This is a genomic window from Constrictibacter sp. MBR-5 (assembly GCF_040549485.1).
Lineage (GTDB): Bacteria > Pseudomonadota > Alphaproteobacteria > JAJUGE01 > JAJUGE01 > Constrictibacter.
On sequence record NZ_JBEPTK010000019.1, the window covers coordinates 1 to 54,525 of the forward strand.

Sequence of the window (54,525 nt, forward strand, 5' to 3'; positions counted from 1 at the left end):
GGGCAGGAGATGTTCCGGCTGGCCGCGATCAACCCGCTGAAGAACGCGCTGTTCGGCACCAACGCGCCGACGCTCGACAGCATCGGCGGCATTCTGGGCAGCGCCTTCGGCGGCATGTTCGGCGGCGGAGCCGGCGGCGGTACGTTCGGTTTCGGCGGCAGCATGATTGGCGACGCGGCATCGGCCGGCATCCCCGGCGGCGGCTTCGCCATGGGCGGCGCCTTCGACCGCGGCATGGAGATCACGCCCTTCGCGACCGGCGGCATCGTCGATCGGCCGACGCTGTTCCCGATGGCCAAGGGGATGGGCCTGATGGGTGAGGCGGGCCCGGAGGCGGTGATGCCGCTCACCCGCAGCCCGTCCGGCCATCTCGGCGTGCGCGCGCTCTCGGCGCCGCGAGTGGCCGCTCCGGAGGCGAGTCGGGGCGGCGACACGATCAGCTACTACACCGTGGACGCCCGCGGCGCGAACGACCCCGGCGCAGTCGAGGCGGCGGTTGCACGCGGCATCGCCCTGGCGACGCCCGGCATCGTGAAGCGGGCCATGGCGAACACGCTCGACAAATTCGAGCGGTCCCGCCGCGTGCCGGTGCGATAGGAGAAGTCATGCCGCCAGCAATCGGACTTGTCGCCGCCGCAGCCGGAACGATCGTCGGCGCTTCGATCCCCGGAATCCTCGGGGCTATCGGAGCCGCTCTCACCACGGCTGCTATCCCGTACGTAGCCGGCGCTGGCCGGCTGGTGCCGCGGCAGGAGGGGCCCCCATGTCGATCCTGAACGTCGTCGCCGACGAGCGCGAGATCCTGATCCAGCACGATTCGGCTTCCGTCATGATCGGTACGCCGGGCATCGGGCCTCACATGGGGAAGTCGGCGATGCTGCCGCACCTGGGGGCTGCGATGGCCGGCGTCGGCGCCTACGGGCCCTTCCTGGCGCTGCTGCACCGCTACCTGGGCTCCGAGGGCGGCGTGGCCGACGTGGACGACCTCATCGCGGATGCACCGCGCTTCTTGCGCAAGCACTGCCGGCCGAAGGGCGACCCGACGACCCTGGGCTCGGTCGTGCTCGCCGGATGGTCCCCCAGCCTGCGCAGGATGCGCGCCGCGCTGGTCGACCACGAACGGGACCATGAGGCCGTCGAAATCGAGGGCGCCTATCTGCACCCCTGGCTGCCGGCCTGGGGCGAGGCCGATGTTCTCGGCGGCCGGGACGCCGCCATGATCGACATTGCCGCCACGCAGCACGCACGGGGCGCGGAGGCGTTCGGCTCCGCCTTCACCAGCGGCGGCCGGCTCGTCCACCTACGCCTCCGACGCGGCGGCCTGGCGATGACCACCTACGACGAACCGTTCTGGACCGAGCGGGAGCAAGCGGCGTGACCGAGAAGCCGAACGGCATTCCGGCAACCATCGCCATCCTGGACACGTACCGGGGCTGGGTCACGTCCGGCGCCTGGGACCGCATGCCGAAGAAGCGGCGGCACGCCCTGCTCATCCGGCTGCTCGACCATATGACCGAGTTCGCCCAAGGCGCCGAGGAGATGCGCGCCAGCGTCGCCGTGCTGCTGGAGACCCGGCAGGCCGTACGCGAGGCCGCCGCCGGTGCCGGGCTCGTGGAAGCATTCGTTCCGGCCGACACCATCGGCCCGACGGACGGCAGCGCGTGACCGACGCGCCCCGCATCCGCCGCGCCACCTTCGCCGGCTTCATCACCGATCCCGATCACGGGCTGATGCTACGCGTCGGCGATGGCGACGTCGTCCTGCATCGCCCCATCTCGCCCGTCCGGGCCGCCGAGATGGCGCGCGACCTGCTCGACTATGCGGCGGCGGAGCTGCGGAAGCGGGCGGCCTGAGCTTTCCAGGCAAATCTACCTCAAAAGATGTACTTGCAGCGCGCAACGGCGACGTTTGAATGTACCTATTCGCGGCACTTTGACTAGCACGTTGGAGGGGGGTAATGGGGCCAACGGAGTTGTGCAGTCTACTGCACCGGCAGATATCCTCTGATGAGAGGAACGTCGCCAAGGCTGATAAGATAGTACGGCAGCTGAGGCGTGCCGGCGAAGATACGGGAAGTGCGATAGCCGTCCGCGACCTATTCGCCAGTGTCCTCAGAAGGCACCGCCGGCTTCTCGATGAGGCCGTTGCAAAGGTGCCCGTCCATGTCGTGCACAGCCTAGTCCTACTCGTATAGTCACGATAAGCATCTGCCAGGCGACCTTGGCAGTGTCCGTCAGCAGCACGGCCCGGCCTTGGAGGCGGGAATCCCCACCGCCATGCGCCGGGACCGAAATGCCCCTGGGGCGGGTAATACGCCCGTGGACCACATTTCGAGCCCGGCGGGCTTCCGAAGTGGGAAATTCCCACCCCGGCCTTATCGTGGGGAAATCCCACAATAGCCTGAGCGGTGCACAGGTTCTGCGGCGACCGCGATAACCTGACCGGCAGTCAGGTTCTGCGGCACCGCCATATCCCGCCACGTTCGGACGGGGGTTCCGGGCTGGGGCGCGCCTCTACGGGGCGCCGCGTCTACTTCCGCGCCTTCTCCGCCGCCTGTTTGCGGAGCTCTTCCACAAGCCCCGGCCGGATCCGCTCCGCCTCCTCGAGCGAGTATTCACGCAGGATCGGCGGCTCCCACGGAAGCTTGTCCGCGCCACCGTCCGCGGGTGGTAGGCGTCGTTCGGAATCGTTCATTTCGTCCCCCTCCAACTCCCAATGGTGGAGAAAGATAGCTTTCAGCTAAAACGATTCGCAACCGCGGAGTGCAGGCTTACTCCGCCTACTTCCTCAACCGCACCCCCGGCCCGCCGCCGTTCTCCGCGATGAACTCGACGCCGGCCGATTCCAGCGCGGCGCGGATGGCGGCAAGGGTGGAGGCGTTCGCAGGCTTATCAGCTTCGATCCGGGTGACCGTCGCAGGGGACACCTTGGCGGCTTCCGCTACGTCGCGAACGCCGAGACGAAGCGCCGCGCGCGCCATCCTCGCTTGTGCCCCTGTTATCATCTGATCGCCTTGACACGTCTTAAGCCCGGTGCTTAAGCTGTAACCACGTTATCGCATAGGCGCGAAAACGACAAGCGGCCGAGCGGGTGTTACGAGCACCGCGCCCGGCCTGACCACCACCCGAAGCTGTCAGGAGCCCGGATCATGGCTGATTCCGATAATACCCGAACCTTGCCCACGCGCCGCGCAGTATTGCTCGGCGCCGGTGCGGCGCTTGTGACCGGCATCACCGCGGCAAAGGCCGCAGTCCCGCTCGACGCCGACGTGACCGGCCCGATGGTCGCCGACGACGATGCTGAGCTGCTGGCGCTGGTCGCGACGTTCCGCCGGCTGCATGCCGTCAAGCTGGAGTTGGGGCCCTCCGGCATTGAAGCCGGCCGGTTTTCCGAGATGACCACCGCTGAGCATGCGGCGTGGAACCGAGCGTGCGAGGCCGCGGGGCACGCGCTGCGCGACGTGTTCCGAAAGGAGGCCCGCACCCCGGCCGGCATCCTCGCGAAGCTGACCCTGTGGCGCGCCGCGTACGGCGCCCGCCCCGAAGTGGACGATCCCGAGGACGAGGATCTTAGCGCCCACGATTGCCGCTTCTGGACCGACTACGACGTCGCGGCCGAGGATGGCGAGCTGGTCGAGGATGCCGAATGGCGGCCTTGGCTCGATACCATCGTCGCCGACCTCCGCACCCTGGCAGGCGAGGTGCGGGCATGAGCGACCTTCGCATTCCCATGACCGACCATCTGGTCGACGCGATGGGCGACCTGTCAGCGGTGGAGCTCTACGACCTGCACACGGCCGCCTCCGAAGCCGCGGGGGCGATCGACGCGGTGCTCGGCTATCCGAGATGCACTGACGCCTTGCAGGAGATCCTGGAGCAGGTGGGGGACTTCCTGCGGCGCATCGCCGACAATGCCGCGAGCATGGCACCCGAGGCCGAAGCGACGACCGATCACGACCGGGACCGGAAGGCCGAACTGATGCTCCGGCATCTGTTCGACCATGCCGAGCCGGGGCTTCTCGCCGCGTCCGCTGCGGCCGTTGCCGCCTCCCTCGCCGCCGGTGGGAAGGTCGACGCCGAGTTCTACTGCGCAGGCGGTTGGAAGCGCGCGAACGATCCGGAGACGGGCGAGGTGCGGACATGACCGCGCCCGTTCCCGATCCCATGACCTGCGACCTCGCTGCCCTGTCCGAGGGCGAGCTACTGGACCTCGCGGATTGGCTGAGCGACCAGTCGCTCGACCTCCTCATCACCGATCCCGACTGGCAACCGATGCTCGACCGGTTCGGCGCGGCGGAAGCCGAGATCAAGCGGCGCCCGTCCCGGACCTATCGCGGCATCCGGCGGAAGATCGAGATGCTGGTGACGGGCTGGCCGCCGATTCCGGACGATCCGGAGTTCGCCGCCTTCAACGCCGCGATGGCCGACCTGCAGGCGGTGTGCGAGGGGGCGCCCGCCGGCTGATCTCTCATCGGTCCCGGAACCTGTCGGCGCCTGAGTTGTTCCCGTACTGACGTGCCAGCCCCTTCGGCGCGTCGATACTCCCTGGCCGTCCGGCTCCCCGCCGCCGGGCGGCCGCCTTATTTCGAGGTCCCGCTGGCGGGGCATCTTCTTCCGCGCACTGTGGCGAGGAGGAGCGGCAGTTCGAGGCCGATCTGGTCGCGATGGCGAAAGCCGACGGGCTGCTACTGCAGGCGACCGGAACCAGGGGCCCACCCGCGCAGTTCCCCGAATGACGCCCCATGCGGAGCGTCGGCCCCACAACTGGCCGCCCGGCGATCGCTACGCCGGGCGGCGCCTTTCCGAGATGGCGCCCCGCTGGCGACGCTGGCGGGGCTTTCTTTGTAGTTGTCAGGGAGTATCTAGCCCGATGCCGCACCCTTGATTGCTTCCACCGGCAGCAGGAGCGTACGTGGATCCAGCGGCGATTCCATAAAGGCGTGCTTTCTATAGAAGCCGACGGCCTCGTCGTCTATCGCATGGACCAGAACTGCCCTAACGCCCACCGTATCTGCAACCTGGATGCATCTCAGCAAAGCATCTTTCAAAAGCCCTGAGCCAAGACCGTATCCGTGGGCGTCTACGGCGACCGCTAGACGTGCGATAATGATTACCGGGACCTGTTCCGGCGTGTTCTTTCTGAATTTGGCGCTAGGAAGCGTTTTGCGTTCCACGGACCCGGCGGCGAGACAGTAATAGGCGCAGACGTGCCCCTCGGAACAGACGACGAAGGTACGCGCCGTCAGGCCGTCAACTGACCGGCTCTTGCTTTTCAGCCACTCATTGAGGGCCGGCTTGCCACAGTCAAAAGCCGATATGTCATGATCCGCCCGAAGAGGTTCGGGGGCGCTCACTTGAAGCGCCCCCTTTGATCTAGACGCGACCACTATCTCTCCCATGGAGCCTTTCGAGCCATCAGCTTCCGAAGCTTTTCGGGCGCTTCTGGCGGCCGGTCGAGTGCGGCCATGAACTCCTCATAGCGCTTGTCATCTAGCTGAAAAAAGCGCTGTTCAAGGAGAACATCCTCCGCACGCTGACTGGCGCTATCGACTAGAAATTCGGTACGGGTCTTACCCAGCGCCTTCGCCGCGCGGTCGATCCGCTCCTTGATCGGCTCCGGCAGACGTATGTTAATCGTTTGCGTCCGACGCTGGCGAGCGTCGTCGCGCTCGAGCACTGCGGCGGTCATTGAACCTCTCCTTCTGGTTTGCGCGTGTCGCGTTGTGTCGCGTTTTGTCGTGTTGCAAGAGAATATGGGCTGACCGTATACACATCGTCAACGCGGGAAAGAAACCTACGCTGCGGCTTCGGTTCCATCGACATCCAATTTCTAACCCCGAGGAGCATACGTACAGGCGCTCATACCTCTTAGCGGCGCGCTTCCGGATATGCGTGCTCAAGAAGCTGCTTTGCCACCCAAAATGCCACCCAACGCGGTGGCACGGCGCTAAATCGAGCGGGACGGGACGGGATAGGCGCCGCGCGGAACCGTGACAAATCAGGCGGTTACGGTACGCAACGGGACGGCTAGGGATAGGCGTTCCGGGTTTTGAAGACCAGGCGCCCCACCGGGGTGCGTTTCCCTTCCGTCGTTCCGCGGCAACGACGTTACGTCGGCGCTGCCTGCCGTTGCGGCTTCTGCTCTCTTCGGAGGCAGGGCCGGCCCACCGCCGATCGTCCCGTGTTCCGAGCGAGCCCGGGGACCGAAGCATAGTCTTCGGCACTCCAGTTGCAACGACCCGTGCCGGTGCCGCTTCGTCGATCGCGAGGCGACGCATTCGCTGAGGAGAGCCCGGATGCCGTGCAAGATCCCGCCGGACGGAACCGAGGAAAATTGCCGGACCGGCCGGTGCTGCAACTGTCCGGATGTCCTTGATCTGACCGGCAGAAATCGCTCGCGACCGTATGTGAATACATATGCATGTCAGACTTCTTCGGCATGATAGTGATGGCCGACAGCGACGCTGACACGATCCCCGTGAAAGGATTCGTCTCGCGTTCGTTCAGGGGGTGGGGCATGAGAAGGTCTGTAGCCGTCGTCGCCGGGGCGGTTTTGCTCGCCGGCTGTCAATCCACGCAGCCGGGGCCGTCGCGCGACCAGGTCGCCAAGCAGGATGTGGAACTGCTGGGCGGGTTCTATCGCCGCGTCGGATCGCACTGGATCTCGGTCGGCAAGGGCGCCCTGCTGACCGCCGATCAGCACGGCGGGTATTGCGCATCGCCGGCGGCTGAGAAGGTGGCCATAAGCGGCAGCCTCGTGTGCCTGTATCCCCGCGACGGAACGTCGACATTCGACCGGGCCGTGCTGTTCTCGAATTTCGGCGCATTGCAGCAGTTCAGCTTCAAGGACGGTCTGCCGTACCGCTCGATCGCGCCTGCGACCTGGCCGAACGCGGCGCCTCAGGTCTGACGCCGGCCGCGATAGGTTTCCGGGGCGTAGATCAGGAACAGCGTGCCCATCCCGACCAGCATGGCGGCCGCGACGAAGAGAGCCGCGTCCGCGCCCTGCAGGTCGACGATGAGGCCGAGGGCGATCGGGCCGATGACGTAGCCCGCGTCGCCGACCATCCTGTAGGTGCTCATGGTGAGGGCATTCATCCCGGGCGGGGCGGAATCCGCGGCATAGGCGGCGGGTGCCGCGCTGCCGATCGAACTGGCGATGCCCCAGATGACGCAGGCCGCGACGAACCACGTGTAGTCGGGGGCGGCCGCGAACAGCAGCATCGATGCGCCGGAGATGACGGTCGACGGGACGATCACCGCCTTCCGGCCGAACCGGTCGACCAGCATCCCCGCCGGATAGGCGGCGAGCAGGCCGACGATGCTGCCGACGGCGAGGCCGCCGCCGATCTGACCGGCGGAGAGGCCGAGCCGCACGGCGCCGATCACCGGCACGATGTTGAAGAGGCCGCCGGTGCGGGCGACCGCGTTCATGAACATGATCAGGCAGACGAGCATGTATCCCGTCTGCTGCGTCAGGAGCCTCACCTGGGCGGTGAAGCCCGGACGCGCGCCGCCGGATGCACTGCCGATCCGGGAGAGGTCGCGCGTCTCCTTGACCGCGAACCACGCGACCGCGGCGGAGATGCCGCCGGCGATGCCGTAGGCGAGGAAGGGTGCCGCGAGGCCGAGATGCTCGGCCAGCAGGCCGCCGGGGAAGGGGCCGATGCCCACCGAGAAGATGAACACGCCCTGGTAGATCGCGATGACCCGGCCGCGCCGCTCCGGCGTCGTTATGTCGGCGAGCACGATCTGGCCCGTGGTCAGGATGAGGCCCGCACCCGCGCCTGCGGCGAAGCGGGCGATCACGAACTCCGGATAGCCCGTCGCCAGGCCGCACCAGACGTTGGCGGCGGCGGAGAGCAGGCAGCCGATGGCGAGCGTCGGCCGGCGCCCCAGCCGGTCGGAGAGGTATCCCGCGGGGACGGCCAGGGCGAAGCGCGCCAAGCCGTAGATCGCGATGGTCAGGCCGACGGCGGACGCCGAGACGCCGAACGACTGCGCGTAGAGCGGCAGAGTCGGCACGATGCCGCCGAAGCCGAGTTGGTTCACCCCGACCAGGACGCACATCCCGATCAGGATTCGTCGTTCGTTCGTCATGCCGGACTTGTGCGGCCTGACGTCCCGGCCGGCAAGGACCGATGATGCGCCCGCACGGCTTGACCGCCATGCGTCCACGACGCATCAACGCCCCTCGTTTCGCAGATCCGGGATGTCCAGCGTGATCCGTCACATCGTCTTCTTCAGCGTCCGCCCCGGCGTGGACATCGAGACCGTCCGCAACGGCCTCATGCGCCTCGGCGACATTCCGCATTCCGACGCGTTCGAAGTCATGGTGAACGGCAAGACCGATCCGCTCTCCGACGAGATCGACCTGGTCGTCTATGCGGAGTTTCCGGATGCGGCGGCACTGGAGGCGTACAAGGCGCATCCGATCTGGGCGGATACGACGGCGAAGGTCCGGCCGATGCGCGAGATGCGCTACTCCGCCGACGCGGTCTCGACCCTCGGCTGATCGGCCTGTCCCGGGGACGCCGTATCTGCGGCGCCAGTGACGAGCGCAGAGGCGGGCGCATCGGGATCGGGAAAAAGGTCGGGAATCGCGCCGACGATCCGCCGCCGGTCGCCTTCGCGGCGCGTGAGACCGCGCGCGTCGAAGAATTCCAGCAGCTGGATCGTGACGTTGCGGCCGATGCCGGTGCGGTCCTTGAACTGCGCCGCGGTGAAGCTCCCCCCGTCGGCGTCCGCGGCCTCACGCGCCATGTGCGCCAGGGCGACGAGGGCGCGGGGCGGAAAGAACCGGTTGTCGGCGACCGGCATGACGATTCCCATGCGGGCGAGACGCCGCAGTGCAGCGGTCACAGGCTCGTGGTTCAGCCCCAGCGCTTCGGCGATCTCGCGCACGCGCGGCGGCCGCAGGCCCGCGGCATCGAGCAGCGGCTCGATTCGCGCCCACAGCTTCGCGTCGGCGGAAGACAGCTGGGCTTCATGCCCGGGCAGCCTGACCCAGCCGGCTTCGCGGCGAACGTCGCCGGCCTTTACCAGCGCCGCCAGCGCGGCGTCGAACGTCGCCACCGGAGGCCTGCCGGCCATCGCGATGCGCAGCCGGCGCGGATCGGGGCCGGGCGAGTCGGGATGCCGTTCGTGCCAGGCGCCGAGCGCCCGCAGGATTTCGGATCGCAGCACGTCCCAGTGCGCCGGCGCGAAGGCGATCGCCGCATCGCCCTCGCCGATCCGGACGAGCGGCACGCGGGCGAGCAGCGCGCCCCTGTCGGATTCGGACAGGTTCCGCGCCGTCAGGAAGGGCGCCAACGCCAACCCGTGGACCAGGATGTCGAGCGCCCCTGCCAGGGCCGCCGTCGCGTCGTTCGTCTCGAAGGCGCCGAGCAGCGCGAGCCGTTCCGGGCGCCGGGCGCCGCGCAACGGCGGGGCCGGGTCCAGGACGTAGCCGCCGCCGACCGTATGCTGCGCCGACTGGTCGCGCAGAACGAAGCGGTCGCCGGCGAGCGCGCCGATCGGCCGGTCCAGCTGCAGGCGGACGAGGCCACGCTCTCCCGCTTCGAGGCGCCGTCCGGCGAGCGGCGATACGCGCGCCGTGACGTCAGCCGCCCCGAGATGCAGATGCATCGGCGTCCGGTCGCGCAGCGGTGCCGGCGCGTCCGGAAGCAGGCGGACGACCGCATCCAGGCGATCCGTCGGGGCGTGGAGGTCGGCCGCCACCAGCCAGTCACCGCGGTGCACGGCGTCCTTCGACAGTCCGGTGCCGGCGATGTTGAGGGCGCAGCGCTCGCCCGCGCGTGCCGCATGCGTCTCGCGGTTCTGGGCATGGATGCCGCGCACGCGCACCTCGTGCCCGGCAGGCGAAAGGAGGAGGCGGTCGCCCACCCTGACCGACCCGGCGAAGGCGGTACCCGTCACGACGATACCGGTGCCGTGCAGCGTGAAGCAGCGGTCGACGGCGAGCCGGAAGCCGCCGCCGGCGGCGGCACGGCGCATCGCCCTGGCCGTGCGGGTCAGATGGGCGGCGAGTTCGGGCACGCCCGCGCCCGTCGTGGAGGAGAGCGGGAACAGCGGCGCCTCCGCCAGCACCGTCGGCTTCAGGAGTGCCGCGACCTCGTTCTCGACCGCGCGGCGCCGTTCCTCCGGAACCCGGTCCACCTTCGTGATGGCGACGGCCCCCCGCGGCACCTGGAGAAGGTCGAGGATCGCCAGATGCTCGCGTGTCTGCGGCATGACGCCGTCGTCGGCGGCGACGACCAGCAGGCCGAAGTCGATCCCGCCGACGCCGGCCAGCATGTTGCGCACGAACTTCTCGTGGCCGGGAACGTCGACGAAGCCCAGGATCGTCCCGTCGGGCAGGGGCAGGTAGGCGAAGCCCAGGTCGATGGTGAGGCCCCGCCGCTTCTCCTCGGGCAGGCGGTCGGCATCGACGCCGGTGAGGGCGCGGACGAGGCTCGTCTTGCCGTGGTCGATATGGCCGGCGGTGGCGACGATCATGGCGGCGCCAAGGCTCCCAATTGGGCACGGAAGGCCGCCTCGTCCTCGAGGCAGCGCAGGTCGAGCAGAAGCGCGTCGTCGGCGATCCGGCCGATCACCGGGCGTTCGAGAGACCGGAAGGCGGCGGCTAGCCCCTTGAGGAACCGGCCGGTGCCGCGCTTGCCGCGCGGGGCGATCCGCAGGGCGGCACTCTCCAGCAGGTCGACGGGGAGGGCGCCGCTGCCGATCTGGCTGCGGCAGGCGACGACCGTGACGTCCGCCGTCTCGCCCAGGGCCGCGGCCACGACCGGCCGCAGCCGCTCGGCCGCCGCCGCGATGTCCGTTGCCGGCCGGGTCAGGAGCCGCAGCGCCGGCAGCCGCTCGACCAGCCGGTTCGGGTCCTCGTAGAGCCGCAGCACGGCTTCCAGGGCCGCGATCGTCACCTTGTCCAGCCGCATCGCGCGCTTCAGCGGGTTGCGCTTGATCTTGGCGATCAGGTCGGCCCGGCCGACGATCAGCCCCGCCTGCGGCCCGCCGAGCAGCTTATCGCCGCTGAAGGTGACGATGTCCGCGCGTGCGGCGATCGCCTCGGCGGGGGTCGCCTCGCGCGGCAGCCCCCATCGGCGCAGGTCGGCGAGCTGCCCGGCACCGAGGTCGATCACAAAGGGCAGGCCGTGCGCATGGGCCAAGTCGGCCATCGTGCGCTCGTCTACGGTGGCCGTGAAGCCCTCGACCGCGTAGTTGCTGGTGTGGACCTTCATCAGCAGCGCCGTGGCCGGGCCGATCGCGTCGGCGAAATCGCGCGGGTGCGTGCGGTTGGTGGTTCCCACCTCGCGCAGGCGGCATCCGGCGCGGTTCATGATGTCGGGCACCCGGAAGGCGCCGCCGATCTCCACCAGTTCGCCTCGCGAGACGGGGACCTCCCGGCGCGCCGCGAGGGCGTTGAGGACGAGCAGCACCGCCGCCGCGTTGTTGTTGACGACGGTCGCCGCCTCGGCACCGGTCAGCCGGCAAAGCAGCGGCTCGACATGGTCGTCGCGGTCGCCGCGGCGGCCGGTGTCCAGGTCGAACTCGATGCTGCAGGCGCCCGCCGCGGCGGTCATCGCGGCGATCGCCTCCGGCGGCAGCGGCGCGCGGCCGAGATTGGTGTGGAGGACGGTTCCGGTGAGATTGAAGACCGGGCGCAGCGACGAGCGGGCACCGCGCGCCAGCCGCTCCGCGACCGAATCGAAGATCAGTGCTTCGTCGTTCGGCGGGGTGGGATTGGGGGCACGGCGGCGATCGTCCAGCACCGCACGGATCGCCGCGGTCGTGGCCGCACGGCCATAGCGGTCGATCATCGCTGCCGCGGGATCGGCACGCAGCAGCCGGTCGACCGACGGCAGCCTCGACCGGTCGTCTCGCTCGGATTGTTCAGTCGGTACCGTGGCCATTGCCGCAGGCTATGAGCCGCGGCGGCAGACCGTCAATGCAGGTGCAGGCGGGCCAGCGTCTGCAGGTCGCGCACCAGCCGGTCGCCTTCGGCGCCGCCGTCGCCTTCGATACGGTCCATCATGATGCGCCGCGCGGCGTCCAGATGCGCGCGCAGCACCCCGACTTCCGTCTCGCCGGCATCGCGGCGGTCCGCTGTCATGCGGCAGAGCACCTCGCCGATATGCGTCAGCAGCGGGTATCCGAACGTGCCGCCCTGGCCTTTCATGTCGTGGGCGAGCCTGTAGAAAGCCTGAAAGCTGCTCTCGCTCGCGGCTCCGGGGCGGCCGATTCGCGCCAGGGCCTCGTACATGTCGGCGAGCGCCGCCGGCCCCCAGTCGGCGATGTAGACCTCCTTCAGGCGGTCGACGGCAGCCTGGGCGCGTTCGAGGGCACCGAGGTCGAATTCGCTGTCGAACCCGGCGTCGGCGTCTCCGGCATCCGGGTCCGTGCGGTGGTCGTCGTCGGATTCCCGCGCATTCCCGACCATGGGGGCGTACCTCATGAGCCCACAGCCGCCGCCGGCAGGTCGCGACGCTGCACCGGCCCGAAATACTCGCCACGTCGCACGAACGGCCGCGGGTTGCGCAGGATCGTCATGATCCGGTCCGCCAGGGCCTTGGCCGAGATCGGCTTGGCGAGCACCTCATGCACGCCGGCATTGCGGGCTTCGACGATCCTGTTCAGCTCGGTGTGCGCCGTCAGCATGATGATCGGGACGTAGGGATTCGGACTTTCGTTTCCGGTGCGCACGCGGCGCACGAACTCGAGCCCGTCCATCGGCTCCATCACCCTGTCGCAGATGATGATGTCGGCGGGAAAGAGCTGAAACTTTTGGATGCCGTCGGTGCCATCGACGGCTTCACGCAGCTTGGTGACGCCCAGCGCCTCCAGGATGGTCCGGACGACCGCACGGGTATGGCGGTTGTCGTCCACCAGGAGGACGCAAAGCGATGCGAAGTCGGCAGGCGTCATTCCCTCGCTCCCGAAGTTCCATCGGAACCGTTCCAACGGACGGGCTCTGCTGAGAAGAGAACGGCGGTTCGACTTAAATTGAGGTTAAGCCCTCGGAACGGCGACTCAGTCGGTCGAGCAGACGGTGATGCGGCGCTCGGTGATCATGTCCTTGTACCGCTCGCGGGTCTCGGCCAGGCGCGGCAGCGCCGAGTGATCCTGGAAAGCCTTCTCGTCGGCGTAGAGCTCGAACAGAAGGATACGCCCGTCATCCTTCTTCGGGACCAGAACGTCGAAGCGGACGCAGCCGGGCTCCGTCTCTCGGCTCAGGCGGGCATGTTCGCGGATGATGGCTTCGAAAGCGGTACGGTGCTCGGGCTTCACGTGGAATTCCACGGCGATCGCGACCTTGGACATGCCGGTCTCCCTGATTCGGATGGGTCGGCATCGTCCGTCGATTCGGCCGTCGCGGCAAGGCGGCCCCGGAGGCGAGGGCGTGTCCCGCGCCTGCGTTCCGATCGGCCTCAGTCCGTGCCCGGTCCGTTGCCGGTGTTGCGCGCGATCAGGCTGAACCCGAACAGGGTCATGAAGCCGAACAGAAGGAAGCCGGCCAGTTCCACGCCGCCGTCGACCGCGCGACTGGCCAGGAACAGGCCGACGAGCGCCAGCAGGACGACGATGGCCGACAGGAGGAATAGGCCGAGGCCGTGATCGTTCATGGCTGTGCTCCGAATCCGGGTTCCGCCGTTCGTCGCGCGCGACCAGGTCGCGTGACGCTCCGGCAACGTGGGCGACCATGCATCCGCCCCGGCTCCTCTGCCTTGATCTGGGTCAATGCCGTCGGCCTCGTTCGCGGCGAGGTTCCCCCTGCACTGAAGCGGCAGGGTTGCCGCAGGGGAGATCGGCATCATGGCAGCAGAAGCCGTCGCGCGCGGTGCGCGACCTCTGGATTCGCCCGACTACGACGAAGACGTCATCCGGCTGTTCACACTGGCCACGATGTTCTGGGGCGTCGTCGCCTTCGCGGCTGGCGTGTTCATCGCACTGCAACTCGCGTTCCCGGTGCTCGACCTGGGGCTGGAATACACGACCTTCGGGCGTCTCCGGCCGCTGCACACGTCGGCTGCCATCTTCGCGTTCGGCGGAAACGCGCTGTTCGCCACTTCCCTCTACACGGTGCAGCGCACCTGCCGGGCCGAGCTGTTCGGCGGTCGGACGGTGGCGAACTTCCTCTTCTGGGGCTACCAGTTCTTCATCGTGCTGGCCGCATCTGGCTACGTGCTGGGCATCACCCAGAGCAAGGAGTACGCCGAGCCGGAATGGTATGTGGACCTCTGGCTGACGGTCGTCTGGGTCCTCTACCTCGTCGTCTATCTCGGCACGCTGATGAAGCGGCGCGAGCCGCACATCTACGTGGCGAACTGGTTCTTCCTCGCCTTCATCGTCACCGTCGCGATGCTGCACATCGTGAACAACCTGTCGGTGCCGGTGTCCTTCTTCGGCGCGAAGAGCTATTCGGCCTTCGCCGGCGTGCAGGACGCGCTGACCCAGTGGTGGTACGGCCATAACGCGGTCGGCTTCTTCCTCACCGCCGGCTTCCTCGGGATCATGTACTACTTCATCCCGAAGCGCGCGAACCGGCCCGTCTACTCGTACCGCCTGTCGATCATCCACTTCTGGGCGCTGATCTTCCTCTACATCTGGGCGGGCCCGCATCACCTGCACTACACGGCGCTGCCCGACTGGTCGCAGACCCTCGGCATGACCTTCTCCGTGATGCTCTGGATGCCGTCCTGGGGTGGGATGATCAACGGCCTGATGACCCTCTCGGGCGCCTGGGACAAGCTGCGCACCGACCCTGTCCTGCGCTTCCTTGTGGTCTCGGTCGGCTTCTACGGCATGAGCACGTTCGAGGGACCGGTCATGTCGATCAAGGCCGTGAACGGCCTGTCGCACTACACCGACTGGACCATCGGCCACGTCCATTCCGGCGCGCTCGGCTGGGTCGCCTTCATTTCCTTCGGTGCCGTCTACCACTTGGTTCCGGTGCTGTGGGGCAAGCGCGAGCTGTGGTCGATGCGGCTGGTGAGCTGGCACTTCTGGACCGCGACGATCGGCATCGTCCTCTACATCACCTCGATGTGGGTCTCTGGGATCATGCAGGGCCTGATGTGGCGCGCCTACGACAGCCTCGGCTTCCTCCAGTACTCGTTCGTCGAGACCGTGGAGGCGATGCACCCCTTCTATCTGATCCGCGCCCTGGGTGGGATCTTGTTCCTGATCGGGTCCCTGATGATGGCCTACAACCTGTACCGGACGATCGTCGGCGAGGCGGAAGAGATGTCCCCCGACGTCGTGCACGCACCGGGCGGCGCCGCCGCCGTCGCGGGGGAGTGAGGCGAGATGTCCCTTTCCGCGAAGATCTTCCGCAAGCATCAGCTGATCGAGAAGAACAGCATCCTGCTGCTGGTGCTCTCTCTCATCACCGTGTCCATCGGCGGCCTCGTCGAGATCGTGCCGCTGTTCACGATCGAATCGACGATCGAGAAGGTCGATGGTGTGCGGCCCTATTCGCCGCTCGAACTCATGGGCCGCAACATCTACATCCGCGAGGGCTGCTACAACTGCCACAGCCAGCAGGTCCGGCCCTTCCGTGACGAGGTCGAGCGCTACGGGCACTACAGCATCGCGGCCGAGAGCATGTTCGACCACCCGTTCCAGTGGGGGTCGAAGCGGACCGGGCCCGATCTGGCCCGGGTCGGCGGCAAGTATTCGAACGACTGGCATGTCGCGCACCTGATCGACCCCCGTGCGGTCGTGCCGGAATCGATCATGCCGGCCTATGCCTTCCTGGCCGAGCGGTCGCTCCGCTATTCCGACATCGCCGACCATCTGCGGGCGAACCGCACCGTCGGTGTTCCCTACAGCGACGAGCAGGTCGAGAACGCACGCAACGACCTCGTCGCCCAGGCGACGGCGGATGCGGATACGACCGACATCCTGGCCCGCTATCCGAAGGCGGCGATCGGCGATTTCGATGGCCGGCCGGGCCAGATCACCGAGATGGACGCCCTCGTCGCCTATCTGCAGATCCTCGGGCGGATGGTCGACTTCTCGAAGTACCGGGCGGAGGACCTCCAGCAATGAGCCTCGCCGAACTGTCGGAACTGGCGCGGTCGTTCTGGGTCGTCTGGATGATGCTGATCTTCCTCGGCATCGCCGCCTGGGCCTTCTGGCCGCGCAACGCCAAGCGCTTCGAACGAGATGCCGAAATTCCTCTGCGCGACGACCGGCCGGAAGGCACCGGCCGCGATCGGACGAGCGGAAAGGGCTGAGACATGCCGACGAGAAATCAAAAGGACTCCGGCCGGACCGTCGAGACCACCGGCCACGAGTGGGACGGGATCGAGGAGTACAACAACCCGCTGCCGAAATGGTGGCTCTACGTCTTCTACGCGACGATCGTCTGGTCGATCGGCTACTATTTCATCTATCCCGCATGGCCGAGCCTGAGCGGCTACACCAAGGGGCTGGCCGGCTTCTCGCAGCGGGTCGAGTTGGAGAACCATCTGGCGGAGGTGCGCGCTGGCCGGGCCGAGACGTTCGACCGGCTGGCCTCGATGGATCTCGCGGCGATCCAGGCCGATCCCGATCTGCGCTCTTTCGCGATGACCGGTGGTCGGGCGGCCTTCGCCGACAACTGCGTGCCGTGCCACGGGCAGGGGGGCGCCGGGCGCGTCGGCTATCCGTCGCTCGCGGACGACTCGTGGATCTGGGGCGGGACGCTGCAGGACATCCACGTCACCCTGCTGCACGGTGTTCGCTTCGACGATCCGAACACCCGCACGTCGCAGATGCCGGTCTTCGGCGACGGGATCCTGGCGCGCGCCGAGGTCCTGGATCTCGCCCAGCATGTCCTCTCGCTGACGGACAGGGCGACCGACCCGGCGGCGGCGACGCGCGGCGCCAAGCTGTTCGCCGACAACTGCGCGGCCTGCCACGGTGCCGCAGGTGCCGGCGACCGCTCCCTGGGCGCGCCCGCTCTCAACGACGGCATCTGGCTCTATGGCTCCAGCCTGGAGGCGGTCGCGGCCCAGATCTCCCGGCCACGGCACGGCGTCATGCCGGCCTGGACCGGTAGGCTCGACCCCGCGACGGTGAAGATGCTGGCCATCTACGTCCACGGTCTCGGCGGCGGCGAGTAGAAGCCGAGCCCGGCGCGCGATGCCGATTGCGCGCCGGGCCGGCCGGTGGCTTGCTCGCTTCGGACTGCTGCGAGGTGAGGAATGACCGTCGAACTCTGGCTGGCCTATGTGGCCGCCTGCACACTTCTCCTGGTGACGCCCGGCCCCACCATCCTCCTCGTCCTCAGCTATGCGATCAGCGAGGGGCGCCGGTCGGCTTGGCGAACGGTTCCAGCCGTCGCCCTGGGCGACTTCACCGCCATGTGCTGTTCCCTGGCGGGGCTCGGCGCGGTGATGGCGGCCTCCGGGCTGCTGTTCGCGATCCTGAAATGGGCGGGAGCCGCGTACCTCGTCTACCTGGGCATCCGGATGTGGCGCGCGCCTGTCGCGACGGCAGGCGCCCGGCCTTCATCGGCACCGCCGCGCGGGACGCGGGCGATGGCGTGGCGGGTCTACGCGGTGACCGCCTCGAACCCGAAGGGCATCATGTTCTTCGTCGCCTTCCTGCCGCAGTTCGTCGACCAGACCGCGCCGATGCTGCCGCAGTTCGCCCTCCTCGGCGGCACGTTCCTGGTGCTCGCCACGCTCAACGCGACGCTCTATGCCGTCCTGGCGGGAGCGGCGCGCGACTGGATGCGGCGTCCGTCGGTCCAGGCCGTCTTCAACAGGCTCGGCGGCAGCATCCTGATCGGTGCGGGCTTGATGACGGCGACGCTGCGCCGCGCCGCGTGACCGCTCAGTCCGACGTTGCGATCAGGCCTTCGCCAGCGCCTGGTCCAGGTCGGCGATGATGTCGTCCACCGTCTCGATCCCCACCGACAGGCGGATGACGTCCGGCCCGGCGCCCGCCGCCACCTGCTGCTCCGGCGCCAACTGGCGGTGGGTGGTCGATGCCGGATGCAGGATCAGGCTGCGCGTGTCGCCGACGTTGGCGAGGTGGGAGAAGATGTTGCAGGCCTCGACGACGCGGACGCCCGCCTCGTAGCCGCCCTTCAGCCCGAAGGTGAAGACGGACCCGGCGCCGAGCGGGAGGTATTTCCGCGCCAGCGCGTGGTGCCGGCTGGAGGGCAAGCCGGCATAGGACACCCACGCGACCTCGGGATGCGCTTCCAGATAGGCGGCGACCGCGCCCGCATTGCGGACGTGGCGTTCCATGCGCAGCGGCAGCGTCTCGATGCCGGTGATCGTCAGGAAGGCGTTGATCGGCGCCATCGCCGCACCGAGGTCGCGCAGGCCGACGGCGTGGCCGTGCACGGTCATCGCCAGATCGCCGAAGGTCTCGTGGAAGCGCAGGCCGTGATAGGCCGGCTCCGGCTGGCTGAGGCTCGGAAACTTGTCGTTGCGCGACCAGTCGAACCGCCCGCTGTCGACGACCATTCCGCCCATGGCGTTGCCGTGGCCCGACAGGAACTTCGTCGTCGAGTGGACAACGATGTCCGCCCCCCACTCGATCGGCCGGCACAGGAACGGCGAGGCGAGGGTGTTGTCGACCACCAGCGGAATGCCCGCCTCGTGCGCGATGGCGGCGACCTTCTCCAGGTCGACGACCACGCCGCCGGGATTGGCCAGGCTCTCGACGAAGATCATCTTCGTCTCCGGCGTCAGGGCGCGGCGGAAATTCTCCGGATCGTCGGGATCGACCAGCGTGGCCTGCCAGCCGAACTTGGCGAAGGTCCGGGTGAACTGGGTGATCGTCCCGCCATAGACCTTGTTCGACGCCAGGATGTGGTCGCCCGGCTGCAGCAGCGTGAAGCAGGCGAGCATCTGCGCCGCATGCCCCGAGGCCGTCGCGATGGCGCCACGGCCGCCCTCCAGCGTCGCGACCCGCTCCTCCAGCACCGAGACAGTGGGATTGCCGAGCCGCGAGTAGATGTAGCCGTAGGTCTGCAGGTTGAAGAGCGATGCCGCTTGGTCGGCGTCCTCGAAGACGAACGAGGTCGTCTGGTAGATCGGCGTCGAACGTGCGCCGGTCATCGGGTCGGGGGAGGCGCCGGCGTGAATCGCCAGCGTCTCGATACCGTAGCGCGGTCTATCGCCGGTCATCGCTCATGCCTCGGGTCGCTTGGCGGGGCCTGTCCTGGAATCAAGCGCGGCGGCGCTTGCTCGAAATGATGCCGGTGTTGACGCCGCTCCAGCCGAGTTCGCCGCACAGGCGGGAATACTCGATCTTCGGGCAGCGGTTCATGACGACCGTCAGGCCGGCGGCCTCGGCGCGTGCGGCGGCGGCATCGTTGCGCACGCCGATCTGCATCCAGACCGTCTTCGCGCCGCATGCGACGGCCTCGTCCGTGATCGGTCCGGCTGCTTCCGAATTGCGGAAGATGTCGACCATCTCGTAGGGGACGGGCACGTCCCGGAGCGCGGCGTAGGTCGTCTCGCCCAGGATCTCCTGCCCGGTGGCACCCGGGTTGACCGGAATGACCCGGTAGCCCTTCGCCTGCAGGTACTTCATCACGAAATAGCTCGGCCGGTTCCAGTGGGGGCTGGCACCCACCATCGCCACGGTCCGCACCGACTTCAGGATGCCGCGCAGATAGTCGTCGCCATAGGCATCGTGGTTCATGGCTCACTCCCTACGCGATGTCGCCGCGGAACAGGGTCGGCCGTCGCCCGGTGGGGGCGACGGCCGTTGTCCCTTATGCGACGTCCGTCAGTCGGTCGGACGCTGCCACCAGCCGCGGCGACGCCGCTGCGGCGCCTCGGAGGCCTCGGCGACCGCCGGCTCCCTTTCCCGTTCGGCGGCAGCCGGTGCGGGAGAGGCCGGCACAGGGGCGGCCTCGGGCGCGGCGGGTGCCGCCGCCGGCTTGGCGTCCACGGTCTCCGTGGCGACGGTGTCCGCGGCGGCGCGCTTCGGCCGACGCGAGCGCGGTGCCTTCGCCGGCGCGGCTTCCGTCTTTGCCGGCGCAGTCTCCTCGGCTGCCGCCTTGGCCTTCGCCGGGCGGCGGGTCCGCGGCTTCCGCGGCGTCTCCTCGGCTGTCGGTGCGGCCTCGACAGGTGCCGGCGCGGCTTCTGCCGCTGCGGCCTTGGGCTTGCGTGTGCGCCGCGCCTTCGGCTTGGGCGCCGGCTCCTCGGCGACGGGCGCCGCTTCGGCCGGCGGCGTCGCCTCGACCACGGCGATCGGTGCCGCGGGTGCCTCGGCAACCGGTGCCGATGCGACCGGCTCCACGACGGGCTCTTCCGGAGCGGGCTCGGCGGCCACCGGTTCCGGTGCTACCGGTTCGGGTGCCGCATGCTCGGGCGCAGCCGGCTCCGGCTCGCCAGCGGGGGCCTCGGCCTCCTCGGCTGCAGCCTCGCCGACGCCGTCGCCCATGGTCGCCTCGGTCGTGCCGATTTCGCCCTCGGGGCGGCGTCCACCGCGCCGGCGTCCGCCGCGGCGTCCGCGGCGGCGCCGCTTCGCCGCGCCCGCGCTGTCAGCGTCTTCCTCGGCTTCCGCCCGGGCCGGCCGCTCGGCCGGTTCTTCCGGGGCGGAGGCCGCGACGGGCGTCGGCGCCGCGATCGCGGCGATCTCTTCCGCCTCCGCCAGATCCTCGTCGTCGCCGACCGTCTCGTAGGTGGCCTCGATGACCGGCTCGATCACGCGCGTCTGCTCGATGCGGAAGGCCGGGCCGACCAGCCCGTCGTCGCACTCGATCATGATCCGCAGTGCGTTGGCACGCTCGAGATCGTGCAGCGCATGGCGCTTATGGTTGAGGATGTAGAGGGCGACCGGCGTCGGCACGTAGACCGCGACCTCGGCATTGCGCCGCTTCAGCGCATCCTCCTCGATCGAGCGAAACACGTAGAGCGCGGTCGACTCGACCGACCGCACCGAGCCGTGGCCGGCGCAGGTCGGGCAGACGACCATGCTGGTCTCGAACAGGCTTGGCCGCAGGCGCTGGCGGGAGAGCTCCACCAGGCCGAGCTGGCTGATGCGGCCCATCTGGATGCGCGCGCGGTCGTTCTTGAGCGCCTCCTTCAGGCGACGCTCGACCGCCGAATTGTTGCGGCGGTCCTCCATGTCGATGAAGTCGATGACGACGATGCCGGCGAGATCGCGCAGGCGGAGCTGGCGGGCGATCTCGTCCGCTGCCTCCAGGTTCGTCTTGACCGCCGTCTCCTCGATGTGACGCTCGCGCGTCGCGCGGCCGGAGTTCACGTCGATCGCGACCAGGGCCTCGGTCGCGTTGAGCACGATGTACCCGCCGGAGCGCAGCCGCACCGTATGCGAGTGCAGCGCGTCGAGCTGACTCTCGACCCCGAAGCGCGGGAAGATGTGCGCCGACGGGTCCTTGTAGGCCGTCACGCGGTCCACGTGCGTCGGCATCAGCGCGTTCATGAACTCGCGCGCGGCCCGGTACGCCGTGTCGCCCTCGACCAGGATCTCGTCGATGTCCTGGCTGTAGGTGTCGCGGATGGCGCGCTTGATGAGGCTCGCTTCCTCGTAGATCAGCGCCGGTGCGCGCGAACTCAGCGTCTTCTCGCGGATCTCGTCCCAGACGCGCAGCAGGAAGTCGTAGTCGCGCCGGATCTCGGGCTTCGTCCGCTCCATGCCGGCGGTGCGCAGGATCACGCCCATGCCCTCCGGCACGTCGAGCGAGTCGATGACTTCCTTCAGGCGGCGGCGGTCGGCGACGTTGGTGATCTTGCGGGAAATGCCCCCGCCGCGCACGGCGTTCGGCATCAGCACGCAATAGCGGCCGGCCAGCGAGATGTAGCTGGTCAGCGCTGCGCCCTTGTTGCCGCGTTCCTCCTTGGTGACCTGCACCAGGATGATCTGGCGGCGCTTGATCACTTCCTGGATCTTGTAGTGCCGGCGCATCCGGGGCCGGGCGCGCGGGGCGTCCTCGACTTCATCCTCGGCGCCGCCGACGGTCTCGATCGGCTCGGCGTCCTCGCCGTCCTCGTCCGCTTCGGCATGCACGGCGTCGTCGCCGGCTTCGGCCGCGATCTCTTCGACGTCCGCGTCTTCGTCCTGATCGGCGTCGTCGATCAGCGCCTCGCGGTCGGCGATCGGAATCCGATAATAGTCGGGGTGGATGTCGTTGAACGGCAGGAAGCCGTGGCGGTTGCCGCCATACTCGACGAAGGCCGCCTGGAGCGACGGCTCGACGCGGGTGATCTTGCCGAGATAGATGTTGCCCTTGAGGGTCTTTCGCGCCGACGACTCGTAGTCGAAATCGTCTACGCGTTCACCATCGAGCACGACGACGCGGGTTTCTTCCGGCTGCGTCGCGTCGATCAGCATACGCTTTGTCATACGTTTCTTTCTCCGGGGCCGGTCCGGGAGGGCGACAGAGCGCCAAGGACATGGCCGGCGTGAGATCGCGGCTGCGAGTCGTGCCGCGTCCGGCGCCTGCGGCACAAGGCCGTGGCGGCGTCGGACGACTGCTCTGACTCGAATTCATGCGCGCGCTACACCCGGGACCGGCAGATGGGGGTGACCTCGACGGGAGCGGCCCGCCTGGATTTCGGCGCCAGGGGCGCGCAGCAGCTCTCCATCCGAATCGAGGGGCTGCCGTGCTGCCGCTTCCGCGCTGCCGCTCCGGCTTTGGCTGCGATTCGAACACCTGTGCGACTCGCGACGCGTAACATAGCCACATGCGGCACGTGTCACAACCGCGAACACGGATCTGGCCCAAAAACTGCCAGAATGCACATTCGTCATTGAATCCCGAGCCTTACGCGAGCACTATTCGCGCGCTACGTTAAAAGCGGTCGTGCCATGAGGCGTTTTTCACGGCTCCTGGGTTGTCTGGTTCTGCTCGCCGGCTTGCTGGGAGCGGGGGCGGCGCAGGCTGTCCCCGAGGTTACGGCGGTGCGCGTCGGCGATCAGGCGTCGAGCACGCGCGTCGTCCTCGACCTGTCCGAGCCCGTCACCTATCGCCTGTTCACGCTGGCGAACCCGCACCGCGTCGTCCTCGACCTGCCGGAACTGGCCTGGAGTGTGGCGGAGGCGGAGGTCGGCCTCGGCGTCGTCACGGGCCTCCGGCACGGCCTTTTTCGGCCAGGCACGTCCCGGGTGGTGTTCGATCTGGGCCAGCCGGTCAGGGTGCAGGATGCCTTCATGCTGCCGCCCAACGCCGAGCACGGCCACCGGCTCGTCGTCGACATCGAGCCGCTCGCCGGCGGATCCGAAAGCCGGGTCGCCACGGCCGCACCGGTGCAGACCGCCTCGATCGCACCGGTCATGCCGGTCGTCCGCCGGCCGGCGATGCGCGTCGTGGCGATCGATGCGGGCCACGGCGGCGTGGATCCGGGCGCCATCGGCGTGCGCGGGACCTTCGAGAAGAACGTCACGCTCGCCGCGGCGCGCGAACTGCGGCGCCAGTTGGAGGCGACCGGCCGCTACAAGGTCGTCATGACGCGTTCGGACGACACCTTTCTGAGGTTGCGTGAGCGGGTCGCGACCGCTCGCCACGGCGGCGCGGAGCTCTTCATTTCGCTCCACGCGGATTCGCATCCCAGCGCGGCGACCCGCGGCCTCTCCGTCTACACGCTCTCGGCGACCGCCTCGGACAAGGAGGCGGCGGCTTTGGCGCAGCGCGAGAACAAGGCCGATCTCATTGCGGGCGTCGACCTCTCGGCGGAAAGCCGCGAGGTCGTCGACATCCTGATCGACCTCGCCCAGCGCGAGACGATGAACCTCTCCGCCCAGTACGCGGGCATGCTGGTTTCAAACCTTCGTGAGGCGGTCACGCTGCTTCCGAAGACGCACCGCTTCGCCGGCTTCGCGGTGCTGAAGGCGCCGGACATCCCCTCTGTCCTCGTGGAACTCGGCTACATGTCGAACCGCGACGAGGAGCGCCTCCTGCGCGATGCGGCCTACCGGCGTAAGCTGATGGGCGCCATCGTCCGCGCAACGGATGCCTATTTCTCACACAAGGGCAGCTTCGGACGCTCCTGATCGCCCCCGGTCGCCCGCTTTGCCTCGTCATCGACGCAAATAGCATTATGTTGGCGACGTCGCCGACGTGCGGCTGTCACCATCCCCGGCTGGAAGCGCGAGATGGCAAGGTTCCTGCGCATACTGTTTACGGTCTTCCTGTTCCTGGGGATCGCTACCGTCGTTGCCGCCTACATGGTGGTGCAGCGCTACGGCGACGATCTCCCGGACTATGCCCAGCTGGCCGACTATGAGCCGCCGGTCACAACGCGCGTGCATGCGGGCGACGGCCGGATGCTTGCCGAGTATGCAACGCAGCACCGCCTCTTCGTGCCGATCGACGTCATCCCGCAGTCGATCGTCGACGCCTTTCTCGCCGCCGAGGACAAGAACTTCTTCGAGCATCCGGGCATCGACGTCTCCAGCGTGGCGCGCGCGATGGTCACCAACCTCGTCCACATCGCGTCCGGCCGGCGGCCGGTGGGCGGTTCGACGATCACCCAGCAGGTCGCGAAGAACTTTCTGCTGACGAACGAGGTTTCCGTCGACCGCAAGATCAAGGAAGCCTTGCTGGCCTTCCGGATCGAGCAGGCGCTCTCCAAGCAACGCATCCTCGAGCTCTATCTGAACGAGATCTATCTCGGCTACGGCTCCTACGGTGTCGCGGCGGCGGCGATGAACTACTTTAACAAGTCGCTCGACGACGTCACCCTGGCCGAGGCGGCGTTCCTCGCCGCCCTGCCGAAGGCACCGAACAACTACAACCCCGTCAGCCGTAACAAGGCGGCGAGGGATCGACGCGACTGGGTCATCGATCGGATGCTGGAGGACGGCCGCATCGATCGCAGCCAGGCGGAGGCGGCATGGGCTCAGCCGCTCGAGGTTCACAAGCGCGACGATACCGAGTACGTCACCGCCCCCTGGTTCTCCGAAGAGGTACGGCGCGAGATCGTTGCCCGCTTCGGCGACAAGGCGCTCTACGAGGGCGGCCTGTCGGTCCGCTCGACCCTGGACATGCGGATGCAGCGCCTCGGCGAGAAGGCGCTGCGGGACGGCCTGATCGATTACGACCGCCGCCACGGCTGGCGGGGGCCGATCGCACAGATCTCCGCCGGGCCCGGCTGGCAGGAGCGGCTCGCCGGGATTCCGCGCCTGCCGTCGCTGGGCGACTGGGAACTGGCCGTGGTTCTGTCCGTGGACGGCGGCGGGGCGACGGTCGGCCTCGATGACGGTCGCAGCGGAACGATCCCGTTCGACGAGATGAAGTGGGCGCGGCCCTGGCTCGAGGGCGAGCGCGTCGGCGCGCCGCCGCGCCGTCCCTCCGACGTTCTTTCGGCCGGCGACGTCGTCGCGGTCGAGGCGAAGGGGCAGGGCGCCTTCGCGCTGCGCCAGATCCCGGCCGTCGACGGCGGCCTCGTGGCGCTCGATCCGCAGACCGGTCGGGTGCTGGCGCTGGTCGGCGGCTTCAGCCCGGATCGCAGCCAGTTCAACCGCGCGACCCAGGCGAAGCGCCAGCCGGGTTCGGCGTTCAAGCCGTTCGTCTATCTGGCGGCCCTGGAATCGGACTTCACGCCCGCCACGATCATTCTCGACGCGCCGATCGAGTTCAACCAGGGGCCCGGACTCGGAGTTTGGCGGCCCAAGAACTATGCCGGCGACACGCTCGGTCCCGTCACCATGCGGACCGGCCTGGAGAAGTCGCGCAACCTGATGACGATCCGCCTCGCCCAGCACATCGGCATCGACAAGGTGGCCGCGTATGCCGAGCGCTTCGGCATCTTCGACAAGATGCCGCGCGTCCTGTCCATGTCGCTGGGCGCGGGCGAGACGACGCTCCTGCGCCTGACCAATGCCTACGGCGAGATCGCCAACGGCGGCAAGCAGATCGAGGCGAGCCTCATCGACCGGGTGCAGGATCGGACCGGCCGGACGATCTATCGCCACGACGACCGTTCCTGCGACGGCTGCAGCGGCGCCTTCGCCCGGTCCGCCCAGGTGCCGCCGATCATCGCCATGCGCGAGCAGCTGGCCGATCCTGTGAGCATCTACCAGGTGACGTCCATGATGCAGGGCGTCATCGAGCGCGGCACTGCCACGCGCGTGCGCATCCCCGGTCATCCGCTGGCGGGCAAGACGGGGACGACGAACGATTCGTTCGACTCCTGGTTCGTCGGCTTCTCGACCAGTCTGGTCGTCGGGGTCTATGTCGGCTTCGACACGCCGCGCACCCTCGGCCCGCGCGAGACCGGGTCGAGCGTGGCCGCTCCGGTCTTCAAGGAGTTCATGCAGGAGGCGCTGGAGTTCATGCCCTCCTCGCCGTTCCCGGTGCCTCCCGGCGCGAAGCTGGTCCGCATCAGCCGTTCCACAGGTCTGCCGCCCGAGCCCGGCGCCGGCGACGTGATCCTCGAAGCGTTCAAGCCCGGCACCGAGCCGCGCTGGCGCGGGCCGGTCATCGGCGACACGATGGAGATGACGGCGCCGCAATACGGCATCGGTCCGGATCCCGGCTTCTACCCGCAGGGGCAGTATGCGGGCAGCTACGATCGTCAGCCCGCCGCGTATGGCGGCTGGGATGCGCCCGGCTACGGCCAGCCCGCCCCCGCGACGCCGACGCCCGGTGCGGCGGCGCCCTACGATCCGCAGCGCCTCTATCCGCCGTCGCGTAGCGGCGGCGGTGGCGGCGGTGGTGGTGGAGCGCCGCCGCCGGCACGCTCCGCCCCGGCGCCGAGCCCGAGCCTTCAGGGTCTCTATTGATTTCGCGGGCGCGATCCGTCATCGGTTCGCGCCCGTTCCCCTCATCCCAGTTGGAGCCTTGCGTCCGATGCGTCCCGAAATTCAGGCCCTGGTCGACGAGATCCGCGATGCCATCGCCCTGATCCGGAGGCATCTTTGACTGGGATAATGCAGTCGTCCGCCTCGACGAGCTGAATGCCGAGGCCGAGCGTCCCGATCTGTGGAACGACCCCACAGCGGCCCAGAAGGTCATGCGCGAGCGGACCCGGCTGGAGGCGGCGGTGCGCGACACCAAGGCTCTCGAGCAGGGGCTGGCCGATAACATCGACCTGATCGAACTGGGCGAAGCCGAGGGCGAGCAGAGCATCGTAGACGAAGCCGAGCAGGCCCTGCGCGACCTGCATGCGCGGTCGCAGCGGTCGCGCCTCGCCAGCCTGCTGTCCGGCGAGGCCGACGCCAACGACGCGTTCGTCGAGATCCACGCCGGCGCCGGCGGCACCGAGGCGCAGGACTGGGCCGAGATGCTGCTGCGCATGTATGCCCGCTGGGCGGAGGCGCGCGGCTACAAGACCCAACTGATAGAGGAGAGCCCCGGCGAAGAGGCGGGTCTCAAGTCGGTGACCATTCGCGTGTCCGGCGACAACGCCTACGGCTGGCTCAAGACCGAGAGCGGCGTCCACCGGCTGGTGCGCATATCGCCGTTCGACTCCCAGGCGAGGCGCCAGACCAGCTTCGCGTCCGTCTGGATCTATCCCGTGGTCGACGAGGACATCGAGATCGAGATCCTCGACAAGGACCTGCGGATCGACACCTATCGGGCGTCCGGCGCCGGCGGCCAGCACGTCAACAAGACGGACAGCGCCGTGCGCATGACCCATCTGCCGTCCGGCATCGTCGTGGCCTGCCAGACGGAGCGGTCGCAGCACCAGAACCGCGACCGCGCCATGGAGATGCTCCGCGCGCGGCTCTACGAGGCGGAGTTGCAGAAGCGCGAGGCGGAGTCCCAGGCGATCGAGGCCGGCAAGTCCGACATCGGCTGGGGCCACCAGATCCGGTCCTACGTCCTGCAGCCCTACCAGATGGTCAAGGACCTGCGGACCGGCGTGGAGAAGGGCAACCCGACCGCCGTTCTGGACGGCGACATCGACGACTTTCTCGCCGCCTCCCTGGCCGCCAAGGCCGGCAGCCAGCGGGAGACCGCCGACTGACGCGCCGTTGCGCCCGGCGGGGCGGCACCCCGTCTCACCTGCAGGGCCTCACTTGCTGAGCGAGACGTGGACGCCGTTCCAGTCGGGCGGGGGCGGATTGGTCTGGAAGGCGGCGATCCGCGCCTCGAACTCGGCGTAGAGGTCGCCCAGCCGGAAACGCTCGGCCTCGGGACGGCTCTCTGCGATGCGTGCGAGTGCGTCCTCCCAGCGCCGTTCGCGGTAGGCTGCGAGCATCGCCGCATGATGCGCCGCGAACGTGGCGAAGGCGGGCGCTTCGCCGGGGGGCGGTGAGGGCAGCAGAGCGTGGATGCGCTCCGGCTCCTTCTTGCCCTTGACCTGGATCAGATCGAGTTCCAGCGTCGTGAAACGGTCCGCCACGGCTTCCTGGGTGCTCGCTCCCAGAATTGTCGCGGCGCCGTAGGTCTTGCACTGGCCTTCGAGCCGCGACGCGAGGTTCACGTCGTCGCCCAGCGCCGAATAGTCGAAGCGTTGGGCGGATCCCATGTTCCCGACGCAGCAGATGCCGGTGTTGAGGCCGATCCCGACGTGCAGGGCGATCGGCGGCCGTCCGGCGGCGACGGCTTCCTCGTTCAGTTCCCGGTTCAAGGCCTCGAGGCGCGTGTGCATGGCGAGTGCCGCCTCGCAGGCGTGCCGCTGATGCTCCGGATCGTCCAGCGGGGCGTTCCAGAAGGCCATGATGCAGTCGCCCATATACTTGTCGATCGTCCCGCCGGTCTCCAGGATCGTATCGGTCATCGGCGTCAGGAAGCGATTGATCAGGTGCGTCAGCTCTTCCGCGGAGAACTGCTCCGAGATGCTGGTGAAGCCGCGGATGTCGCAGAACAGGATGGTGATCTCGCGCATCTCGCCGCCGAGCTTCAGCAGCTTGGGGTCCTCCGCGATCCGCTCGACGAGTGCCGGCGCCATGTAGTGCGAGAAGGCCCGTCGGATCTGATGCTTCTCCTGCTCCGTCCTGAGGTAGCGCAGCAGCGACGAGGAGATGTGCACGCCGAGCACGGCGATCGCGGGGTAGATCGGGTCGAGCAGCATGCCGACGGACGTGAACGCGAACCAGGACGCTCCGAGGGCCGCCCCGATGCCGATCGCCGCGATCGAAGCCGCCCAGGCGGCGCTGGCGCGGCGCAGCGCCGTGATCCAGAGGACGATGCCGCCGAGCAGGAGGAGGAACAGGAACTCGGCACCGTCGGCCCAGTCCGGCCGCTGCAGATAGCGTCCCGTCAGGATCTGCTCGATCAGCTGCGCCTGGAGCACCACCCCGGGTGCGGCGGGGTCGAGCGGGCTCGGCCGGATGTCCTTGAGGCCGGCGGCGCTGGTGCCGATCAGCACGATGTGACCTTCGATCCTGTCGGCAGGCGCGCTGCCGTCGAGAATCCGCCATGCCGGGACCGAGCGCTGCGGCACCGGGCCCGTATCGTAGAGCCAGATCCTGCCGGACGGGTCCGTCGGCACGATCGCGTCGCCGATGCGGATCTCGCTGATCCCGGTCGCCTCGCCGAACGACACCACGCCGCTGGCGCCGGCGGATTTCACGACATAGGTGCTGGCGCCCATGGCGACGCGCAGCGCCTCGGCGCCGAGGGCGGGGAAGACCTTGCCGTCATAGCTGATCAGCAGCGGGATGCGTCGGATGATGCCGTCGGGTTCCGGTGCCACACCCACGGCGCCGCTGCCCGCCGCCGCCCGGCCGATCGCCTCCAGCGTCGGCACCGCGCCCCGATAGTGCAGCAGGTGGGGCGAGGGATCGGACCCCAGAGCCGCCATGCCGGCCTTGCGCAGCGGCGCGGCGGCGGTCGTGCCGTCCGCCTGGGCGAAGCCGACCACGACGGGTGCGCCTTCGATCGCCCGGGCGAGGGCGCTGTCGTGGTCGAGCAGGCGACCGTTCCGGACGAGGTCGCGCAGGGCGCGTGTCTCGGGCAGGTCCGGCCAGAGCGCCAGCACCGCCGAAGGCGATGTCCGGTCGGGCTCGGACAGCACGATGTCGAGGGCGATCGTCGCCGCCCCCTGCTCCTGCAGGCGTGCGATCAGGTCGGCGAGGAGCGTGCGCGGCCACGGCCACTGGCCGTTCTTCGCCAGCGTATCGTCGTCCAGGTCGACGACGGTGACCGGCACCGCCTCATAGGGCCGCGGTTCGGCGCGCTGGTAGTTGTCGAAGACCTTGAGGCGCAGATCCGCTACCGCCCCCGGATCGAGCGCCCGCAGGGCGGCGGCGCCGAGCAGGAACAACAGGGGCAGGACGATCTGCAGCCAACGGGTCACGGGTACAGCCTGGGTGACGGACCGGACCCATCATAGCCGCAAGCGGCCGGAGGCGGGCAGTAATGCCCGCCACAGGCCGGCCGGGGGGCGGCTCCGCAAGGTCAGAGCAGTTCGATGCGGTCCGCCATCGGGCCCTTCTGCCCCATGCGGGCGGAGAGGCGCACGCGCTGCTGGGGTTCCAGGCCGGTCACGCCCAGGCGTTCCAGGGTGCGCGCCGAGATGTAGACGTCCTTGCCGCCACCGTCCGGGGTGACGAAGCCGAACCCCTTGTCGATGTTGAAGAACTTCACCGTTCCTTCGATCGTCTCGCCCGACGCTGCGCCCGGTGCCGCGGTCCGCCGCGGGCCGCCGGCATCCGTGCCCCGGCTCTGGGGACGCCCCAGTTCCTCGACGCGGACGATCGAGGCGACCTGCGGCCCCTTGCGGCCGTCGCTGATGTCGCAGACCAGCCGCGTTCCCTCCGGCAGGTCGTCGTGGCCGCTCTGCTGGACCACGGAAATGTGAAGGAAGGCGTCCGGGCTGCCGTCGTCGAACTGGACGAAGCCGAAGCCCTTTGTCGTGTTGTACCATTTGACCACCACCGGCACGTCGTGCTGGGTGATTGCCCCGGTCTCCTGCTGATATTTCATCATCTCTCGGTGCGCTCCGCTGGATCGGCTCCGTGCTGCGTGCACGGTTACCGTGTCGGGCTGATGCCATGCACACGGCTTCGTCGATCCGGCAGGATCCCGACAGTCCTGCCGCGGCGCAGCCGCGTCGGTCCGGGACCTTCGCGAACAGTCGCGATCGGTGCCCGGCCCATTGGGAGCGGTCATCCTGTCAAACAATCTCGGCAGGTCGGTCGGGCATTCTTCGCTGCCCGTTCCATCCTGAACGTTCCCCTTTACTATCAGAAAGCAAGCACGCATCTGCCGCAAGAAGGAATATGAGCGGCGGGTCCTGCCGCAGGAGTGGGGATTTGAGCCAAAAGACCGATGCGTACAGCGCGGCGGTCACGGCATTGTGTGCCGCGACGGGCCATCCTTCGGAAATCGTGGACTGGGTCCTGCGCGAGGGCCGGCTGCTGGATACGGGTCGCGCCTTTCTCGATGCACTCGCGGTCCGATTGAACGGGATCGGGGTGCCTGTCGACCGCATCACGATCAACATGGCGACGATCCATCCCCAGCTACTCGCCTATACTTATTCGTGGCGCCTGAACGAGGGCGCGGCGATCGAGACCGGCATCGAGCGGTCGGAAACCATCGACCGCCAGTACCGCGAGAGCCCCTTCTTCCGCATCTACGAGCATGGCGAGACCATCCGCCGCCGGCTGGTCGGCCCCGATCCAGAACTGGACTTCCCGATCCTCCGGGAACTGGTCGAGGAGGGTTACACCGACTACTACGCGCTTCCCATGGCGTTCGGCCGAGGCCAGTCCCAGGCCGCGGTCTGGGCGACCAAGAACCCCGGCGGCTTCTCGGACGGGTGCATCAACATCATCGACACGTTGATGCCGCTGCTCGGGATGGTGTTCGAGATCCATGCCGCGCGACGGCTCACCGCGACGCTGCTCGACACCTATCTCGGCCATCGCACCGGCGAGCACGTCCTCCAGGGCCGGATCCTGCGCGGCGACGGGGAGACGATCTCCGCTGTGCTCTGGTACTGCGACATCCGCGGCTTCACGGCGGCGTCGGAGCGGCTGTCGCGCGACGCCGTGATCGACATGCTGAACGACTTCTTCGGCTGCGTCGGCGCCGCGGTGGAGCGCTTCGGCGGCGAGATCGTGAAGTTCGTCGGCGACGGGATGCTCGCGATCTTCCCGATCGACGGCGAGGGCTGCGCCGAGCAGGTGGAGGAGGCGTTGTCGGCTGCGATCGCCGCCATCGAGGCGGTCCGCGAGGTGCAGGAGCGACGCGATATGGCGGGCGAGCCGCCACTCGCCTTCGGCATCGCGCTGCACGTCGGCGAGGTCATGTACGGCAACATCGGTTCGCCGTCGCGCCTGGACTTCACCGTCATCGGGCCGGCCGTGAACCTGGTCGCCCGGCTGGAGGACGTGAACAAGGCGCTCGGGCTGCCGCTGATCGTCTCGGGAGCGTTCGCCGAGAAGGCGGCGAGGCCGCTCTTCTCGCTCGGCCATTTCCGCCTGCGCGGCATGTCGCGCGAGCAGGAGGCCTTCACCCTGCCCGCGCTCGCCCCCGAACTGGTGTCAGCGGCCGATGCCCGACATCATGCCGCCGTCGACGGGGATGGTCTGGCCCGTGATCCAGTTGCCGGCCCGTGAGGCCAGCATGAGCACGATGCCGGAGACGTCCTCCGGCTCGCCGATCCGGCCCATCGGGTAGGTCCGGATGGCCGTCGCGTAGCGCTCCTTGTCCTCCCAGAGGGCGCGGGCGAAGTCCGTCTTCACGATCGCCGGCGCCACGCAGTTCGAGCGGATGTTGTAGGGCGCCAGTTCGGCCGTCAGGCTGCGCACCAGCTGGATGTCCGCCGCCTTGGAGATGCCGTAGGAGCCGAGCTTGGCGTCGCCGCGCAGGCCGCCGACCGACGAGACGATGATGATCGTGCCGTCCCGCCGCTCCTTCATCTGCGGCGCCACCATGCCGACCAGCCGGATGTTGGCCTTCACGTTGACGTCGATGACCTTGTCGAAGGCCTCGTCGGGGATCTCGAGCAGCGAGCCGAAATAGGGGTTCACCGCGGCGTTGCAGACCAGGCTGTCGATCCGGCCCCATTTCGCCATGGTGCCCTCGATCAGCGCCTTGCGGTCGCCGTCGCGGCCGACGTTGCAGGGGATGGCGACGGCCTCTCCCGGGCCGCGTGCCCACGTCTCGTTGATCTCGGCGGCGACCGCGTCGCAGGCGTCGGCCTTGCGGCTGGAGACCACCACCTTGGCGCCGTGTGCCGCCATCTGCTCGGCGATCGACTTGCCGATGCCCTTGGTCGAGCCGGTGATCACGGCGACCTTGCCGGAGAGGTCGAACATCTCGGGGATCATTGCGCCTGTCCTCCGGTCTCAGATTTCGCTGGTGGCGGCGGACAGCATGCCGCCGTCCACGACGATGGTCTGGCCGGTGACCCAGCCGCCGGCACGCGAGGCGAGCGCGGCGCAGATGCCCGCGATGTCCTCCGGTTCGCCGATGCGCTTCAGCGGGTAGGTGCTCTCGATCGCGGCGGCGCGCTTCGGGTCGCTCCACAGTGCCTTCGCCATGTCGGTCTTCACCAGCGACGGCGCGATGCAGTTGGCGCGGATGTTGTGACGGCCCCATTCCACCGTGATGTTGCGCACCAGCGCCATGTCGGCCGCCTTCGACATGCCGTAGACGCCGAGCGTCGCCGTGCCGCGCAGGCCGCCGGTGGAGGCGATGATCAGGATGACGCCGTCGTTCCGCTCGATCATGCCCGGCACCACGGCGTTCACCAGCCAGACGTTGCTCTTCACGTTGGCGTTCATCGTCTTGTCGAACGCTTCGTCGGGGATGTCGCGCATCGAGCCGAGGAACGGGTTCACCGCGGCGTTACAGACGAGGATGTCGACCTTGCCCCATTCCTGGACGGTGCGCGCGATCAGTGCCTCGCACTGGTCCTTGTGCGAGATGTTGCAGGGCACCGCGATGGCCGCGCCGCCGTGCTTCGCCCAGTTCGCGTTGATGTCGGCGGCGACGGCGTCGCAGACGTCGGCCTTGCGGCTGGAAACCACCACCCTGGCGCCCAGGGCGGCCATCTGCTCGGCGATCGACTTGCCGATGCCCTTGGTCGAGCCGGTGATGACGGCGACCTTGCCGGACAGGTCGAACATCGGGGGTATCTCGCTCATCCGCTCCCTCGCGTGCCTCGTGATTCGCGCGGCATGTTAGGAGGTCGCGGCGCATGGCGCGAGAGCCGGCCAAACGGGCGCCATGGCCAGATGGACGCCGTGGGCCGAGGGTCAGCGGCGCAGGCGCCGGTCCAGCCGGTCGTCTTCCAGGCCCTCGGGCTCCTGGTGGATCAGCACCTCGGAATTGGGGAACGCCGCCATGACCTCGGCCTCGACGGCGTCGGTGATGTCGTGCGCCTCCTCCAGGGTGAGGTGACGGTCGAGCTCCAGGTGGAACTCGATGAAGTAGCGGTCGCCGGCGTTGCGGGTCCGCATGTCGTGGACGCCGCGGGTCTCGGGATGCGTCATGACGATTTCGCGGATCCGGCTGCGCTTGTCCGCCGGCAGTTCGCGGTCCATCAGCATGTCGAGCGAGTGCTGGGCGATTCGGCCGGCCGAGACGAGCAGGAACAGCGCGATCCCGATGGCGAACAGCGGGTCGAAGACGGTCTGCCCCGTCCATTCCGCGAGCAGGATGGCGGCGATGACCGCCAGATTCATCGCCAGGTCGCCGCTGTAGTGCAGGCTGTCGGCGGTGATCGCGACTGACCCGGTCTTGGCGATCACCCGGCGCTGGTAGGCGACCAGGACCAGCGTCAGGACGATGGAGACCCCCATCACCGCGATGCCGATCCAGCTCTGGCGCAGCGGCTCGGGATTCACGATCCGGCTGATCGCCTGGTAGGTCAGCAGCACCGCCGAGCCCGCGATGAACAGCGCCTGCGCCGTCGCCGCCAGGGGTTCGCCCTTGCCGTGGCCGTAGCGGTGCGTCGCATCCGGCGGCTGGAGGGCGTAGCGCACGCCGACCAGGGTGACGATCGAGGCGAAGGCGTCGACGCTGGAGTCGATCAGCGACGACAGCAGGGCCACCGACCCCGTCGTCGCATAGGCGCCCAGCTTCGCGACGATCAGGACCAGAGCCACCGCGACGCTCGCGAGGGTCGCGCGCCGGCGGAGCGCGTCGTTGGGATCGGCGGCTTCTGCGGTCCCGGGGGCCATGGCCATGTCCGTGTCTGGAACGGCGCCCGTTCATAGACGCATGCGTGCCGCGTGCAAACCCGCCACGTCCGCCCGTCGGTCAGTCGAACCGCACGGCCGTCGTGTTCGCGCCGCACAGCAGCACCCCGACGCGCTCCGTCGGGCCGGGGCGGTAGCGTGCCGAGAGCAGGGCGGCGAAGGCGGCGGCACCGCCCGGTTCGGCCACCAGCCGGGTCGCATCCCACAGGGCGCGCTGCGCCGCACGGATCTCGTCGTCGGTGACGAGGAGCGCGTCGGCGACATGCGCCTGCGCGATCGGGAACATCAGGTCGCCGATCCGCTTCGGCGCCAGCGAATCGGCGGCGAGCCCGCCGGCGGGCGCGTCGACCGGCCGGCCGGCATCGAGTGCGCGGCGGAGCGTCGGCGCCGCCTCCGGCTCGACGGCGACGATCTTGATCCGGCCGCCGAACCAGGCGGCGATGCCGCCGATCAGCCCGCCGCCGCCGACCGCGACCAGCAGCGTGTCGAGATCGGGGGCGTCCGCCTCGATCTCCAGCCCGACCGTGCCCTGGCCGAGCAGCGTTTCCGTCTGGTCGTAGGCGTGGACGGCGAGCGCGCCGCTCTCGCGCACGAAGTCCTCGCAGGCGGCGAGGGCGTCCGCATAGCGCTCGCCCGCAACCACCAGGTCGGCGCCGTAGCTGCGGATCAGGTCGAGCTTGGCCGGCGAGGTGACGCTCGGCACGAAAATGCGGGCCGGAACGCCGACCGCGCGCGCCGCATAGGCGACCGCGGCGCCGTGATTGCCGCCGGAGGCGGCGGTCACCCCGGCGGCGGGCGCCTTGCGTCCGAGGAGATTGGCGAAGGCGCCGCGCACCTTGAACGAGCCGGTGTGCTGCAGCAGTTCGAGCTTCAGCGCGACCGGCCGGGCCGGCAGGCCGAAATCCGCCATGTCGACGGTCATCACGGGCGTATGGCGCACATGCCGCCGGATCAGCCGCTCGGTGGCGGCGATCGCATCGCGGGTGATCGTCCGGTGGTCGGCCATGGCTGCGATCCGGCAGGGGAGGGGGCAAGGCGCACGATGCCGCAGCCGCGGCAGGAATGCGAGTGCCGCGCCGCCATGCCGCTGGCGGGCCGACGCGACGGTTGATCCCCGCAGAGGGCGCCGCCACAATGCGCCGCCTGGGGCCATCGCGCCTCGAACGTATGCCGGCGGCGCCGCCGCCGTCGGGGGAAGCAGTCGGTCAGCATGAGCCGCAGGCAGCGTCGGACCTTGCCGGGGACATCACCCCGTCGACGCGCTGCGTCGTGGCGCCTGCGGGTCGGCTTCCTGCTGGGCGTCGCCCTGTTGCTGGTCGCGACCGCTCTGGTCGTCCCGCTGCGCGCCCAGGATCGCTCCGTCCCGTCGCTGCCGTCGCTGCCCAGCGAACTCGTGCCCCTGCTGGAACGGCAGGACGAGCAGCGCGGCTTCGACCGCGACAGCGACCGTGACGACCGCCGCGACACCCAGGTCATCCGCCCGTCGACCGGACCGCAGGAACCGGTCGAGCTGTCGTCGCTGGAACGCAGTTTCTCCGAACGTGCCGGCAGCCCCCTTCGGCTGATCGGCCAGCGCGCCTTCGGCAGCGGCCGCAGCGTCACGCTGCGCCAGACCGGCGCCGCGCCGGACGGCTACGTCCTGGGCACCGGCGACGAACTGGTGATCGTGCTGCGCGGACAGGTGAGCCGCACGGTGCGCACGCGCGTCGGCCGCGATGGCTCGGTCGTGGTCGCCGACCTGCCGCCGATCCCCGCGGCCGGCGTCCGCCTCGGCACCTTCCGCGAGACGCTGCAGGCGCAGATCGAATCGACCTATTCGGCCACCGAAGCCTTCGTGAACCTGGGCGCGGTCCGCCAGATCTCGGTGCTGGTGAACGGCGAGGTCGGCAATCCCGGCGCCGTCGACCTCAATAGCCTCGCCAGCGTTGTCGACGCGATCCACATCGCCGGCGGCATCCGGTCGAGTGGCTCGCTGCGCAACATCCAGGTGCTGCGCGGCGGCGACGTCGTGGGCTTCGACCTCTACGACCTCGTCCTGGGTCGGCTCGGCGCGCAGCGCGACTACGGCATTGCCGACGGCGACCGCATCTTCGTGCCGGTGATCGGTGCCACCGTGGCGGTCGCCGGCGAGGTGAAGCGGCCCGGCATCTTCGAGCTTTCCGCTGGCACGAGTGCCGTCGCAGCGGCCCAAATGCTGGAGCTGGCCGGCGGTACCACCGGACGCGGGCCGTTCAGCTATCAGGTGATGCGTCGGCTCGCCGACGGGCGCGAGGATCTGGTCGAGATCCGCTCGCCGGCCGACCAGCCGCTGCGCGACGGCGACATCCTGCTGGTCCAGCCGGTCGCCAGCGCCCCCGTCGGTCGCGTCGAACTCGCCGGCCATGTGCGCACGCCGCGCACCTATCCCCTCTCGTCGGCACGCTCCGTCAGGCAGCTCCTGCGCGGCCCGGGCGCCCTCCTGCCCGATCCGTACCTGCCGTTCGCCGTGGTGCAGAGCGACTCGCCCAGCGCCGCCCGGCAGTTCCGCGCCTTCGACCTCGGCGCGGTCCTCGGCGGCGGCACCGACGTCCGCCTCGGCGACGACGACAAGGTCTATGTCCTGGGATTCGACCATCTCGCCTTCCTCGGCTCGGAAGGGGTCGGCGAGGCGCTGCGGGGCGAGGTGGCGCGCGACCTGCGCACCTGTGCCGGCATCCAGTCGCTGGCGCGCTGGATCCGCAGCAACCCGCGCAGCGAACTCGCGGCCGGCCGCTTCAACCGTGCGGCGCGCGATCTCGCGGGCGGGCCGGAGCGCTGTCCCGAACTGTTCGCCGACGTGCCCGAACTGCTCGTCTTCATCATGCAGAACGCCGTGCTGGTGCGCGGCAACGTCCTGCGCCCGGGCATCTATCCGGTGGCGGAGCCGGGCCGGTCCGACGCTGCGTTGGCCGCGGCCGGCGCCCGCGGCGGCAGCGGCGTCGATCTGGTCGGGGCGTCCGGCGGGGCGCGCCAGGGCGGCGTGGTGGTGGTCGACGAGCCGTCGGTCTCGCTGCACGGTCATGTCCGCTTTCCGGGCACGCGCAGCCTCAAGTCGACGCCGACGCTGCGCGACCTGATCGGCGACCTCTCGGTCTATCGCGACGAGCCCTACCTGCTCTTCGGCGTCATCTCGCGCGTCGATCCGCGGACGCTGACCCGGCGCCTGCTGCTGTTCAATCCGGCCGACGTGATGGCCGGCCGCACCGACGAACCGCTGGCCGACCGCGACGAGGTCCAGGTCTTCGGCTACAGCGAGGTGCGCCGCACCCTGGCCGAGCAGGACGACGCGCCCCGCGACCGGAACGCGCGCGATCGGGCGCGCGGCCGTGAACTGGCCGGCGACGACGGTGACCGCGATCGCGGACGCATCGGCCGGGAAACGCAGGCCAGCGGGCGGGCAGGGGATCGGGACTATCCCCGCGCCGACGACCGGCGCCTCCCGGACCGGGACCGTGCGATGGATCGGCGGGACGATGCCGACCGTCTCGCCCGCGGCGGAGCATGGCAGAACGGAGACGCGTTCACCGGCACGGACGCAGCGACGAGTCGCCGGCCGTCATCGGACGTGCCGCGTGACGGGCTGCTCGCCGAACTCGGGCTGCGCCGGTTGATGCTGGACAATGCGGTGGCCGTGGTCGGCGGTGTCAATGTGCCCGGCGACTATCCGGTCGCGGGTTCTGTCACCCTGGAGGACGTGATCCGGGCGGCCGGCGGCCTGACGCGGCAGGCGGACGCCAGCGCGGTCGAACTCACCTGGTTCACCGCCTCCGCCGGCGAGTCGCGCCAGACGCCGCAGCGCACGACCGTCGACCTCAACCGGACGTCTCCGGCGACCGTCCGCGCCCCGGTCGGCTCTATCGTGCGGGTCAACCCGGCCGTTTCGGGCCGAGAGGATGGCTTCATCCTGGTCGAGGGCCAGGTGCAGCGGCCGGGCCGCTACGACCTGATCGTCGGCGAGCGGCTGTCCTCGGTCATCAGCCGGGCCGGCGGCCTGCGCGCCAACGCCTATCCCTATGGGGCGGTGTTCACGCGCGCCAGCGTGCAGCAGGCCGAGTTCGACGCCCGCCAGCGTGCCTTGGCGGAGCTGAATCGCGCGCTCGTGCGCGAGAGCACCGCCGACGACGAGAACCGTCTGCGTCCCGAGGGCCTCGGCGTTCTGCGCGACCTGGTCGCACAGATCGAGTCGAGCGAGCCGATCGGCCGCATGGTGATCGAGGCCGACCCCAACATCCTGCTCGCCAAGCCCGAACTCGACATCACCGTCGAGCCGGGCGACCGCCTGTTCATCCCGCGGCGGCCCTGGTCGGTCTTCGTGTCGGGCGAGGTGTTCAATCCCGGCGCGCAGCAGTTCGGCGAGGCGCTCACCGCGCGCAACTACCTCCAGGCGGCGGGCGGCATCACCGCCGACGCCGACCGCAGCCGCATGTTCATCGTGGCGCCGGACGGGTCTGCGGCGCAGTTCTCCGCGTCCTCGTGGCGCGGCCGCGCGCCCGTGCTGGCGCCCGGCTCGGCGATCATCGTGCCGCGCGACCTGCGGCCGTTCGACCCGATGCGCTTCTCGCTCAACCTGACGCAGATCCTCAGCAGCCTCGCGATCAGCGCCGGTGCGCTCGCGGTGATCAGCAACAACTGACGCCCACTCGTGAAAATTGGCGGATGCGGCGCGCCGTTGCGGCGTCCGCGCCCTTCGGCCAACATGCGCGTCCCCTTAGAGCCGGAGCCGCGCCATGGCCGCACCCATTCCCTTCGACAAGGACTTCGACGTCGAGCCCGGCCGCTGCTACGAACTCAGCCCGCTCCTGCGCCGGGTGACGTCGCCCAACCCCAGCCTCTTCACCTTCAAGGGCACGAACACCTACATCGTCGGCCGCGGCAACGTGGCGGTGGTCGATCCAGGCCCGGACCTGCCGGAGCAGACCGCGGCGATCCTGCGCGCCGTCGAAGGCGAGACGGTGACGCACATCGTCGTCACCCACACCCACAACGACCATTCGCCGGGCGTCCCGGCGCTGGTGGCAGCGACCGGGGCGAAGACCTACGGCTTCGGGCCGCACGGCACCGGCGTGCGGCGGCAGTGGCCGTTCGCCTCGCCCGAGGGCGGCGACATGTCGTTCAGGCCGGACGTGACGGTGCCCGACGGCGGCACGATCGCCGGCGACGGCTGGACGCTGGAGGCGCTGCACACGCCGGGGCACATCTCGAACCACCTCTGCTTCACGCTGAAGGAAGAAAACGTCCTGCTGTCCGGCGACCATGTGATGGCCTGGTCGACCTCGGTGGTCTCGCCGCCCGACGGCGACATGGCCGACTACATGGCGAGCCTGGACAGGCTACTGGGCCGGCCGGAGACGACCTACTGGCCGGGTCACGGGCCGGCGGTGCGCGATCCGCAGCCCTTCGTGCGCGCCTTCATCGCGCATCGCAACGAGCGGGAGGTCCAGATCGCCGCCTGCCTGTCCGACGGGCCCAAGACGATCCCGGAGATGGTCCGCGTCATGTATGCCGACGTGCCGGAGACGCTGCACCGTGCCGCCGCCCGCTCGGTCCTGGCGCACATCCTCCGCATGGTCGACGACGGCCGGCTGGCGGTGGTCGATGGCGAGCCGGGGCCGGATGCCGTCTACCGGAACGCCTGAGTCTACCGAAACCCTGGAGAGCGTGTAAAAGAGAGCATTTCCGGCGGTTCCGTGGGCGGGATCGCGCCATCTGTCGAGGCCGAGAGACATGCCGAAGTTCAAGACGATCGACGATCTCGATCCGCGCGGGAAGACGGTCCTGCTCCGCGCCGACCTGAACGTCCCGATGGAGGACGGCAAGGTCGGCGACATGACCCGCATCGAGCGCACCGTGCCGACCGTTCGCGAACTGGTGGGCAAGGGCGCCAAGGTCGTCGTCCTCTCGCATTTCGGCCGGCCGAAGGGCAAGCGCGAGCCGGGCATGTCGCTGAAGCCGGTGGCCGACGCCCTGGCCGCGGTGCTGGGTACGCCCGTCGCGTTCGGCGACGACTGTGTCGGCCCCGACGCCGAGAAGACCGTCCGCGGCCTCTCCGAAGGCGGCGTCGCGCTGCTGGAGAACCTCCGCTACCACGCCGAGGAGGAAAAGAATGACCGGGCCTTCGCCGAGAAGCTGGCGGCGCTCGGCGACGTCTTCGTCAACGACGCCTTCTCCGCCGCGCATCGGGCCCATGCCTCGACCGAGGCGCTGGCGCAGCTCCTTCCGGCCTATGCCGGCCGCCTGATGCAGGAGGAACTGGAGGCGCTCGGCCGGGCGCTGGAACATCCCGAGCGGCCCGTGATGGCGATCGTCGGCGGCGCCAAGGTCTCGACCAAGATCGACCTGCTGCAGAACCTCCTCGCGAAGGTGGACCTGCTGGTCATCGGCGGCGGCATGGCGAACACCTTCCTGCACGCGATGGGCACCGACATCGGCAAGAGCCTGTGCGAGAAGGACCTGGCGGACACGGCGCGCGGCATCATCGACGCCGCCAAGGCACGCGGCTGCGAAATCGTCCTGCCGGTCGATGCCGCCGTCGCCTCCGAGTTCAAGGCCGGTGCCGCTTCCACGATCGTGCCGATCGGCGAGGTCCCGGCGGACCGCATGATCCTGGACGTCGGCCCGGCCAGCATCGAGGACCTGAAGAAGCGCCTCGCTGGCGTGCGCACCCTGGTCTGGAACGGCCCGCTCGGCGCCTTCGAGATCGAGCCGTTCGACAAGGGCACCAATGCCGTCGCCCAGGCGGCGGCCGATCTCACCGAGGCCGGCAAGCTGGTCACGGTCGCCGGGGGCGGCGACACGGTCGCGGCCCTCGCGCGTGCCGGCGTCGAGGAGCGCTTCACCTATGTCTCGACGGCGGGCGGCGCTTTCCTCGAGTGGCTCGAGGGCAAGACCCTGCCCGGCGTCGCGGCCCTCGAAAAGGCCGCCTGAGGCGCCGGATGCGCGGGCTGCAAGCCCGCGGCACGGCTTGTGCTAGGCTCCTGCATGGCGAGGCGGGAGACAGTGCATGGGCCCGAAGACGATCCTCGTTCCGTTCATCAGCGAGGCGGCCTCGCACGCCGCTCTCGATCTCGCCTGCGCCGCCGCGGGCATGTTCGACAGCCACCTCGACGTCCTCTACCTGAAGCCCGACGCCCGCACGATGATCCCCTATGTCGGGGAGGGGATGTCGGGGGCACTGGTCGAGGACGTGCTGGTGGCCGCCGAGCGCGACGCGGTCGACCGGTCCATCGGCGCGCGTGCCCTCTTCGGCGCCCAGCTCGCCCGCCACGGCCTCTACGAGGCGCAGATGCCGAACGGGCCCGGGCCGAGCGCCTCCTGGCGCGAGGTGACCGGTCGCGAGGACGAGATCGTCGCGATCGCTGGCCGGACCGCCGACCTGATCGCCGTGAGCCGGCCGGTGGATGCATCCGACGGCCCGCCGTCGACGCTGTTCGAGACGGCGCTGTTTGAGACCGGTCAGGCGGTCCTGGTGGCACCGCCCGTACCCGTCACCGCGTTCGGCAGGCGAATCCTGATCGCCTGGAACGGCAGCCCCGAAGCCGCGGGTGCGGTGAGTGCCGCGATGCCGTTCCTCCACCGCGCCGACGATGTCGCGATTCTCGCCGTCTCGGGCTGGAGCGAGGGCATCCTGTCGATTGAAGCGCTGGCCCGGAGGCTGTTGTGGCGCGGGATCGGCGCGGATGTCGAGACGATGCGCGAATTCACCGGGTCGATCGGTGAGAATGTGATGGCTGCCGCTGCACGCCGCGGCGCCGACATGATCGTCATGGGCGCCTACACCCACGGGCGGCTGCGGCAGATGATTCTCGGCGGAGTGACGCGGCACGTGCTCGAGACGGCGTCGATCCCCCTGCTGATGTCGCACTGAGACGCAGTCGATCCTCGGGCACCCTCCGCGGCCTCGCGCGTTCCTTTCGCAACGGAACGGTGAGGCTGATGGTTGACCTGCCCGAAGGCTGGGCCTTGAGCGAGATGGCGCTGCGGCTCGGCGTCGCCGCGGTGTTGGGATGCGTCCTGGGGCTGGACCGCGAGGTGCGCGGGAAGTCTGCGGGCATGCGCACGCACATGCTGATCGCACTCGGCGCCGCCACGACGGCCGTGGTCACGATGGAAATCTACGATGCCCTTCACGTCGATTTTCCCGATACCCGGGCCGACCCGCTGCGCATGATCGAAGGCGTGATGACGGGGGTGGGCTTCCTCGGTGCGGGGGCGATCATCCGCTCGGGCGGTTCCGTGCATGGGATGACCAGCGCCGCCAACATCTGGATCTGCGGTGCGATCGGTCTCGCCTGCGGTGCCGGCTTCTATCAGCTGGCTTTGGTCGCTTTCGGCTTCGCGGTGCTCGTCCTGACCGGCCTGTGGTTCGTCGAGAAGCTGCTGCACCGCTCGATCGAGTGAAGCGAAGGGGTGTTCAGCGGCCCGTGTCGACCCGGCTGCTCCAGCACTGGGCGCAGGCGGCGCCCATGATCAGCGCGTACAGCGCGGCGACCGCGGGATTCTGGATGCTGTAGTCCACGATCGCATGCAGGCCGACCAGCGTGCTCGCCGCGAGGCCGACCGCCGGAAATGCCAGCCCGCGGCGCCGTCGGATCAGGCCCAGGACGCAGAGCGCCGGCAACGATGCGACGGCGAGAATCAATGCGAGGCCGGCCGGCAGCCCGAGTTCCATCACCGTCTCGAGATAGGTGTCGTGGGCCTCGGTGAAGGGTGCGGCGACCGCTTGGCTGCGATAGAGGCGGAAGCCGTGGGCGAAGGTGCCGAGGCCCGTGCCGAGCCAGGGCGAATCGGCGATCGCGTCGGCCGTCCGCCGATAGATCTCCATGCGCGTTTCGGCATGATCGCCGACCTGGAGCAACCGGTCTCCGGTCCCTGTCCCGTCCCCGGCGAGGAAGGCCACGCCGAGAAGTGCCGCGCCGGCGGCGACGGCCGCCAGCGTGCGCCGCAGTGAGAGAGCACCGGACAGGCCAAGCGCCAGGAGCAGCACGATGGACCCGGCGAGGGTGCAGGCGAGCACGGCGCGCGAATGGGTCAGCAGGATCGCCGTCCCGACGACGAACATTGCGCCGAGCAGTAGGGCGCCGCGCCCGGCCATGAACTCGGCCATGAGCCTGCGTCGCTCGATCGTGGCGGACACGCCGCGCGCCGTCCGGCCGAGCCCGTCGCACAACAGGCCGACGAGGCACAGGAAACCCAGCCCGGCGAAGGCGCCGAAGGTGTTGCGGTTGACGAAGGTCGCAGTCAGGTCGCCGTGATAGGACGTCTTCGCCATCCACAGGATGCGCTCGGCACCGGAGAGGTGGGCGGCGATCCCATAGGCCGCGTAGAGCGTGACCATGACGGCGACGGCCGCCAGAACCAGCCGCGCCCGGCGCCTGTCCCGGCACAGGTTGACGGCCAGGTAGAAGACGGCCGCATAGCCGCACAGCCTGAGGATCGCGTCGCTTGTGTCGGTGGGGGCCAGCGAGACTGCCCCGATGCCGGTCGTTCCGAGCGTCTCGGCGGCCATGGGCCACAGCGGATGATGCCACGCCGCCGGACTCCAGCCGCTGGCCTGAAGAGACGCCCAGGCAAGCGCCGCGGTGAAGAGGCTCGCGGGAACGGCGAGGCGGCGCAGGGCGACCGTCGGCGGGTGCCCGAGCGCGACGTGCGCCGCCCACGTGGCGAGCGCGATGCCGGCGAGAAGCGCCTGGGTCGACCAGACCCAGGCATCGACGGCGCCGAGTGCCGCGGGTGCCGCGAGAACCGAGAACAGGAGGAGGTAGAGGATCGGATCCGAGAGGGCCGATCGGGAACCGGCGGAGCGAACGAGGTCAGTAGGCATCGCGGGCCGTCAGAACCGCCCAGACCGTTTCGTAGAGAATGTAGAGGTCGAACGCGACGGACCAATTGCGGATGTAATAGACGTCCATCTCGACCCGCTCGGCGAAGGTCGTCCGGTTGCGGCCGGAGACCTGCCAGAAGCCGGTGATGCCCGGCTTCACCTTCAGCACGATCTCCTCCTGGCCGCCCATGTCGGGGATCTCCCCCGGCAAGTAGCAGCGCGGGCCGACCAGGCTCATCTCGCCGCGCACGACGTTCAGCAGTTGCGGCAGCTCGTCCAGGCTGTAGCGGCGCAGAAGGCGGCCGATCATGGTGACCCGCGGGTCGTCCCTCAGCTTGCGGTAGGTCTCGTATTCCACCTGCGAGGCCGGATGCGCGGCGAGGAAGGCCGCCAGCTGCGCCTCGGCGTCCGGCACCATCGTTCGGAACTTGTAGGCGCCGAAGCGCTTGCCGTCCCGCCCGACGCGTTGCTGCACGAAGAGTGCGGGGCCGGCCGAGGTGAGGCGGACCAGCGCGGCGATCGTCAGAAGCAGCGGCGCCAGCAGCACCAGCAGGGGGACCGCCAGCGCGAAGTCGATGACGCGCTTGATCGCGATCTTGCGCGTGTCGAGCAGATTGTCCGAATGCGACAGTGCCAGGGTGCCCTGCAGGTCCATCGCCTGGACCCACAGCGAGCGCCGTCCGTTGAGATTCGGAATGAGATAGATCCGCGGTGCGGCGACGCGGTCGACGGCACGTTCCCAGCCGTCGGGTCCGACCTGCGGCATATACACGAAGACATGTTCGATGCCGCCGCGGCCGCCGCGCGGCAGCAGGCTCGGCCGCTTCAGCGGAACCGAGCAGGTGCGGCCGCTGTCGGCGTCGAGTAGCCCCACGACCGGCACGAAGCCCAGTTCATGGCGCCGGCGGAGCAGGTGGACGACCTCGTCCACCGCTTCCGGGCTGGTCGCGTAGACGGCGGCGGGAACGCCCCAGCGTCCGCTGGCCTGCAGCAGCCGGCGCAGCAGGTCGTTGAGGAACGGCGTCAGCATCAGCGCGAGGGCGCAGGCGCCCACGGTGACGACGCGGGACCAGAGGCCGTGCTGGAGCAGATAGTCCCAGGCGGCGACCACGGCGAAGACAAGGACGACGCCGAGCAGACGGCGGCGGAAACGTTCCGGAGCGCTCAGGCCGTAGCCCGGATAGAGCCCGAGCGAGCCGTTGACGGCCAGGACGGCGAGGCCCGCGACCGCGAGCAGCTGCAGGTCGACCTGGAGGTCCTTCTCGAAGTAATCGGCGAAGTGCCAGCGGATGAACAGTCCGGCCGCGGTGGCGGCGACCACGGCAACGACATCCAGCAGCGCCATCAGCGCGCCGACGAGGCGTGGCGGCATCAGGCGCGCCTGCACCGCGGACGGTGAATCGCCCGGCGCCGGCGTTGCGAGCGCCGCGCCCTCGGTATCCGTCTCCGCGGTATCCATGTCGCGAATGCCGTCCCCCCGCCCCGTGGTCGCGTACCGTGGTCTTCGTCCTGGTGCGCGCGGAATGTATCAGTGAGGCAATCCCGGTTGAAGGGCCGCCACGGCATTAGTCCGTCTGCGCAGAGAAACAATCTGCACGTAAACGTTGCGGTTCCTGCGCCGCAAAAGTTTTGCGGCGGGGCTCCGGAGGTTTGAGCGCCGTGTGGCGAGACCGACCCGCCAGCCGCTTCCCTTCGGTCTCGGAGCCGCGGGAACCCCTTGATTTCCGTGGGCCGGTGCGGCGCTCCGCATCTGCTGCCCTGGATCACTGACATGTGCGGGCGTGCCGAACGCTTCGGCCGATTGTCCGTGACGGCCGAGCGGGAGGGCTGACGCCGACCTCTCCGCTTTGGTACAGATGCACGTTGTGACGGCCGTCACACCTTCGCGCGATCGGGGTGGGGGACGGCGCCGGGCGGCGGGGGCGGCAGTGAACGGCAGACGAGAACGATGCGCCCGCGTCCGGGCGGCACCGGGCGCCGCATGCGCGTGAGCGGCGTCCTTCTGTCCTTCGTGTCGCACGGCGCCCGCTTTCTCGCGAACGCCGTGCTGCTGATGGTGCTGGCACGCCTGTGGGGCCCGGAGCAGTTCGGCGGGTTCGCCTATGCGACCGCGGTCGCGGCACTGCTCGGGCTCGTCGGCGGCTGGGGCTTGTCGCAGAAGACGATGCGGGATGCCGCCGTCGACCCGGCGAGGGCGGGTGCCCAGGTGCGCAGCGGCGTTGTCGCCCAGTGCCTGCTCGTGCCGCCTCTGCTCGTGGCGGTTCTCGCGATCGGCAGCTTCGGAATCGGGCCCCCTCCCGATCTGCTGCTGCCGCTGTTCGGCGCTTTCGTCGCGCTGAACCTCGCCGAAACGGCGGCGGCCGCCTGCCGCGGCATCGGTCGCTTCGACGCCGAGGCGCGCGCGTCGGCCTTCGGCAACGGCGTGTTCTTCGTCGCCGGCGTCGCCGCGGCCTTGATCCTTCCTGGGCAGGAGGCGGTGGCCCTGGCGCTGTTCGCCGGGCGGCTCGCGCATGCGGCGGGGGCGTTCCTCATGCTTCGGGCCGTGACTGCGGCGCCCGGCAGCGCGGGGGCGGGCGCCCTGGAGACCCTGCGCGCGGGCGCCGTCTTCGCCGGCGAGTCGGTCGCGACCGGTGCCTTCCTGCAGGTCGACACGGTGGTGGTGAAGCTGGTGCTGGGCGAGGCGGCGGCGGGCGCCTATCAGGCGGGGGTGCGCTTCGTGGTCGTCGCGCTGGTCGCGGCCCAGGCTCTGGCCGGCGTCTTCGTACCGTCGCTGGTCGCCCGCCTCGGCCACCGGCCGGCCTTCGCGCTGCAGGCCCGGCGCGTCTTCGCGGTCTTCGCGGGGCTCGGCTGCGCCTTCCTCCTGGTGTTCGCCGCATGGGGTGACGGCATCGTTCTCGCCGTCTACGGCGGCGACTATGCGCAGACGGCGGCGCTCGCACCGCTGCTCGGAGTGCTCGTCTGCGTGCGCTGCCTCGCCGCCGGGGCGGGGATCGTGCTGCTCGCGGCGGGCGCGCAGACATGGCGGCTGCTCGCCACCCTCGCCGCGATGGGGACCTATGTCGCCGCTGCGGCGATTGTCGGACCCCGCTTGGGGTTGGAGGGCCTCGTCGCGGTCAATGTGGGCGCGTTGGCGGTCCTGCTGGGTCTCTATCTGTCCGGCGCGATCCGGCGGCTGCGCGTGGCATAGGTCACACCGCATGCAGGTCGGAGGAGGAAACGCCGCTCGCCGGGTTGCCTCGCCGCGGCTCGGCGTGAAATAGCCATTCCGACGCCGCGGCACGGACACGTCGTGCCGCATCGGACGCCTCGGCGGAAAGCCGGGCCGAGACACGGAAGGAAGTACCATGAACCGCACGCGCCGCCTGTTCCGCTCCGCGGCCTTCGGCCTCCTGCTCGCCGGCGCCGGCGCCGGCGTCGCGCCCGCTCTGGCCGACGAGATCGCGGACGAGATCCGCAACGCCCTGACGCTCTACGAGGCCGGCAAGATCGGCGAGGCGAAGGAGGCACTCGACTTCGCCACCCAGCTGCTCGGCCAGCGCAAGGCGGACGACCTGGGCCGCCACCTGCCGGAACCGCTCTCCGGCTGGACGGCCGAGGACGCCGAGGCGACCAGCGCGGCGATGTACGGCGCCGGCATCTCCGCCGGACGCACCTACCGCAAGGGCGACGACGAGGTCGAGGTGCGGATCATCGGCGATTCGCCGATGATCCAGGCGATGTCGATGATGTTCTCCAATCCCGCGATGGCGGGTGCGGCCGGCGGCCGCGCCCAGCGGATCGGCAAGCAGCGCGGCATCGTCACTCAGGACGGCGACGTCCAGCTGATGGCGGGCAAGTATCTGGTGATGGTATCCGGCAGCGCGCCGCAGGACGCCAAGATCGCCTATGCCGCGGCGGTGGACTTCGACGGCCTGTCGAAGCCCTGAGCCGCGGCTAGAGGATGAACTTGGAGAGGTCGGCGTTCTTCGCGAGGCTGCCGACCTTCTCCCGCACATAGGCGGCGTCGATCGTCACGGACTCGCCGCCGCGGTCGGAGGCGGTGAAGCTGATTTCCTCGAGCAGCCGCTCCAGCACCGTGTGCAGGCGCCGCGCGCCGATGTTCTCGACCGACGTGTTGATGTCGGCGGCGAGCTCGGCGAGCGTGTCGACCGCATCGTCGGTGAAATCCAGCACCATCCCCTCGGTGCCCATCAGCGCCTTGTACTGCTTGACGAGACTCGCCTCGGGCTCGGTCAGGATGCGCACGAAGTCTTCGCGGTTCAGCGGCGACAGCTCGACCCGGATCGGCAGCCGGCCCTGCAGTTCCGGCAGCAGGTCCGAAGGCTTCGCCAGGTGGAACGCGCCGGAGGCGATGAAGAGCACGTGGTCTGTCTTCACCGGGCCGTGCTTGGTGGCGACGGTCGTGCCCTCGATCAGCGGCAGCAGGTCGCGCTGCACGCCCTCGCGCGACACGTCGGCGCCGCTGCGGTCGCTGCGCGCACAGATCTTGTCGACCTCGTCGAGGAAGACGATGCCGTGCTGCTCGACCAGCTCGATCGCCTCGCGCGTCACGGCGTCCTGGTCCAGGAGCTTGTCGCTCTCCTCGGCGATCAGCGGCTCGTGCGCGTCGACGACCATCATCTTGCGCTTGCGGGTGCGGCCGCCGAACGCCTTGCCCAGCATGTCGCCCAGGTTGACCATGCCCATCTGGCCGCCCGGCATGCCCGGGATGTCCATGGTCGGCATCTGCATGCCGGAATTGTCCTGCATCTCCAACTCGATCTCGCGCTTGTCGAGGTCGCCGTTGCGCAGCATCACCCGGAATTTCTGCCGCGTGTCGGGGCTGGCGGTCTTGCCGACAAGGGCGTCGATCACCCGCTCCTCGGCGGCGAGCTGCGCCTTCGCCTGCACTTCCTTGCGCAGGCGCTCGCGCGTCATGCCGATCGAGATCTCGATCAGGTCGCGGACGATCGATTCGACGTCGCGGCCGACATAGCCGACCTCGGTGAACTTGGTCGCCTCGACCTTGATGAACGGCGCCTGCGCCAGCTTCGCCAGGCGACGGGCGATCTCGGTCTTGCCGCAGCCGGTCGGGCCGATCATCAGGATGTTCTTCGGCAGGACCTCCTCGCGCAGGCCTTCCGGCAGCTGCTGCCGGCGCCAGCGGTTGCGCAGGGCGATCGCGACGGCACGCTTGGCGTCGTGCTGGCCGACGATGAAGCGGTCGAGTTCGGAGACGATCTCGCGGGGGCTGAAGGAGGTCAAGTCGACGATTCCAGGCTCTCGATGACGATGTTGCCGTTCGTGTAGACGCAGATGTCGGCGGCGATGCCGAGCGCGCGCCGGGCGATCTGCTCGGCGTCGAAGCCGTCGACCGGCAGCAGCGCGCGCGCCGCGGCGAGGGCGAAGGATCCGCCGGAGCCGATGCCGATCAAGCCGTCCTCCGGCTCCAGCACGTCGCCCGTGCCGGTGAGCACCAGCGAAACCTGGGAGTCGGCGACGGCCATCATCGCCTCCAGCCGGCGCAGATAGCGGTCGGTGCGCCAGTCCTTGGCGAGTTCGACGCAGGCGCGAGCCAACTGGCCGCGGTGCTGCTCCAGCTTGCCTTCCAGGCGCTCGAAGAGGGCGAATGCGTCCGCCGTGGCACCGGCGAAGCCCGCGACGACGTGTCCGTCGCCCAGGCGCCGCACCTTACGTGCGTTCGACTTGATCACGGTCTGGCCCAGGCTCACCTGTCCGTCGCCGGCGATGACGACGCGTCCCGCCTTGCGCACGCAGAGGATGGTGGTGCCGTGCCAGACTGGGGTGGTCTCGCTCATCTATGCTGGTCCGTCGCTCGGCTGAAACCGCCGGTTCCGGAGGCGAACTGTCCGGCGGCGGGCCGTCCGGATGTGGGGGCGGGCGCCCCCGGATCAAGGGCGGGGGGTGAGGGGCAGGGGATCGGCCGGGTGCCCGGCTGCCACCCCGGGGGCCGGCGCCGTATTGCTGGCCATGCCCTGCCGCCCTTGCTACAAGTCGCGCTCGCGAAACGGGGGAGCAGGTCGCATGCGTGAGGCGAGCGTCGAGCGCATCACGAAGGAGACGAAGATCAGGGTCCGCGTCGACCTCGACGGCACCGGTGCGTGCCGCGTCGCGACCGGGATCGGTTTCCTCGACCACATGCTCGAGCAGCTCGGCAAGCACGGCATGATCGACCTCGATGTCGCGGCCGAGGGCGACCTGCACATCGACTGTCACCACACGACCGAGGACACCGGCATCGCCATCGGGCAGGCGGTGGCGAAGGCGCTCGGCAACCGCGCCGGCATCCGGCGCTACGGCATGTCCTACCTGCCGATGGACGAGGCGCTGACGCGCGTCGCCATCGACCTGTCGAACCGCGCCTATCTCGTCTGGAAGGTTGATTTTCCGACGCAGCAGCTTGGCCAGATGGATACCGAGCTGTTCCGCGAGTTCTTCCAGGCCTTCGCTCAGAATGCCGGCGCCACGCTGCACGTCGAGAACCTCTATGGCGGCAACAGCCACCATATCGTGGAAACCTGCTTCAAGGGTCTGGCACGGGCGCTGCGCCAGGCGGTCGAGATCGACGAGCGCGCCGCGGGCGCGGTGCCGTCCACCAAGGGCACGCTGAGCGAATGATGACGGTCCGCCGATGAAGATGCGGATGTGGACGACCCACCTGCACGATGCCGGCCTCTATTCGGGGCCGGAGGTCCTGGTGGTGAAGGACGGCTTCTGCTGGCCGGCGTTCTTCCTGACTTTCGTCTGGGCGCTGTGGCACCGGATGTGGCTGACCGCCGTGCTGCTTCTGGCGGGTTCCCTGGCCGTCGGCGCCGGCGGGGAACTGGCGGGGTTGTCCCAGACCGCGCAGGCGGCGCTCGGGCTCGGCTTCTCGATCTTCATCGGCACCAGTGCCAACGACTGGCGCCGTGCATCGCTGCGCCGCCGGGGCTGGGACGACGGATCCTCGGTCGTCGCCGCCAACCGCGAGGCTGCCGAATGGCGCCTCTTCCAGCATGACGAGGGCATGGTACTGCGATGACGGTCGCGATCGTCGACTACGGTTCCGGCAACCTTCGATCCGCCGCCAAGGCCTTCGAGCGTGCCGCGGCCGAGAGCGGGAAGGGCGAGCGCATCCTTGTCACCAGTTCGGCGGCCGAGATCGCTGCGGCCGACCGCGTGGTCCTGCCGGGCGTCGGTGCCTTCGGCGACTGCATGGCCGGCCTCTCCGCGCTTCCCGGCATGCTGGAGGCGCTCGACGACGCGGTGATCCGCGGCGGCCGCCCCTTCCTCGGCATCTGCGTCGGCATGCAGCTGATGGCCGAGCGCGGCGTCGAGCACGGGGTGCATCGCGGGCTCGGCTGGATCGCCGGTGCCGTCGAGGCGATCGAGCCGGCGGGCGGCCTGAAGGTGCCGCACATGGGCTGGAACGAACTGCAGATCGATGCGCCCGCCCATCCGATCTTTTCGGGGATCGAGACCGGGGCGCATTTCTATTTCGTGCATTCCTATGCGCTGCGCTGCACGGATCCGGCCCAATGTCTGGCGACCGTCTCGTATGGCGGCTCGATCGCCGCGGTGGTCGGCCGCGACAACATGGCCGGCACGCAGTTCCATCCCGAGAAGAGCCAGGCGAACGGCCTGCGCCTTCTGGCCAATTTCCTAGCCTGGCGTCCGTGAAGACCGCATGCGCAAGCCCAAGGCGTTCGTCGAGCGCGTAACAGAGCTATCCGACATCGACCTGCACGATCTGTGCGAGGCGACCGACGTGGCGATCATCGACGGCGGCGGCTTCGGCTGGCTGAAGCCGCCGCCGCGCCGAACGCTGGAGGCGTATTGGCGCGGCGTCCTGCTGGTACCGGAGCGGGAGCTGTTCGTCGCGCGCCTCGACGGCGTCGCCTGCGGTTCGGCGCAGCTGGTGAAGTCGCCGCGCAACAATGAGGCGCAACGCTATCTGGCGCACATGCAGAGCGAGTTCGTCGCCCCCTGGGCACGCGGCCACGGTCTGGCGCGAATGCTGGTCGAGGCCGTCGAGGCGCGCGCGCGGGCCGAAGGGCTCCGCACGCTCAACCTGGACGTGCGCGAGACCCAGGTGGCAGCCATAAAGCTTTACGAATCGCTCGGCTTCACCCATTGGGGAACGCATCCGCATTACGCCCGCGTGCGGGGGCAGGACGTGGCGGGGCTTTTCTTCTACAAGGAACTCAGCCGCCGCCGAGAAGCCGAATCATGATCCTGTTTCCCGCCATCGACCTGAAGGACGGTAAGTGCGTCCGCCTGCTCCGTGGTGACATGGGGCAGGTCACCGTGTTCAACGAGGACCCTGCGGCGCAGGCGATGACCTTCGCCGCGCAGGGTTTCGAATGGCTCCACCTGGTCGACCTGAACGGGGCGGTCGAGGGGCATCCGGTGAACGGCGACGCGGTGTCGCGCATCGTCGATGCCGTACAGATCCCGGTACAGCTCGGCGGCGGTATCCGCGACATGGCCACCGTCGAGATGTGGCTGGAGAAGGGCATCCGCCGGGTTATCCTCGGCACCATCGCGGTACGCGACCCGCAGTTCGTCCATGAGGCCTGCCGCCGGTTCCCCGACAGGATCGTCGTCAGCATCGATGCGCGCGACGGCATGGTCGCGGTCGAGGGCTGGACGCAGACGTCCAAGGTAAAGGCCCTGGACCTGGCGCTGCGCTTCGAGGATGCCGGCGTCGCGGCCATCGTCTTCACCGATATCGAACGGGACGGCGCGATGGGCGGGGTGAACACGGACGCCACCGTCGACCTCGCCTGGGCGCTCACGACGCCCGTCATCGCGTCGGGCGGCGTGTCGTCGCTGGCCGATCTCCGCCTGCTGAAGGATCAGGAGAAGGCCGGTATCGAGGGCGTGATTTCCGGCCGTGCCCTTTATGACGGCCGGATCGATCCGGTGGCCGCGCTGGCGCTGCTGCGCCAGGGGAGTTGAAGCGATGCTGAAGGTCCGGATCATCCCGTGTCTGGACGTGCATGCCGGCCGCGTCGTGAAGGGCGTGCGCTTCGTCGACCTGCGCGACGCCGGTGACCCGGTCGAGCAGGCGCGCGTCTACGACGCCGCCGGGGCCGACGAACTCTGCTTCCTCGACATCACCGCCAGCCACGAGAACCGCGACACGCTCTATGACGTGGTGCGCGGCACCGCCGAGCAGTGCTTCATGCCGCTGACCGTCGGCGGCGGCGTGCGCACCGTCGAGGACATCCGCAAGCTGCTGCTCGCCGGGGCCGACAAGGTGTCGATCAACACCGCGGCGGTCACCCGGCCGGAGTTCGTACGCGAGGGTGCGGAGAAGTTCGGCAGCCAGTGCATCGTCGTCGCCATCGACGCCAAGCAGGTGGGTCCCGGTCGCTGGGAGGTCTTCACCCACGGCGGTCGGCGCGAGACCGGCCTGGAGACGGTGGCCTGGGCGCAGCGCATGGTCGAACTCGGCGCCGGCGAGATCCTGCTGACCGCGATGGATCGTGACGGCACGCGCCAGGGCTTCGACAACGCGCTGACGCGGGCCGTCTCCGATGCGGTCCGGGTCCCGGTGATCGCGTCCGGCGGCGTCGGCAACCTCGACCATCTGGTCGACGGAGTCCGTGAGGGGCACGCCGCCGCCGTGCTCGCGGCGTCCATCTTCCATTTCGGCGAATATTCGATCGGCGAGGCGAAGGC

At 69.3% G+C, this 54,525-nt stretch carries 55 protein-coding genes (1 of these 55 only partly in view); 31 read left to right on the forward strand and 24 right to left on the reverse strand.

The window, feature by feature from the left end; translation table 11 throughout:
• The 4 genes from ABIE65_RS24295 to ABIE65_RS24310 form a co-directional block, all read left to right on the forward strand.
• On the forward strand, positions 1-597 hold a 597-nt coding region (locus ABIE65_RS24295; protein ID WP_502918569.1), incomplete at its 5' end, for a phage tail tape measure protein.
• Positions 598-763: 166 nt separating this feature from the next.
• Positions 764-1,378, forward strand: a complete 615-nt coding sequence (locus ABIE65_RS24300; RefSeq protein ID WP_354081374.1) for a hypothetical protein — start codon at positions 764-766, stop codon at positions 1,376-1,378.
• Positions 1,375-1,665, forward strand: coding sequence for a hypothetical protein (locus ABIE65_RS24305; RefSeq protein WP_354081375.1), 291 nt, complete (start codon positions 1,375-1,377; stop codon positions 1,663-1,665). Before ABIE65_RS24300 ends, ABIE65_RS24305 begins: the two co-directional genes overlap by 4 nt.
• Positions 1,662-1,853, forward strand: coding sequence for a hypothetical protein (locus ABIE65_RS24310; RefSeq protein WP_354081376.1), 192 nt, complete (start codon positions 1,662-1,664; stop codon positions 1,851-1,853). Before ABIE65_RS24305 ends, ABIE65_RS24310 begins: the two co-directional genes overlap by 4 nt.
• Positions 1,854-2,529: 676 nt before the next feature.
• Here ABIE65_RS24310 and ABIE65_RS24315 read toward each other — a convergent pair.
• Both ABIE65_RS24315 and ABIE65_RS24320 read right to left on the reverse strand, forming a co-directional pair.
• Positions 2,530-2,694, reverse strand: coding sequence for a hypothetical protein (locus ABIE65_RS24315; RefSeq protein WP_354081377.1), 165 nt, complete (start codon positions 2,692-2,694; stop codon positions 2,530-2,532).
• Positions 2,695-2,779: 85 nt separating this feature from the next.
• Positions 2,780-3,004: a helix-turn-helix domain-containing protein gene (locus ABIE65_RS24320; RefSeq protein ID WP_354081378.1), complete on the reverse strand. Its 225-nt coding sequence runs from the start codon at positions 3,002-3,004 to the stop codon at positions 2,780-2,782.
• A gap of 144 nt (positions 3,005-3,148) precedes the next feature.
• Between ABIE65_RS24320 and ABIE65_RS24325 the strand changes: the two genes are divergently transcribed.
• Genes ABIE65_RS24325 through ABIE65_RS24335 form a run of 3 tightly spaced genes read left to right on the forward strand, consistent with a single transcriptional unit; the run spans position 3,149 to position 4,463 of the window.
• Entirely contained in the window at positions 3,149-3,712 is a 564-nt protein-coding gene (locus tag ABIE65_RS24325) for a hypothetical protein (protein WP_354081379.1), read from the forward strand.
• Positions 3,709-4,143 (forward strand): hypothetical protein, encoded by a 435-nt coding sequence (locus tag ABIE65_RS24330; RefSeq protein WP_354081380.1) that lies wholly within the window; start codon positions 3,709-3,711, stop codon positions 4,141-4,143. Before ABIE65_RS24325 ends, ABIE65_RS24330 begins: the two co-directional genes overlap by 4 nt.
• Complete coding sequence (locus ABIE65_RS24335; protein WP_354081381.1) at positions 4,140-4,463, forward strand: hypothetical protein; 324 nt, start codon at positions 4,140-4,142, stop codon at positions 4,461-4,463. The genes ABIE65_RS24330 and ABIE65_RS24335 overlap by 4 nt, the downstream gene beginning before the upstream one ends.
• A 398-nt stretch (positions 4,464-4,861) precedes the next feature.
• Here ABIE65_RS24335 and ABIE65_RS24340 read toward each other — a convergent pair whose 3' ends face one another.
• Positions 4,862-5,398, reverse strand: coding sequence for a GNAT family N-acetyltransferase (locus ABIE65_RS24340; RefSeq protein WP_354081382.1), 537 nt, complete (start codon positions 5,396-5,398; stop codon positions 4,862-4,864).
• Entirely contained in the window at positions 5,386-5,688 is a 303-nt protein-coding gene (locus ABIE65_RS24345) for a type II toxin-antitoxin system TacA family antitoxin (protein ID WP_354081383.1), read from the reverse strand. The genes ABIE65_RS24340 and ABIE65_RS24345 overlap by 13 nt, the downstream gene beginning before the upstream one ends.
• Positions 5,689-6,420: 732 nt before the next feature.
• Here ABIE65_RS24345 and ABIE65_RS24350 point away from each other — a divergent pair.
• On the forward strand, positions 6,421-6,909 hold the full coding sequence (locus ABIE65_RS24350) for a hypothetical protein (protein ID WP_354081384.1): 489 nt from the start codon (positions 6,421-6,423) through the stop codon (positions 6,907-6,909).
• On the opposite strand, the gene ABIE65_RS24355 is transcribed toward ABIE65_RS24350, so the two are convergent.
• A complete protein-coding gene (locus ABIE65_RS24355; RefSeq protein ID WP_354081385.1) occupies positions 6,900-8,099 on the reverse strand; it encodes an MFS transporter in 1,200 nt (399 codons plus the stop codon). The two genes, ABIE65_RS24350 and ABIE65_RS24355, sit on opposite strands and share 10 nt — an antisense overlap.
• Positions 8,100-8,211: 112 nt before the next feature.
• Here ABIE65_RS24355 and ABIE65_RS24360 point away from each other — a divergent pair, with 112 nt between their 5' ends.
• Positions 8,212-8,514, forward strand: a complete 303-nt coding sequence (locus ABIE65_RS24360) for a Dabb family protein (RefSeq protein WP_354081386.1) — start codon at positions 8,212-8,214, stop codon at positions 8,512-8,514.
• Here ABIE65_RS24360 and selB read toward each other — a convergent pair.
• The 6 genes from selB to ABIE65_RS24390 form a co-directional block, all read right to left on the reverse strand.
• Entirely contained in the window at positions 8,481-10,496 is a 2,016-nt protein-coding gene (gene selB, locus ABIE65_RS24365; RefSeq protein ID WP_354081387.1) for a selenocysteine-specific translation elongation factor, read from the reverse strand. The genes ABIE65_RS24360 and selB overlap by 34 nt on opposite strands.
• Positions 10,493-11,908: an L-seryl-tRNA(Sec) selenium transferase gene (gene selA / locus ABIE65_RS24370; RefSeq protein ID WP_354081388.1), complete on the reverse strand. Its 1,416-nt coding sequence runs from the start codon at positions 11,906-11,908 to the stop codon at positions 10,493-10,495. Before selA ends, selB begins: the two co-directional genes overlap by 4 nt.
• A 32-nt stretch (positions 11,909-11,940) precedes the next feature.
• A complete protein-coding gene (locus tag ABIE65_RS24375; RefSeq protein WP_354081389.1) occupies positions 11,941-12,450 on the reverse strand; it encodes a hypothetical protein in 510 nt (169 codons plus the stop codon).
• Positions 12,447-12,920: a response regulator gene (locus ABIE65_RS24380; RefSeq protein ID WP_354081390.1), complete on the reverse strand. Its 474-nt coding sequence runs from the start codon at positions 12,918-12,920 to the stop codon at positions 12,447-12,449. Before ABIE65_RS24380 ends, ABIE65_RS24375 begins: the two co-directional genes overlap by 4 nt.
• Positions 12,921-13,025: 105 nt before the next feature.
• On the reverse strand, positions 13,026-13,316 hold the full coding sequence (locus ABIE65_RS24385) for a putative quinol monooxygenase (RefSeq protein WP_354081391.1): 291 nt from the start codon (positions 13,314-13,316) through the stop codon (positions 13,026-13,028).
• 107 nt (positions 13,317-13,423) lie between these two features.
• The gene (locus ABIE65_RS24390; protein ID WP_354081392.1) at positions 13,424-13,618 is read right to left on the reverse strand and encodes a hypothetical protein; all 195 of its coding nucleotides are present in this window, start codon (positions 13,616-13,618) and stop codon (positions 13,424-13,426) included.
• Positions 13,619-13,808: 190 nt separating this feature from the next.
• Here ABIE65_RS24390 and ccoN point away from each other — a divergent pair, with 190 nt between their 5' ends.
• The 5 genes from ccoN (at position 13,809) to ABIE65_RS24415 (ending at position 17,815) form a co-directional block, all read left to right on the forward strand.
• Positions 13,809-15,296, forward strand: coding sequence for a cytochrome-c oxidase, cbb3-type subunit I (ccoN, locus tag ABIE65_RS24395; protein ID WP_354081393.1), 1,488 nt, complete (start codon positions 13,809-13,811; stop codon positions 15,294-15,296).
• A gap of 6 nt (positions 15,297-15,302) precedes the next feature.
• Positions 15,303-16,046 (forward strand): cytochrome-c oxidase, cbb3-type subunit II, encoded by a 744-nt coding sequence (ccoO, locus tag ABIE65_RS24400; protein ID WP_354081394.1) that lies wholly within the window; start codon positions 15,303-15,305, stop codon positions 16,044-16,046.
• Positions 16,043-16,234 (forward strand): cbb3-type cytochrome oxidase subunit 3, encoded by a 192-nt coding sequence (locus ABIE65_RS24405; protein WP_354081395.1) that lies wholly within the window; start codon positions 16,043-16,045, stop codon positions 16,232-16,234. Before ccoO ends, ABIE65_RS24405 begins: the two co-directional genes overlap by 4 nt.
• A 3-nt stretch (positions 16,235-16,237) precedes the next feature.
• Complete coding sequence (ccoP, locus tag ABIE65_RS24410; protein ID WP_354081396.1) at positions 16,238-17,104, forward strand: cytochrome-c oxidase, cbb3-type subunit III; 867 nt, start codon at positions 16,238-16,240, stop codon at positions 17,102-17,104.
• A gap of 81 nt (positions 17,105-17,185) precedes the next feature.
• A complete protein-coding gene (locus tag ABIE65_RS24415; RefSeq protein WP_354081397.1) occupies positions 17,186-17,815 on the forward strand; it encodes a LysE family translocator in 630 nt (209 codons plus the stop codon).
• 21 nt (positions 17,816-17,836) lie between these two features.
• Here the strand turns inward: ABIE65_RS24415 and ABIE65_RS24420 are convergent, their stop codons facing one another.
• The 3 genes from ABIE65_RS24420 to ABIE65_RS24430 all read right to left on the reverse strand — a co-directional run bounded on the left by ABIE65_RS24420 (position 17,837) and on the right by ABIE65_RS24430 (position 22,319).
• Positions 17,837-19,126, reverse strand: a complete 1,290-nt coding sequence (locus ABIE65_RS24420) for an O-acetylhomoserine aminocarboxypropyltransferase (RefSeq protein WP_354081398.1) — start codon at positions 19,124-19,126, stop codon at positions 17,837-17,839.
• Positions 19,127-19,166: 40 nt separating this feature from the next.
• Positions 19,167-19,646: a CoA-binding protein gene (locus tag ABIE65_RS24425; protein ID WP_354081399.1), complete on the reverse strand. Its 480-nt coding sequence runs from the start codon at positions 19,644-19,646 to the stop codon at positions 19,167-19,169.
• Between the two features lie 87 nt (positions 19,647-19,733).
• On the reverse strand, positions 19,734-22,319 hold the full coding sequence (locus ABIE65_RS24430; RefSeq protein WP_354081400.1) for an Rne/Rng family ribonuclease: 2,586 nt from the start codon (positions 22,317-22,319) through the stop codon (positions 19,734-19,736).
• Positions 22,320-22,784: 465 nt separating this feature from the next.
• Here ABIE65_RS24430 and ABIE65_RS24435 point away from each other — a divergent pair, with 465 nt between their 5' ends.
• The 3 genes from ABIE65_RS24435 (at position 22,785) to prfB (ending at position 27,886) form a co-directional block, all read left to right on the forward strand.
• A complete protein-coding gene (locus ABIE65_RS24435) occupies positions 22,785-23,966 on the forward strand; it encodes an N-acetylmuramoyl-L-alanine amidase (RefSeq protein ID WP_354081401.1) in 1,182 nt (393 codons plus the stop codon).
• Between the two features lie 102 nt (positions 23,967-24,068).
• Complete coding sequence (locus ABIE65_RS24440; protein ID WP_354081402.1) at positions 24,069-26,699, forward strand: penicillin-binding protein 1A; 2,631 nt, start codon at positions 24,069-24,071, stop codon at positions 26,697-26,699.
• Positions 26,700-26,766: 67 nt separating this feature from the next.
• A protein-coding gene (gene prfB, locus ABIE65_RS24445; RefSeq protein ID WP_354081403.1) for a peptide chain release factor 2 occupies positions 26,767-27,886 on the forward strand; the annotation gives its coding sequence in 2 pieces (ribosomal slippage) (positions 26,767-26,835 and positions 26,837-27,886; 1,119 coding nt in all).
• Between the two features lie 48 nt (positions 27,887-27,934).
• Here prfB and ABIE65_RS24450 read toward each other — a convergent pair.
• Both ABIE65_RS24450 and ABIE65_RS24455 read right to left on the reverse strand, forming a co-directional pair.
• Complete coding sequence (locus ABIE65_RS24450) at positions 27,935-30,163, reverse strand: CHASE2 domain-containing protein (RefSeq protein ID WP_354081404.1); 2,229 nt, start codon at positions 30,161-30,163, stop codon at positions 27,935-27,937.
• Between the two features lie 101 nt (positions 30,164-30,264).
• Positions 30,265-30,792: a cold-shock protein gene (locus ABIE65_RS24455; protein WP_354081405.1), complete on the reverse strand. Its 528-nt coding sequence runs from the start codon at positions 30,790-30,792 to the stop codon at positions 30,265-30,267.
• 329 nt (positions 30,793-31,121) lie between these two features.
• On the opposite strand from ABIE65_RS24455, the gene ABIE65_RS24460 reads away from it, so the two are divergent.
• Positions 31,122-32,432, forward strand: coding sequence for an adenylate/guanylate cyclase domain-containing protein (locus tag ABIE65_RS24460; protein WP_354081406.1), 1,311 nt, complete (start codon positions 31,122-31,124; stop codon positions 32,430-32,432).
• Here the strand turns inward: ABIE65_RS24460 and ABIE65_RS24465 are convergent.
• From ABIE65_RS24465 to ABIE65_RS24480, 4 genes are all read right to left on the reverse strand, one after another.
• The gene (locus ABIE65_RS24465; protein ID WP_354081407.1) at positions 32,358-33,146 is read right to left on the reverse strand and encodes an SDR family oxidoreductase; all 789 of its coding nucleotides are present in this window, start codon (positions 33,144-33,146) and stop codon (positions 32,358-32,360) included. The genes ABIE65_RS24460 and ABIE65_RS24465 overlap by 75 nt on opposite strands.
• Positions 33,147-33,164: 18 nt before the next feature.
• Entirely contained in the window at positions 33,165-33,965 is an 801-nt protein-coding gene (locus ABIE65_RS24470; protein ID WP_354081408.1) for an SDR family NAD(P)-dependent oxidoreductase, read from the reverse strand.
• A gap of 111 nt (positions 33,966-34,076) precedes the next feature.
• Entirely contained in the window at positions 34,077-35,003 is a 927-nt protein-coding gene (locus ABIE65_RS24475) for a cation diffusion facilitator family transporter (RefSeq protein ID WP_354081409.1), read from the reverse strand.
• A gap of 79 nt (positions 35,004-35,082) precedes the next feature.
• Positions 35,083-36,027, reverse strand: a complete 945-nt coding sequence (locus ABIE65_RS24480) for a threonine/serine dehydratase (RefSeq protein ID WP_354081410.1) — start codon at positions 36,025-36,027, stop codon at positions 35,083-35,085.
• 204 nt (positions 36,028-36,231) lie between these two features.
• On the opposite strand from ABIE65_RS24480, the gene ABIE65_RS24485 reads away from it, so the two are divergent.
• From ABIE65_RS24485 to ABIE65_RS24505, 5 genes are all read left to right on the forward strand, one after another.
• Positions 36,232-39,672 (forward strand): SLBB domain-containing protein, encoded by a 3,441-nt coding sequence (locus ABIE65_RS24485; protein ID WP_354081411.1) that lies wholly within the window; start codon positions 36,232-36,234, stop codon positions 39,670-39,672.
• A gap of 94 nt (positions 39,673-39,766) precedes the next feature.
• The gene (locus ABIE65_RS24490; RefSeq protein WP_354081412.1) at positions 39,767-40,675 is read left to right on the forward strand and encodes an MBL fold metallo-hydrolase; all 909 of its coding nucleotides are present in this window, start codon (positions 39,767-39,769) and stop codon (positions 40,673-40,675) included.
• An 88-nt stretch (positions 40,676-40,763) separates the two neighbouring features.
• The gene (locus tag ABIE65_RS24495; RefSeq protein WP_354081413.1) at positions 40,764-41,963 is read left to right on the forward strand and encodes a phosphoglycerate kinase; all 1,200 of its coding nucleotides are present in this window, start codon (positions 40,764-40,766) and stop codon (positions 41,961-41,963) included.
• Positions 41,964-42,039: 76 nt separating this feature from the next.
• The gene (locus ABIE65_RS24500) at positions 42,040-42,903 is read left to right on the forward strand and encodes a universal stress protein (protein WP_354081415.1); all 864 of its coding nucleotides are present in this window, start codon (positions 42,040-42,042) and stop codon (positions 42,901-42,903) included.
• Positions 42,904-42,971: 68 nt separating this feature from the next.
• A complete protein-coding gene (locus ABIE65_RS24505) occupies positions 42,972-43,436 on the forward strand; it encodes an MgtC/SapB family protein (protein ID WP_354081416.1) in 465 nt (154 codons plus the stop codon).
• Positions 43,437-43,449: 13 nt separating this feature from the next.
• Here the strand turns inward: ABIE65_RS24505 and ABIE65_RS24510 are convergent, their stop codons facing one another.
• On the reverse strand, positions 43,450-44,859 hold the full coding sequence (locus ABIE65_RS24510; RefSeq protein ID WP_354081417.1) for an O-antigen ligase family protein: 1,410 nt from the start codon (positions 44,857-44,859) through the stop codon (positions 43,450-43,452).
• Positions 44,849-46,318, reverse strand: coding sequence for an exopolysaccharide biosynthesis polyprenyl glycosylphosphotransferase (locus tag ABIE65_RS24515; RefSeq protein ID WP_354081418.1), 1,470 nt, complete (start codon positions 46,316-46,318; stop codon positions 44,849-44,851). The genes ABIE65_RS24510 and ABIE65_RS24515 overlap by 11 nt, the downstream gene beginning before the upstream one ends.
• A gap of 489 nt (positions 46,319-46,807) precedes the next feature.
• On the opposite strand from ABIE65_RS24515, the gene ABIE65_RS24520 reads away from it, so the two are divergent.
• Both ABIE65_RS24520 and ABIE65_RS24525 read left to right on the forward strand, forming a co-directional pair.
• Positions 46,808-48,046, forward strand: coding sequence for a lipopolysaccharide biosynthesis protein (locus ABIE65_RS24520; RefSeq protein ID WP_354081419.1), 1,239 nt, complete (start codon positions 46,808-46,810; stop codon positions 48,044-48,046).
• A 157-nt stretch (positions 48,047-48,203) separates the two neighbouring features.
• Entirely contained in the window at positions 48,204-48,785 is a 582-nt protein-coding gene (locus ABIE65_RS24525) for a hypothetical protein (RefSeq protein ID WP_354081420.1), read from the forward strand.
• 7 nt (positions 48,786-48,792) lie between these two features.
• Here ABIE65_RS24525 and hslU read toward each other — a convergent pair whose 3' ends face one another.
• Together hslU and hslV are read right to left on the reverse strand one after the other, a co-directional pair.
• A complete protein-coding gene (hslU, locus tag ABIE65_RS24530) occupies positions 48,793-50,103 on the reverse strand; it encodes an ATP-dependent protease ATPase subunit HslU (RefSeq protein ID WP_354081421.1) in 1,311 nt (436 codons plus the stop codon).
• Positions 50,100-50,657, reverse strand: coding sequence for an ATP-dependent protease subunit HslV (gene hslV / locus ABIE65_RS24535; RefSeq protein WP_354081422.1), 558 nt, complete (start codon positions 50,655-50,657; stop codon positions 50,100-50,102). The genes hslU and hslV overlap by 4 nt, the downstream gene beginning before the upstream one ends.
• Positions 50,658-50,883: 226 nt before the next feature.
• On the opposite strand from hslV, the gene hisB reads away from it, so the two are divergent.
• The 6 genes in view from hisB to hisF are tightly spaced (at most 13 nt apart) and all read left to right on the forward strand, a layout consistent with a single transcriptional unit that may run on beyond the window.
• On the forward strand, positions 50,884-51,477 hold the full coding sequence (gene hisB, locus ABIE65_RS24540) for an imidazoleglycerol-phosphate dehydratase HisB (RefSeq protein ID WP_354081423.1): 594 nt from the start codon (positions 50,884-50,886) through the stop codon (positions 51,475-51,477).
• Positions 51,478-51,490: 13 nt separating this feature from the next.
• Positions 51,491-51,880, forward strand: a complete 390-nt coding sequence (locus ABIE65_RS24545) for a DUF2628 domain-containing protein (RefSeq protein ID WP_354081424.1) — start codon at positions 51,491-51,493, stop codon at positions 51,878-51,880.
• A complete protein-coding gene (gene hisH, locus ABIE65_RS24550) occupies positions 51,877-52,518 on the forward strand; it encodes an imidazole glycerol phosphate synthase subunit HisH (RefSeq protein ID WP_354081425.1) in 642 nt (213 codons plus the stop codon). Before ABIE65_RS24545 ends, hisH begins: the two co-directional genes overlap by 4 nt.
• A gap of 7 nt (positions 52,519-52,525) precedes the next feature.
• Positions 52,526-53,071: a GNAT family N-acetyltransferase gene (locus tag ABIE65_RS24555; protein ID WP_354081426.1), complete on the forward strand. Its 546-nt coding sequence runs from the start codon at positions 52,526-52,528 to the stop codon at positions 53,069-53,071.
• Positions 53,068-53,799, forward strand: a complete 732-nt coding sequence (gene hisA / locus ABIE65_RS24560) for a 1-(5-phosphoribosyl)-5-[(5-phosphoribosylamino)methylideneamino]imidazole-4-carboxamide isomerase (protein ID WP_354081427.1) — start codon at positions 53,068-53,070, stop codon at positions 53,797-53,799. The genes ABIE65_RS24555 and hisA overlap by 4 nt, the downstream gene beginning before the upstream one ends.
• A 4-nt stretch (positions 53,800-53,803) precedes the next feature.
• Positions 53,804-54,525 carry the 5' portion of an imidazole glycerol phosphate synthase subunit HisF gene (hisF, locus tag ABIE65_RS24565; RefSeq protein ID WP_354081428.1) on the forward strand. The gene runs 52 nt beyond the window's last position, so 722 of the gene's 774 nt are visible here — the first part of the coding sequence; it begins with the start codon at positions 53,804-53,806; its stop codon lies beyond the right edge, outside the window.

Coding starts and splice junctions, on each gene's coding strand:
- ABIE65_RS24385 (WP_354081391.1), bottom strand. CDS start 13,316: ATGTCCAAGGTCGCGATCGCCGTGGAATTCCACGTGAAGCCCGAGCAC.
- ABIE65_RS24520 (WP_354081419.1), top strand. CDS start 46,808: ATGCGCCCGCGTCCGGGCGGCACCGGGCGCCGCATGCGCGTGAGCGGC.
- ABIE65_RS24355 (WP_354081385.1), bottom strand. CDS start 8,099: ATGACGAACGAACGACGAATCCTGATCGGGATGTGCGTCCTGGTCGGG.
- ABIE65_RS24485 (WP_354081411.1), top strand. CDS start 36,232: ATGAGCCGCAGGCAGCGTCGGACCTTGCCGGGGACATCACCCCGTCGA.
- ABIE65_RS24480 (WP_354081410.1), bottom strand. CDS start 36,027: ATGGCCGACCACCGGACGATCACCCGCGATGCGATCGCCGCCACCGAG.
- ABIE65_RS24415 (WP_354081397.1), top strand. CDS start 17,186: ATGACCGTCGAACTCTGGCTGGCCTATGTGGCCGCCTGCACACTTCTC.
- ABIE65_RS24525 (WP_354081420.1), top strand. CDS start 48,204: ATGAACCGCACGCGCCGCCTGTTCCGCTCCGCGGCCTTCGGCCTCCTG.
- ABIE65_RS24405 (WP_354081395.1), top strand. CDS start 16,043: ATGAGCCTCGCCGAACTGTCGGAACTGGCGCGGTCGTTCTGGGTCGTC.
- hisH (WP_354081425.1), top strand. CDS start 51,877: ATGACGGTCGCGATCGTCGACTACGGTTCCGGCAACCTTCGATCCGCC.
- ABIE65_RS24350 (WP_354081384.1), top strand. CDS start 6,421: ATGTCAGACTTCTTCGGCATGATAGTGATGGCCGACAGCGACGCTGAC.
- ABIE65_RS24500 (WP_354081415.1), top strand. CDS start 42,040: ATGGGCCCGAAGACGATCCTCGTTCCGTTCATCAGCGAGGCGGCCTCG.
- ABIE65_RS24375 (WP_354081389.1), bottom strand. CDS start 12,450: ATGAGGTACGCCCCCATGGTCGGGAATGCGCGGGAATCCGACGACGAC.
- hslV (WP_354081422.1), bottom strand. CDS start 50,657: ATGAGCGAGACCACCCCAGTCTGGCACGGCACCACCATCCTCTGCGTG.
- ABIE65_RS24300 (WP_354081374.1), top strand. CDS start 764: ATGTCGATCCTGAACGTCGTCGCCGACGAGCGCGAGATCCTGATCCAG.
- selB (WP_354081387.1), bottom strand. CDS start 10,496: ATGATCGTCGCCACCGCCGGCCATATCGACCACGGCAAGACGAGCCTC.
- hisB (WP_354081423.1), top strand. CDS start 50,884: ATGCGTGAGGCGAGCGTCGAGCGCATCACGAAGGAGACGAAGATCAGG.
- ccoP (WP_354081396.1), top strand. CDS start 16,238: ATGCCGACGAGAAATCAAAAGGACTCCGGCCGGACCGTCGAGACCACC.
- ABIE65_RS24490 (WP_354081412.1), top strand. CDS start 39,767: ATGGCCGCACCCATTCCCTTCGACAAGGACTTCGACGTCGAGCCCGGC.
- ABIE65_RS24330 (WP_354081380.1), top strand. CDS start 3,709: ATGAGCGACCTTCGCATTCCCATGACCGACCATCTGGTCGACGCGATG.
- ABIE65_RS24380 (WP_354081390.1), bottom strand. CDS start 12,920: ATGACGCCTGCCGACTTCGCATCGCTTTGCGTCCTCCTGGTGGACGAC.
- ABIE65_RS24340 (WP_354081382.1), bottom strand. CDS start 5,398: ATGGGAGAGATAGTGGTCGCGTCTAGATCAAAGGGGGCGCTTCAAGTG.
- ABIE65_RS24435 (WP_354081401.1), top strand. CDS start 22,785: ATGAGGCGTTTTTCACGGCTCCTGGGTTGTCTGGTTCTGCTCGCCGGC.
- ABIE65_RS24430 (WP_354081400.1), bottom strand. CDS start 22,319: ATGACAAAGCGTATGCTGATCGACGCGACGCAGCCGGAAGAAACCCGC.
- ABIE65_RS24335 (WP_354081381.1), top strand. CDS start 4,140: ATGACCGCGCCCGTTCCCGATCCCATGACCTGCGACCTCGCTGCCCTG.
- ABIE65_RS24475 (WP_354081409.1), bottom strand. CDS start 35,003: ATGGCCCCCGGGACCGCAGAAGCCGCCGATCCCAACGACGCGCTCCGC.
- ABIE65_RS24420 (WP_354081398.1), bottom strand. CDS start 19,126: ATGACCGGCGATAGACCGCGCTACGGTATCGAGACGCTGGCGATTCAC.
- ABIE65_RS24510 (WP_354081417.1), bottom strand. CDS start 44,859: ATGCCTACTGACCTCGTTCGCTCCGCCGGTTCCCGATCGGCCCTCTCG.
- ABIE65_RS24555 (WP_354081426.1), top strand. CDS start 52,526: ATGCGCAAGCCCAAGGCGTTCGTCGAGCGCGTAACAGAGCTATCCGAC.
- ABIE65_RS24390 (WP_354081392.1), bottom strand. CDS start 13,618: ATGAACGATCACGGCCTCGGCCTATTCCTCCTGTCGGCCATCGTCGTC.
- ABIE65_RS24470 (WP_354081408.1), bottom strand. CDS start 33,965: ATGAGCGAGATACCCCCGATGTTCGACCTGTCCGGCAAGGTCGCCGTC.
- ABIE65_RS24505 (WP_354081416.1), top strand. CDS start 42,972: ATGGTTGACCTGCCCGAAGGCTGGGCCTTGAGCGAGATGGCGCTGCGG.
- hisA (WP_354081427.1), top strand. CDS start 53,068: ATGATCCTGTTTCCCGCCATCGACCTGAAGGACGGTAAGTGCGTCCGC.
- ABIE65_RS24345 (WP_354081383.1), bottom strand. CDS start 5,688: ATGACCGCCGCAGTGCTCGAGCGCGACGACGCTCGCCAGCGTCGGACG.
- ccoO (WP_354081394.1), top strand. CDS start 15,303: ATGTCCCTTTCCGCGAAGATCTTCCGCAAGCATCAGCTGATCGAGAAG.
- ABIE65_RS24425 (WP_354081399.1), bottom strand. CDS start 19,646: ATGAACCACGATGCCTATGGCGACGACTATCTGCGCGGCATCCTGAAG.
- ABIE65_RS24320 (WP_354081378.1), bottom strand. CDS start 3,004: ATGATAACAGGGGCACAAGCGAGGATGGCGCGCGCGGCGCTTCGTCTC.
- ABIE65_RS24325 (WP_354081379.1), top strand. CDS start 3,149: ATGGCTGATTCCGATAATACCCGAACCTTGCCCACGCGCCGCGCAGTA.
- ABIE65_RS24455 (WP_354081405.1), bottom strand. CDS start 30,792: ATGAAATATCAGCAGGAGACCGGGGCAATCACCCAGCACGACGTGCCG.
- ccoN (WP_354081393.1), top strand. CDS start 13,809: ATGGCAGCAGAAGCCGTCGCGCGCGGTGCGCGACCTCTGGATTCGCCC.
- ABIE65_RS24440 (WP_354081402.1), top strand. CDS start 24,069: ATGGCAAGGTTCCTGCGCATACTGTTTACGGTCTTCCTGTTCCTGGGG.
- ABIE65_RS24465 (WP_354081407.1), bottom strand. CDS start 33,146: ATGATCCCCGAGATGTTCGACCTCTCCGGCAAGGTCGCCGTGATCACC.
- ABIE65_RS24360 (WP_354081386.1), top strand. CDS start 8,212: ATGTCCAGCGTGATCCGTCACATCGTCTTCTTCAGCGTCCGCCCCGGC.
- ABIE65_RS24545 (WP_354081424.1), top strand. CDS start 51,491: ATGAAGATGCGGATGTGGACGACCCACCTGCACGATGCCGGCCTCTAT.
- selA (WP_354081388.1), bottom strand. CDS start 11,908: ATGGCCACGGTACCGACTGAACAATCCGAGCGAGACGACCGGTCGAGG.
- ABIE65_RS24315 (WP_354081377.1), bottom strand. CDS start 2,694: ATGAACGATTCCGAACGACGCCTACCACCCGCGGACGGTGGCGCGGAC.
- ABIE65_RS24495 (WP_354081413.1), top strand. CDS start 40,764: ATGCCGAAGTTCAAGACGATCGACGATCTCGATCCGCGCGGGAAGACG.
- ABIE65_RS24515 (WP_354081418.1), bottom strand. CDS start 46,318: ATGGATACCGCGGAGACGGATACCGAGGGCGCGGCGCTCGCAACGCCG.